This is a genomic window from Acinetobacter sp. CWB-G5 (genome assembly GCF_019209785.1).
Lineage (GTDB): Bacteria > Pseudomonadota > Gammaproteobacteria > Pseudomonadales > Moraxellaceae > Acinetobacter > Acinetobacter johnsonii.
In genome coordinates, this window is sequence record NZ_JAHUTF010000011.1 from 1 (window position 1) to 57,671 (window position 57,671).

Consider the following 57,671-nt stretch of genomic DNA (forward strand, 5'->3'; position numbering starts at 1 on the left):
AACGCCATTTGCAACATTACTCGATGGAAAACGTATTTGGGCTGAAAAGAATTTAGCTCAAATTTAACCTGACAGTCTTAAGCAAATATCGGTAACTGTCAGATTAGGTTTGAACTAGTACAACTTACAATCAAAAAACGCGACGATCTGTCGCGTTTTTATCATCTGCTTTAATATTCAACTTTCTACAAAATACACATTTAAGCTTTTAAAACGATAAACCTAAGAATTCACTCAGCACAGTAAGCCCATCATCTATTATAAAAATTTAAGTTATCTTCGTTCTTAAGTCGACTCACTCGCCACTAGTGAATTCAAAGAATTAATGTAAACATCCTAGACCTTACAATTGAGTGAAAACATTCTAAACAGTAACGGAAAAAAATTTTTATGAATAAATAGAATTAAGCTATTTAGTGCAAAAACACCCAAAAGAAACGGATCAATTGCCCACGATCATAAGGAAAATTTGAAAGGTACTCATATCCAACTTTATTTCTTTTATTAACTTTAATTTCGATACCATACCCAAAAGAAACACCAAGCATATCCAAGTCAGAACCGTGAAACTCCCCTGTCCCCAATTTATGACTCAAACTATCCGAATTGTAAGCCGTGTAGTTAAATACGCGAATATACTCATTCTCATAAAAATCATTATTGATCAATGTATAATCGTTTTCCTCTTCATCATGTTGTGCAGCTAACTGCTGATAATGGTGGAAGATATCATCACTCAAAGACTCTGCCAAATAGACATCTTCATTTTCAGCATAAGCGCTATTCATCGCCAATCCGAATAAGAATAAGCAGCGGAAAAATAATAAATGAATCGGCTTCAACATCTGCAATACTATGTCTTCAAAAGAATTATTTTAATTATGAATATAGCATAGTCCTCTATAGAAACATTGCTCACTAAATATTTATCGATACTCAGATTGGTAGGTACATAGCAAATCTTGCTCTAATTTCACCATTTTATCTTTTGTTCAGTATGGCTTTTTCAATGCGGCAGAATATAATTTTCAACAGGGATTAAGTTACTTTAAACCCTCATATTATTTTTTGTCTTAGAGCAAACTAAAATACTCCCCACAAAAAAGCCGCATGTGCAATTAACACCTACGGCTTTTTCCTTTAAAATATAAAAAGCTTAAACTAAACCATTATCCTTTAAAAGTTGGAACATCGTTGAACCGAGTTCTGCTGGGCTACGTGTATACGCCATCCCCGCCTTTTCAAATGCTGCAAACTTTTCTTCAGCAGTACCTTTACCACCAGAAATAATTGCTCCCGCATGTCCCATACGCTTGCCTTTCGGTGCTGTTACACCTGCAATATAACCCACCACAGGTTTAGTCACATGCGATTGAATATATTCAGCTGCTTCTTCTTCAGCCGTACCACCAATCTCACCAATCATGATTATCGCTTCAGTTTGCGGATCTTCTTGGAACAGTTTCAAACAATCAATTTGGTTCATGCCCGGAATTGGATCACCACCAATACCAATACAGGTTGATTGTCCTAAGCCCAGTTTCGTCGTTTGAGCAACCGCCTCATAAGTCAACGTACCTGAACGCGAGATAATACCAATTTTACCCGGTTGGTGAATATGACCCGGCATAATCCCAATCTTACATTCACCCGGAGTAATAATACCCGGACAGTTTGGACCAATCAGACGCGTACCATTACCATTGGTTTCAAGATAACGCTTAGCTTTGAGCATGTCTAAAGTTGGCACGCCTTCTGTGATGACCACAATCAGTCCAACACCTGAATCCACTGCCTCAATAATTGAATCTAATACAAACGGTGCTGGCACATAAATCACAGTCGCATCTGCGCCTGTGCCTGCAACTGCATCTTTCATGGTGTTAAATACAGGTAAATCTAAATGGGTTGTGCCACCTTTACCAGGAGTTACCCCGCCAACGACTTTAGTTCCATAATCTAGTGCTTGTGCTGAGTGAAATGTACCGTTTTTACCTGTAAAACCTTGTACCAATACTTTGGTGTCTTTATTAATTAATACGCTCATATTGATACTCCTTACGCTTTTACTGCAGCAACAATTTTTTCTGCGGCATCCGACAAGCCATTTGCAGAAATAAGTTTTAAACCCGATTCATCAAGTAATTTGGCACCCAATTCAGCATTGTTCCCTTCTAAACGAACAACTACAGGTACGGTCACATTTACTTCTTGAACCGCTGCAATAATTGCTTCAGCAATCATGTCACAACGTACAATTCCACCGAAGATATTAATCAATACCCCTTGTACAGAGGTATCTGCCAGAATAATTTTAAACGCTTCAATCACACGGTCTTTAGTTGCACCACCACCGACATCAAGGAAGTTCGCAGGTTGGCCGCCATAAAGTTTAATAATATCCATGGTTGCCATCGCAAGGCCTGCACCATTAACCATACAGCCAATGTTGCCTTCAAGCGCGACGTAGTTAAGGTCAAATTCAGACGCTTTTAACTCACGTTCATTTTCCTGTGACTTATCGCGCAGCGCAGCAATTTCTGGTAAACGGTACAGCGCGTTTGAGTCAATCCCCACTTTGGCATCGACACATAGGATGTCACCATTTTCACGTACAGATAGCGGGTTAATCTCAAATAAAGCAAAGTCATTCTCGATGAATGCTTGATACGCAGCAGACATCACTTTCACAAATTGATTCACTTGACCATCTTTAAGGTTCAACTTAAATGCAACTTCGCGTGCTTGAAATGGCAATAAGCCAACCAAAGGATCGACTTCAACTTTGATAATTTTTTCTGGGGTTTCTTCAGCAACCTTTTCAATTTCAACGCCACCTTCGGTTGAAGCCATAAAGGTCACACGACGACTTGAGCGGTCAACCACTGCACCTAAATACAGTTCACGCTCTACAGGATAAACATCTTCCGCGACAAGTACGCTATTTACAGGTTGGCCATGGCTATCGGTTTGATAGGTAACAAGGTTGGTCCCGATGATGCTTTTTGCATATTCAGCAGCTTCCGTTGCTGACTTTACAACTTTTACGCCACCCGCCTTACCACGACCACCCGCATGCACTTGGGCTTTCATGACAGCAAATTTTCCGCCTATTTGATGAAAGGCTTTTACTGCTTCGTCTGGAGTGGTGGCAAGTACGCCCTCTTGGACAGGCATACCATATTTTTTTAATAGCGCTTTAGCTTGATATTCATGTAAATTCATCGACTAACCTTTTTATTACTGCTTATTTACTTTTTGTTGCACCGAAACTGGTTACTATCACAGTAACCATTTTGGATTTTTAAAACTTCTTGTCTTTATTTTTAGATGATTCTTCATGAGAAGACAACACCTGAAACAAAAAAGAGCGACCGTAGTCGCTCTTTTCGTTGTCTTATTTGCGTTTACGCTGAATTGCGTGAATCGCTCGACCATCCACTGCAAGTGCAGCTTCATGCACAACTTCAGAGAAAGTTGGATGACCAAATGTCATCAATTGAAGATCTTCAACACTTGATACAAATTCAAGTGCAATCATACCTTGATGAACGATATCAGACGCTGCTGGTCCAATCACGTGCATACCCAGTAAACGATCTGTTTTTGCATCTGCAACGAACTTCACGAAACCTGCATTTTCACCAGCAGCCATTGCACGACCATTTGCAGCGAAACCGAATTGACCCGTTTTTACTTCATGGCCTTTTTCTTTCGCTTGCTCTTCTGTTAAACCTACCCACGCCGCTTCTGGGTGTGTATAGATTACAGAAATGATTGTGTCATAGTTGACTTGTGCAGCATGACCGTGAATACGTTCAACAGCCATTACTCCTTCTTCCATTGCTTTATGCGCAAGCATTGGACCACGTACCAAGTCACCAATTGCATATACACCTTCAACAGAAGTTCCACACCAATCGTTCACTTCAACTAAACCACGTTCAGTGAGTTTAATACCTGAATCATCAGCCAATAAACCTTCTGCATAAGCACGACGACCAACACAAACAATTAATTTATCGAAAGTTTGAGTTTTTTCTTCGCCACCTTGCGTGTACTTAACGGTTACTTCACGACCGTTAACTTCAGTACCTGCAACTTTAGCGCCAACGCGAATGTCTAAACCTTGTTTAGTCAATAATTTTTGGTAATCTTTAGCCAATGCTTTATCAGCCATTGGTAAGAATGCATCCATTGCTTCAAATACAACAACTTCAGCACCTAAACGACGCCATACTGAACCAAGTTCTAAACCAATTACGCCAGCACCAATAACACCTAAACGCTTAGGAACTTCTTGGAATTCTAAAGCACCAGTTGAATCAACAATAATGTCTTGATCAACAGGAGCTACAGGAATATTTACAGGCACAGAACCAGATGCAAGAATCACATATTTTGGCTCTAAAATTTGAGTTTCACCTTCATGAGAAACAAACTCAACTTTTTTACCAGCAAGTAATTTACCAGTACCTTTTAACCATTCGATACCATTCCCTTTAAGAAGGCCGTCGATACCCATAGTTAATTGGTTTACGATTTTATCTTTACGATCAAGAAGTTTAGCCAAGTCAAACTTCACTTCACCTGTTGTAATACCGTGATCATCTAAATGATGAACTGTATCTTCGTAGCGGTGAGAAGAATCAAGTAAAGCTTTAGAAGGAATACAACCCACATTTAAGCAAGTACCACCTAAAGATGGTTTGCCTTTGTGAATACGTTTTTCGATACAAGCAACTTTAAAACCTAATTGCGCTGCACGAATCGCTGCTTCATAGCCACCTGGGCCACCGCCAATTACAACAAGATCAAATTGTTGAGACATTTTTATCTCCAAAAATGGGCTTAGAGGATCGCTCTAAGCCCATGTTTTATTCTTTAGAATTAAAGGTCAAGGATCAATTTAGCTGGTTCTTCTAACAATTCTTTGATTGTTACAAGGAAACCAACTGCTTCTTTACCATCGATTAGACGGTGGTCATAAGAAAGCGCTAAATACATCATCGGTAAGATTTCTACTTGACCGTTTACAGCCATTGGACGCTCTTGGATTTTATGCATACCCAAAATCGCAGTTTGCGGTGTATTCAAGATCGGAGTCGACAACAATGAACCGAAAGTACCACCGTTGGTGATTGTGAACGTACCGCCAGTCATGTCTTCGATGCCCAATTTGCCATCACGTGCTTTATAAGCAAAGTCACGGATACCATTTTCAACTTCAGCATAGTTCATGCGATCAGTATCACGAAGTACAGGTACAACTAGACCACGCTCAGAAGATACTGCTACACCGATGTCATAGTAACCGTGGTAAACAATGTCATCACCGTCAATTGAAGCGTTAACTGCTGGGTAGCGTTTAAGCGCTTCAGTTGCAGCTTTAACAAAGAAAGACATAAAGCCAAGACGCGCACCGTGACGCTTCTCAAATGCGTCTTTGTATTGTGCACGCATTTCCATGATTGGCTTCATGTTCACTTCGTTAAACGTCGTCAACATTGCAGTTTCTTGAGTTGCAGCAAGCAGACGCTCAGCAACACGCTTACGAAGACGTGTCATTGGAACACGTTTCTCAACACGCTCACCCACAGCAACACTTAATGGTGCTGCAGCTGGAGCTGCTGGCTTAGTTTGGTGATTTGCTACATCTTCTTTCGTGATACGACCACCACGACCTGTACCCGCAACATCAGCAGCTGGAATACCAGACTCAGTCAATGCCTTACGCACAGCAGGCGCTTGATCAGCAACTTGAGCACGTTCAACGACTGGTGCAGCACCCGCTTCAGTTTGAGTAACTGCTTGTTCTACTTTCGCTTCAGACTGAACTGCTTCAGTTTGCGCAGCGCCAGATACAGCACCTTCTTCAAACTGTGCAATCACTTCATTTGAAAGAACAGTGTCACCTTCACCTTTAATGATCGATGCAATTGTACCGTCAGCAGGAGCAACAACTTCTAAAACAACTTTATCTGTTTCAATATCACAGATCACTTCATCACGTGATACTGCTTCACCTGGTTGTTTGTGCCAAGTTGCGATTGTTCCGTCCGCAACTGACTCAGGGAATACCGGTGCTTTAATTTCGGTTGCCATTACTAAGAATCTCCTGTTATTCAGCTACGATCGCTAAAGCGTCATTTACGAGCTGAGCTTGTTGTTTTGCATGCAAATATGGTGAACCACAAGCCGGTGCAGCAGAAGCTTCACGACCTGCATAACTGATACGTACTGGTTTAGCCGACTTCATTACATCATCATATAGACGAGGAGCAATAAATAACCAAGCGCCTTGGTTCTTCGGCTCTTCTTGCGTCCAAACGATGTCTTTCACATTTGGATATTGAGCAAGAACTTCAGCAATACGTTGTTCAGGGTATGGATACAATTGTTCAATACGAACGATTGCAGTGTTATTCAACTCTTGCTCACGACGTTTCTCAAGCAAGTCATAGTAAACCTTACCACCACAAAGCACTAAACGTGTTACGTCTGCTTTGTTGATGTTGTCGATTTCATCAATCACAGTTTGGAATGTACCATTTGCAAGTTCACTTAAAGTAGACGTTGCAAGCTTGTGACGAAGTAAAGACTTCGGTGACATGATGATCATTGGCTTACGAATTGGGCGAATCGCTTGACGACGTAAAGCATGGAAAATCTGTGCAGGCGTAGTCGGTGTCATCACTTGCATGTTGTCTTCAGCACATAGCTGTAAGAAACGCTCTAAACGTGCAGATGAGTGCTCTGGACCTTGACCTTCAAAACCGTGAGGAAGAAGTAAGGTTAAACCACACACACGCTCCCACTTGGTTTCACCTGATGCGATGAACTGATCGATTACCACCTGTGCACAGTTTGCGAAGTCACCAAATTGTGCTTCCCAAATGATCAAACTCTTAGGCAGAGTCGTGGCATAACCATACTCAAAACCTAACACCGCCATTTCAGACAATAATGAGTCATAAATAGCAGTACGTGGTTGATTTTCTTTGATATGGCAAAGTGGAATGTACGTTGAACCATCCACTTGGTTATGCAGTTTTGCATGACGGTGTGAGAAGGTACCACGACCTACATCTTCACCTGTCAAACGAACCAAATAGCCATCATCTAAAATAGATGCATAAGCCAAAGTTTCTGCAGCACCCCAGTTCAATGGCATTTCGCCAGTTTGCATTTTTAAGCGATCATCAATCACTTTTGCAACTTGACGCTGCATCACGAAGCCTTCAGGAAGCTCGCGCATTTTGCGACCAAGCTCTTTTAAGCGATCTTCAGAACATGTGGTATCCCATACGTCTGTATAGTCATGTCCTAAGTACGGTGCCCAATCTACAAACATTTTTGTATTTGGTTCAAGTACCAATGCATTTGCAACGTGCTTACCAGCTTCTAAATCAGCACGGTAATCTTCAACCATTTGATCCGCTTTAGCACGGTCTAATACGCTTTCTTGAACCAATTGGTCTGCATACAGCGCACGCGTTGTCGTTTTCTTGTTGATGACTTGATACATCATTGGCTGAGTTGCAGCTGGCTCGTCCGCTTCGTTGTGACCACGGCGGCGGTAACAGAACATGTCAATGACAACGTCTTTACGGAAAGTATGACGGAAGTCATGTGCCAATTGCGCAACAAACAATACTGATTCAGGATCATCACCGTTCACATGGAAAATCGGTGCTTGGATCATTTTCGCGATGTCGGTACAGTATTCTGTAGAACGCGCATCACGTGGATCAGATGTTGTGAAACCAACTTGGTTATTCACCACAATGTGAACCGTGCCACCCACTGTATAGCCACGTGTTTGTGACATTTGGAAGGTTTCTTGGTTAACACCTTGACCTGCAAATGCAGCATCACCGTGAACAATTACTGGCAATACGTCATCGCCACCAATATCTTTACGACGTACTTGACGTGCACGTACTGAACCTTCAACCACAGGGCCAACGATTTCTAAGTGTGATGGGTTAAACGCCAATGCCAAGTGAACTTCGCCACCTTGAGTCATTACGTTTGAAGAGAAACCTTGGTGGTATTTAACGTCACCAGAACCTTTTTTATGTAAGCTCTTACCTTCGAACTCACCAAATAGGTCTGCTGGGTTTTTACCCATGATGTTTACAAGAAGGTTCAAACGACCACGGTGTGGCATACCAATGACCACTTCTTTACAACCTACAGAACCTGCACGCTGAATTAAAGCATCAACCATTGGAATGAAAGATTCACCACCTTCCACGCCGAAACGTTTTGCGCCAACGTATTTATTACCTAGGAATTTTTCTAGGCCTTCAGCCGCAGTTAAACGCTCTAATACGTGTTTTTTCTGTTCTGCAGTGAAGTTAAATTGACCACGTGCACCTTCAAGGCGTTGTTGAATCCAACGTTTTTCTTTGGTATCAACAATGTGCATGTATTCTGCACCAATTGAAGCACAGTACGTTGCTTCCATGGCTTGAACCATTTCACCTAGAGTTGCTTCGTCTTTACCAATCAAAAGATTACCTGTATTGAATACAGTGTCGAAATCAGATTGGGTTAAGCCATGTGCAGCAAGGTCAAGATCTGGCACGATTTCACGTTTTGCCAAACCTAAAGGATCAAGCTTCGCTTTTTGGTGACCGCGGTTACGGTACGCTGCAATCAGTTGTAGTACGCCAATTTGACGACGTTCATGTTCTGTACTAACAGAACTTTGTACCACTGCTTGAACACGACTTGAATTACGACCTAGTAATAAGAATTGCTCACGTACATTGCTGTGTGGTTGATCACCTTTCGGGTATTTATCGAAGTATGCACGCCAGTCAGCTTCTACTGAGTCTGGTGCAGCCAAGTACTGCTCATAAAGTTCTTCAATATACGCTGCACTATCAGCGGAAAGTTCAGTGTCAAGACGCAATGCGTCAGCAACTTCTTGCATTTGTGGACCCATTTCCTATTGCAAAAACATTTCAGGATGCTTTTTAAGCGAACCCATGATTAGTAATGTCAAATTGGTAACATGACATTAGTCCCCATAAGGCGGATGCCATGAGGCGTTATCACTACATTAGAATTACCCAATGTGACAATGAATCATAACGCCCTCAGCGGCATCATCACTCATTCATACCCGGCCAAAACCGAGCAATTTTTTGCAAATCGACTTAGAAAAAATAAGGCGTTGCATTATTTTTTCTAAAGCGACTAACTCTTCATTTATACTCGCTCTAATGCGGCTTAAATGTTGAATTAATGTACATATTTAACGCACACTTTTTAAATATAAACGTGCAAAAATTTTAACATACTCCCCATATTTCAATTGATTTTTTTGACACATACCTTTCATAAATTGGCGAAATACACATATCAAAATTTCATCTAATATATGGTGCTTTAAATAAAACTGAGTTTCAACGTAGACCAAAGTCTACTCCAAAAAACACATACGAAAAGAGAGCATCATCTTTCAATATGCCCTCCCCATCAACAACATCCATATTAACATCTTCATAACTTTTTTTGCAGACTCATACTTGCACTTATTTATGACATTTGTTTTAAATCGCCGCGCTTTTCACCAATCTGGTGCAATTTCCACAAAAGCCACCTATCACAAACAAAAATAGTGCCAACCTCACACTTTCACTCAACTTTATTTTTAATTGCAAAAATATAGCTATACAAATAAAAAAGCACACCCTGAAGGTGTGCTTTTTTTAACTGATAAATCAGCCTACAGATTAACCCGCTACATCTAAAAGCATGTTACGGATGTGACCGATTGCTTTAGTTGGGTTCAAACCTTTAGGACAGACTGATACACAGTTCATGATGCCTTTACAACGGAATAGCGAGAATGGGTCGTCTAGACGAGCCAAACGCTCTTGAGTTGCTGTATCACGAGAGTCGATGATAAAACGGTATGCATTCAACAATGCTGAAGGCCCCAAGAACTTGTCTGGGTTCCACCAGAATGATGGGCATGAAGTTGAACAACATGCACAAAGAATACATTCGTATAAACCATCTAAGTGTTCACGCTCTTCAGGAGACTGTAAACGCTCTTTTGGCGGCGCAGGTTGGTTGTTGATCAAGAATGGGTGAATTTTGTTGTACTGATCGTAGAACTGATTCATATCCACAACTAAATCTTTAACCACCGGCAAACCAGGTAAAGGACGAACTGTGATCACTTCTGGTAAGTCGTTTAGGTTCCAAAGACACGCTAAACCATTTTTACCATTGATGTTTACACCATCCGAACCACAAATACCTTCACGGCATGAACGGCGGAATGTTAATGATTCATCCTGTACTTTCAATGCAAGAAGCGCATCAAGCAACATACGGTGCTTATCAGTCAATTCTAACTTGAAAGTTTGCATGTACGGCGCTGCATCCTTATCAGGATCGTAGCGGTAGATATTAAATGTACGAGTACCTCTACTCATCTTACTTCTCCCAATTAGAATGTACGTGGTTTAGGTGGAATTGCAGCAACTGACAATGGCTTATAACGTACTGGCTTGTACTCAAGACGGTTATCGCTAGAGAACCATAATGTGTGCTTCATCCACTCATCATCACGACGACCATATGGGTAAGCTGGATGATCTGGCGACTCTTCAAAGTCTACAACCGTATGCGCACCACGGCACTCTTTACGAGCTGCTGCTGAGATCAATGTTGCTTTAGCCACTTCATACAAGTTTTCAACTTCTAAAGCCTCTACACGCGCAGTGTTAAATACTTTAGATTTGTCTTTCAAGTGAATATTGCGTACACGCGGTTCAATCGCAAGAATCTGCTTCACACCTTCTTCAAGAAGTGCAGTTGTACGGAATACACCAGCATGATCTTGAACGATGTCACGAATTGCATCTGCAACTTCTTGGGCATTTTCACCAGTTGTTGAATCATCCAATTTACGGATACGTGCAACAGTTTGCTCAAGTACAGTCGTAGGAAGCGGTTGGTATTCATCACCGTGATGTTTAGTCACGTAGTCAATGATGTGCTCACCCGCAGCTTTACCAAATACAACCAAGTCTAGTAGCGAGTTCGTACCTAAACGGTTTGCACCATGTACAGACACGCAAGAACATTCACCAATTGCATAGAAGCCTTTAACAGGTTTCGTAAAGTTACGATCGCCCGCATTAGTCGAATAGATATCGCTATCTTTGTCATAATGTGCTGCAAATGCTTCAGTTTCAGAACCTTCAGGCACAACCACTTGACCGTGGATATTCGTTGGAATACCACCCATTTGGTAGTGAATTGTTGGTACAACTGGAATTGGCTCTTTGGTGATGTCAACGTTCGCGAATTTCTTACCAATCTCAAATACAGATGGAAGACGTTTCATGATCGTTTCCGCACCCAAGTGTGTCATATCAAGCAAGATGTAATCTTTCTTAGGACCACAACCACGACCTTCTTTAATTTCTTGGTCCATAGAACGTGATACGAAGTCACGTGGTGCCAAGTCTTTTAAAGTTGGTGCATAGCGTTCCATGAATGGCTCACCAGCATCGTTACGAAGGATTGCACCTTCACCACGACAGCCTTCTGTCAACAATACGCCTGCGCCCGCAACACCTGTCGGGTGGAATTGCCAGAATTCCATATCTTGTAATGGAATACCTGCACGAGCCGCCATACCAAGACCGTCACCAGTGTTGATATATGCGTTAGTTGATGCACGGTAAACACGACCCGCCCCACCTGTAGCAAATAATGTCGCTTTTGCTTGGAATACTGCAATTTTACCCGTTTCTTGGTCGTATGCAGTTACACCCAGTACATCACCCGCTTCGTTACGGATTAAGTCAAGTGCAATCCATTCAACGAAGAATTGAGTACCCATCTTCACGTTGCTTTGATAAAGCGTGTGAAGAAGTGCGTGACCTGTACGGTCGGCAGCAGCACAAGCACGTGGAACCGCTTTTTCACCGTAGTTTGCAGAGTGACCACCGAATGGACGCTGGTAAATCGTACCGTCTGCGTTACGGTCAAATGGCATACCCAAGTGTTCTAGTTCATAAACCACTTGTGGTGCTTCACGCGTCATGAATTCAATCGCGTCTTGGTCACCTAACCAGTCAGAACCTTTAACAGTATCGTAGAAGTGGTAATGCCAGTTATCTTCTTGCATGTTACCAAGAGATGCACCAATACCGCCCTGCGCTGCAACTGTATGAGAACGTGTTGGGAATACTTTAGTCAGAACCGCAACTTTTAAACCAGCTTGAGCAAGTTGGTAAGACGCGCGCATACCTGAACCACCACCACCAACGATGACAGCATCGAAAGTTTCGTGTGGAATATTTGTGTAATCTTCTTTAGGGGTTATAGCGCCCATGATCTATTCCTATCAATTCGCCCAAAAAATCTGGATTGCCCAGATCGCATATGCAAATACAGCAATAATTACTGCTGAAGTCAGTACAAGGCGTAAACCTGAAGCTGAAGGACCCATTTGACGAGTAGTCACATAGTCTGTGAATACTTGCCACATACCAATCCATGCATGTGCAACAAGAGATAAGACGGCTAATAAAGATAAGATCTTCATTGGAGCTGTCATCATAAAGCCGTACCACTGTTCGTAGCTAAAACCGCCATTGCATAGGATCCAACCTAAAACAACAACCGTATAAACTGCTAATACGACAGCACTTACGCGTTGGATAAACCAATCACGAGAACCTGAACCCGTTAAACCAGTAGCACTTTTCATTAGATAACAATCCATACAAATGCCGCAATGATACCGATTGCAGACAAGATCAATGAAATAGTAGCTGCGACACGACCACTTTGCAGTTCTTCAGCAACGCCAAGATCCGCAAGTAAATGCTTAACACCCGCAATAAAGTGGAAAATTAAGCCGGCTACAAATACCCATACGACAAAACGCACGATGAAACTATTGAAAATAGCTTGCACTTGCGCAAAACCTTCTGGAGAAGACAATGACTTGTCTAAAATCCATAAAAGTACCGGTACGAGTAAAAATACGATGACACCAGATAGACGGTGTAAAATTGATGCAATAGCCACAGGGGATTTTAAGTTTACTTCTAAAACTTGACCCATGGACAAATTGACAGGTCTGTTGCTTTTCACAGCGGGCATCCTGTAAGTAAAAACTCCATCCGGAGTTTGTTGGAATTAATTCGAAGGAAAGCTGGCATTGTTCAGCAGCTACTTTAAAACTCTAAATTAAATAGCGTTTGAACTTAAAACGACACTGAATTATAAGACGTGAACTATCAAAATACAAACAATGCCCTTGGCCTTTTTGCATAAAAATTCTTTAAATAAGAATCATTAACACATAGATAAATACCTTGCGCTACAATACTTTAGCTTCAAATCTCAGCTATATGGTTGGTTTTTATAAAATAAACACCAAATTCAAGCGCTAAAATTTATACAAAAACGGTAAAATTCGACTTTAGACTAAAGATGCACAAAAAAGTCTTGTTTTTAAAACTGGCTAATTTCACTGCTTTATTTTAATCATTTTTTATTTATATATAAAATGTTCATTATTTTATTTTAATATAGTGGCATAAATATGCATGATGTTGGTGCAGGAGATTAATCCCCTACAAGATTGAAATATCTCGTAATAAATTTTAATTAAAACAATTTTTTCACATCCGTATAAATAAAAAAAGTGACTTATATATCGTTTTCGAAATACCAAATAAGCTATTTTTTATACAATTAAATCATTTTTTTTGAGTCACTTATTGTTTTTAACAATGACTACGAAAGCAGCATTTTCTTTTTAAAATGATGCGTAAGTTACGAGAATCATAATAAATGTAAATATATGACGACTTGAATTCTGTTTCTTTTCAAGCGCTTTCTTCAATATAAAACTGCTTACAATTGCGCCAGCAACATTTTTTATTTATGCACTTGCTCCTTGAATTAACTTATTATAGTGTGTCGGTGCTGTGATTTTATGCAAATTTTAATGGATTAAATCTTAACTATAACTTCGGAAGTCATCATTTTATCCATAAGTATAATTGACAAAATTTCAGCACTCTCTACTCTTAGAGCAAATTTTTAATCCGTCTGATTCGTGCATTAAAAGATGAGTATTTCGAGTCAGATAAATCATTCACCAGGACAGGAGATCTATTGAATGTCTGAAGCAACTGGCAAAAAAGCCGTTTTACAGCTTGATGGCAAAGAAATTGAATTACCAATTTACAGCGGCACATTGGGCCCAGATGTAATCGACGTTAAGGATGTATTGGCCGCAGGTCACTTCACTTTTGATCCTGGTTTTATGGCTACTGCTGCATGCGAGTCTAAAATCACTTTCATCGACGGTAACAAAGGTGTGCTTTTACACCGTGGCTACCCAATCGACCAGTTAGCAACTAAAGCTGACTACTTAGAAACTTGCTACTTACTTCTCAATGGCGAGCTTCCAACAGCTGAACAAAAAGAAGTATTTGATGCTAAAGTTCGTAACCACACTATGGTTCACGATCAAGTTAGCCGCTTCTTCAATGGTTTCCGTCGCGATGCTCACCCTATGGCGATCATGGTTGGTGTAGTTGGTGCGCTTTCTGCGTTCTATCACAACAACTTAGACATCGAAAATGTTGATCACCGTGAAATTACAGCGATCCGCCTAATTGCTAAAGTACCTACTTTGGCTGCGTGGAGCTACAAGTACACTGTTGGTCAACCATTCGTTTACCCACGTAATGACTTAAGCTACGCTGAAAACTTCTTATACATGATGTTTGCTACTCCAGCAGACCGTGATTACAAAGTAGATCCTATCCTTGCTAAAGCAATGGACCGTATCTTCACGCTTCACGCTGACCACGAACAAAATGCTTCTACGTCTACAGTACGTTTAGCTGGTTCTACTGGTGCGAACCCATATGCATGTATCGCTGCAGGTATCTCTGCACTTTGGGGCCCTGCTCACGGCGGCGCGAACGAAGCTGTTCTTAAGATGCTTGATGAAATCGGCACTGTAGAGAACGTTGCTGACTTCATGGAAAAAGTGAAAACTAAAGAAGTTAAACTCATGGGCTTCGGTCACCGTGTGTACAAAAACTTCGATCCACGTGCGAAAGTAATGAAAGAAACTTGCGACGAAGTTCTTGGTGCGCTTGGCATCAACGATCCACAGCTTGCTCTTGCTATGGAACTTGAACGTATCGCGCTTTCTGATGAATACTTCATCAAACGTAACTTATACCCGAACGTAGACTTCTACTCAGGTATCATCCTTAAAGCGATTGGTATCCCGACAGAAATGTTTACAGTGATCTTCGCGCTTGCACGTACTGTTGGTTGGATCAGCCACTGGTTAGAAATGCACAGCGGTCCGTATAAGATCGGTCGTCCTCGTCAGCTTTACACTGGCGAAGTTCAACGCGACATCAACCGTTAATTCGGTCTGCGTTGATAGACAAAAACCACCCGCATGGGTGGTTTTTTTATATATTGAATTCTAAATCAACAATTCACAAGTGACACAGTTTAAGTATTAAAAGGCTTGGGTTAACTCAGGCTTTTTTATTATTAATGAAGCTACTTTAGGCCTCAACAACATCGTAGTGTTTTAGCTCAAGCGCAGATAAACGTTGCTTTAACTCGGCCAAGGACCACGGCCAAGCCGCGAAGTTACGCCCATTTTGATCCAAATAATAGCTTGAGCAGCCGCCTCGGTTAAATACTGTGGTTTTCAAATGAGTTTGTACTTTCGCATTGTGATAACGCAGAACATCTCGCTTGACCATCATACGTTTAAAGCCTTGCAGCTTCATTTTTAGTAGACCATCTACAATATACTGAATCTGTGCTTCAGCAATCCCAATAAAAGAGTCATAAACCAAGATATTTGGCCCCAATACCAAAAAAGCATTCGGTACATTTTCCAAACTTGTACCCAAGTACGCTTCTGGAGAACTATCCTTCCAAAGGTCGGCCAATCGCTCACCTTGGGCATTCCATACACGTTGGCCAATTGGAGGATGTGCCACTTCAAAACCAGTTCCCCAGATAATGACATCAACCTCAAATCGTTCCCCATTTGCCGCAATGACACTCTGCCCATCAATCTCGACCAAACCTTGTGGCAACAACGTGACATTGTCTTGCTGCAGTGCTGGATAATAATTATTGGCAAATAAAAGTCGCTTACAGCCGATCGAAAAGTTAGGCGTTACGGCTTTACGTAAGGCGTCATCCTGTATTTGCAATTTTAATAATTGACGGCTTAAAAAATTAACTGGCTCAAGCAATGACGGATGACGAAGCCCAAAGTTGATCCCATTTAAAATACTGGAAACACTATTCCGCCAGCCTTGCTGAATCATCGGAAATTTGGCCACCAGCGACTTCACGCTAGCATTGAGCTGCATATCCGCTTTGGGCAAAACCCACGGCGCAGTCCGCTGAAATACGATCAACTCTTTCGCCAATGGCTGAATTTGTGGAATAAACTGAATGGCAGATGCACCTGTTCCAATCACTGCAACCCGCTTTCCCGTTAAGTCATAATCATGTTTCCAACGGGCTGAATGGAACATCTCTCCTTTAAATCCTTCTATCCCTTTAATGTTAGGTAAGGATGGTTCTGTAATCGGCCCTGTGCTAAAGATCACGGTTCGTGCTTGATATGCCCCTTGAGAGGTTTCGAGTTGCCAAATATTCATCTCATCATTCCACTTGGCACTGTGCAACTCATGCTGAAAACGAATTTTATCTTGCAGCTCAAACTGCTCAACCACCTGTTCCAAGTAACTTAAAATTTCAGGTTGTTTCGCAAATAAATGACTCCATTGATGACTAGGCGCAAAGGAAAATGAATACAATGCCGAAGGTACATCACAGCCACAGCCGGGGTAATTATTATCACGCCACGTACCACCAACTCTCTCTGCCTTTTCTAAAACCAGATAGTCCTGATAGCCGACTTGTTTCATTTTATAAGCCGCAGCAATGCCCGAAATCCCAGCACCTACAACAATGGTATCGTAAGTATGTGCGGCTTTAGGACGAAGCACAGCCTTTTTACGGGTTTGCTTAGGTTGAGCTTCCGTACTTTTTGGCGTCGTAGTTTGATCTCGCATTTGATCAGACGGTGCTTGCACATCTGCTTGCTCTATCTCTAATTGCGTTTCCATATTCATTTTTCTCTGTTCTTATTTTGTGATTTGATTAAACAGTGGATAACCCAGACCTAAAAGCTTGACGTATAAGCTTGGCGCTGCGCGCTTCATCCACCAAAACAATTTGGCATCGGGTTGTGGAATGGTATAAAGCTTACCTGCATCTAAGCGATTTAATGTTTTTTTGACTACAGCATCACTGGTGGTAAACGCATGGTTCATCAGCAGTTTGTCAGCCAGTCCAGAATAGCGACTTGGCAAACGCCCATTCTTCATAATATTAGTGGGCACCAAGGTCGGACACAGCACATTGACTGTAATGTTATAAGCATGAAGCTCTGAAGCTAGTGTTTCTGATAGTGCCAAAACACTAGACTTGGTCACATTGTACGCTGTCATCTCAGGGGCTGCAGTATAGCTCGCAGCTGATGCCACATTGATGATGGCACCAAAACCTTGCTGTTTAAATTTGGGGACAAAATAGTGGCAACCATGAATTACCCCCCACAGGTTGACATGCATACACCACTGCCAATCCTCCAGCGACACCTCATCAAACTTACCACCTAGCCCAACTCCGGCATTATTGATGAGCAAGGTGACAGGATGCCCCAAAAGCTGTTCCGCTTGCTCCGCCAAAGTGTGTACAGATTCTTTTAATCCAACATCACAATGCACCGCATAGGCTGACGAAGATGTCATCGACTGAATCAAATCTACAGTCTCCTGTGCTGAGCTTAAATCAATATCTGCACAGATGACATCACCACCACGCTTTGCCAGTTCCAGTGCAAAGCTACGACCAATTCCACTGCCTGCACCCGTTACAACTGCGTAAGCCTTTTCACTTGGTTTATTTTTTTTACTCAACAGTCCCATGTCATAACCTCCTTTTTATAATTTAAGTACTGGAGTAAATTCTTTAGTGAAATAGGGGGTTAATACTCCTGTTTCAGGGTGTAGTAAACGCTCTTTGTAATAATCTAAAAATGCAGAAGTGTCATAGTCATTCGGGTGAAAGCTCGGACGTAAATAGTCAAAAATATGCATCCAACTACTGCCATAAACACCTCGTTTCAGCCCAAACAAGAGGCTGAAACTGCGCGGCACATCCTTCCAATAACTGAGACTCACCAAATTAGACGGTTTGCGATAAAACGGGACAAAAACTGACGCCATGGAAATCAGCAGCAAAATGGTGATAAGGGCTGGAAAAAAGCCTACAATACGCAAAGCATAGTTATTAGAAAGTGATTGAAACACATCATATGCAATGTCTTTGTGCTCAGATTCCTCTAACATGTGCCACATCCAAATCGCCCGTTGCTTTTCATCTTGAGAATCGAAGAAAATCTCTTCATGGTTCATCATGTATTCAGACAACACCGCGGTAAAATGTTCAATACCTGCCATCAAAGACAATTTCATCGGTTGTGGTAAACGGTTAAAACCGTAATCAAAAACGATTTCGGCTAAATAACGAAAAATGCCAACCGGCAAATCAACCTGTTTAAAAGTATCGTTCAATTCTTCATGTAGCTTTGAATGCAATGCCTCCTGCCCAATCAAAGACGTCACACGTTGTTTTAATACAGGGTCTGTGAGGAAATCGCGGTGATAACGGGCGGTATCAATCACCAAGTCTTCACCATAGGTCAGAAAGATCGAGAGTGATGCAAAGTAAGCACTGGCTAACTCCGCATTTAAGTAAAATTTGGGATCAATTTTCTCCGCTTCAAAGTCAAATTTCATATGCCGAATCGGAATAATCGCAGACTGTTTTTCAGCATCGAATACGGGTCCTGCAAAAATTTGGCTGGCTTTGCCTTTCAATGGAAGAGCGATACGCATAGGACATTCCTTCTTATTTTTAGCTCATTTTTCAGGCTCAATCTCACGATTTTTACCTGTGCTTTGCATTCAAAATAAGAGTCCGCTTCCCCTATGCCACTGGCATTTTTCTTCAAATGATTTGCAATTTATGACTTTAAAATCTGTTGTCTAACAATCACTCTACAGATTTATCTATCGGGGTCAGAACAAGGCTTTGTGTGCCACAAAGGGAATACACTGCTCATAGGCTGAGCACTCTTCGCCATAGTGTTTTTTGAGAAAGTAGTCTTGCACCATTTGCGCCTGTTGTTCGATGCCATAGCTTAAAAACTGCTTGCCTTGTTTTAATGCATAGCGGTATTGACGGTTAAAAAGTGCCTTACGGACTACAGCGAGTCCCTGCTGAATTTGCCAAACATGTGTTAGCTCATGAATCAACCAAGCTTGTTGATGAATGGATTGATCGGCAAAATTTTCGCACCAGTCTTTGATATTAAAATAGACATGTCCATTGGGGCTAATCGCATAATGAGGCAGCACTGCCCGATGCGCGATAATTCGAACCGAATCCGTGTTCAGACTGTTCCCAAAAATGCTGCTGGCGAGCTTTTTCTCCGCTTCAGTCAAGGGCCGATTTTTAAGTTCAAACTTTTGCTGTATTTTTTGTAAAAGCGGTTGAAACCACACAATCACACTCCATAAAGACATTAGAATAATTTGTTCTTTTTAAGGACATTTACGGATTTTTTTTAGAATATCCCTTAAAAAAAATCGCATTTCGTATATAGTATTCGCACTTATTATTGATTAATACTTCTATTTGTTTATCGTCACTTACACCACGTAGAACTTATAGCTATAACAAACTCAATCGTCGTGTATATCCCTATAGGTATAGGATTTAGTTGGAAATGAAAAGTTTTAAAATTGCACTTGCACAGTTCTCTCCGCACATTGGCAACCTTGAAGCAAATGCCCAAAAAATGTTGGAGCAGGCCAATGAAGCAAAAAAACAAAATGCTGATTTAATTATTTTTCCAGAACTTTCGAGCATTGGTTACCCAGCAGAAGATTTACTTCTACGTCCTAGCCTAACCAAACGCACGCAACAAGTTTTTGAACAACTTAAAACAGTAAAAGATATTGTGATGGTCTTTGGTTTTGTCAACCAAACCGAAGATGGTCAACGCTACAACGCCGCTGCGGTCATGAAAGATGGACAAGTTTTGGGTGTGTATAACAAACAAAACTTACCAAACTATAGCGTATTTGATGAAAAGCGTTACTTCACCGAAGGGCATCAACACCTTGTTTTTGAATATTTGGGTCATAAGTTTGGTGTGTTGATTTGTGAAGATGTTTGGTCACTTTCAACGGTACAACAACTAGCACAGCTCAATGTAGAAACGGCTTTAGTCTTAAATGCTTCACCATATGAAGTCGGTAAGCCACAGCACCGCGTTGAAACCATGTCTGCACTAGCGAAACAAATGAACCTCAACTTGGTTTATGCCAACCAAGTCGGCGGTCAAGACGACCTGATCTTTGATGGTACAAGCTTCGTGATTGCCAAAAACGGCTCGGTTGTACTTCAAGCAGAAAGCTTTAAAGAGTCTCTGTATTTCGCTGAATACGAAGCAGAACAACAAGCCTTTAAGGCCAATGCGCTGCCGCCTGCTTTAGACACAATGGCAGAGATTTATCAAAGCTTAGTAATGGCGACCCGTGACTATGTACAGCGCTCAGGTTTCCCTGGGGTGATTTTGGGTTTATCAGGCGGGATCGACTCAGCTCTAACTCTTACAATTGCAGCTGATGCGATTGGCGCCGACAAAGTCCAAGCCGTAATGATGCCATATACCTATACCGCTCAAATCAGTGTAGAAGATGCTGCTGAACAAGCGAAGAGTATGGGGGTGACTTTTGGGATTGCTGAAATCAACCCTATTGTAAACAGCTTTATGCAAACGCTTTATCCGTTCTTTGGCAACAGCCCTGCGGATGCAACTGAAGAAAACTTACAAGCGCGTACCCGCGGTACACTGCTAATGGGTTTATCCAACAAATTTGGTAATTTAGTCCTATCTACAGGCAATAAATCAGAATTGGCGGTGGGCTACTGCACGCTCTATGGTGACATGGTGGGTGGTTTTGCGGTACTGAAAGATGTGTATAAAACCATTGTGTTTGAACTTGCGAAATACCGTAACAGCATTTCAGACAAGCCCGTGATTCCTGAGCGTGTGATTACTCGCCCACCTTCAGCAGAGCTACGTCCAGATCAAAAAGACCAAGACTCTTTACCGCCATATGATGTACTGGATGCCATATTGTATGCCTATATCGAAGAAGATATGAGCCAAGATGATATCATTGCCAAAGGCTTTGATGCTGAAGTGGTTGCAAAAGTGATTCGTTTGGTCGATTTCAATGAATACAAACGTCGCCAAGGTGCAATTGGTCCGCGTATCAGCTCACGTGCATTTAGCCGTGAACGTCGCTACCCAATCATGAATGGCTGGAAAGCTGGCGTATAAGCACTTTCTCCAATAAAAAAGCCCAAACATGTGTTTGGGCTTTTTATATCGACATATTCAAATCTATTTTTTACGCACAAAAAAAGAGACCAAGCTGAGAGCTTGGTCTTTTAAAATGGTGGCTATGACGAGACTTGAACTTGTGACCCCCGCATTATGAGTGCGGTGCTCTAACCAACTGAGCTACATAGCCGTAAACTGTGCGCGCATTATGCAAAGTTCAAAGGCAAGCGTCAACCCTTTTTACACACAAATGGTTATTCAATATACAAAAACACTTTAAACTATCAATTTTTCAGCAAACCACTCTTTTTAAACTTATTTTTATACTGCAAGCTATATTTAAGTTAGGCATATTTACGAGAAAGATAATGAAAAAGAGAGTCTGTTTTTTCTTTATCCTAAGTACTACAGCATTGAGCAGTTGTCAGCTGATTTCCCCCATGATCACCGACTATAACGGTGTACGGCGTGATGTAGCGACCTATATCAACTCCAACCTATTATTTAGCCTAAAAGATCGAGAAATATTGGTCAACTACGCCAAAGGACAACAAAAGATCCTGACTGCAGATCGCTTAAGCCCAACTGCACAGCAAAACTTGGCTTTAGAAAGAGCCGAAGGACGCTACTGTGCAAGTCAGCACATCTCTTTAAAAAAACTCAATTTAGTCGATCATCAAATTTTTGCATTGCCCGAACATCAAGCCAATTGGCAACACATTCAAAAATTACAGATGCAGATCAATTTAACGCCTGAAAACATTAACTGCGAGGGGAAATTTTAAAAGATAAAATATGTCCGCAGTCACAGCTTTGGTTTAAATATCGAAAAAACGGTGCCGAACCACAAGGCCATTTCAGAAATGGCAAGTAAATAAAGACAGTTTCACAGCCTTTCTTTCCCACAAAAAAAAAGATCATGCTGAGAGCATGATCTATAAAAATGGTGGCTATGACGAGACTTGAACTTGTGACCCCCGCATTATGAGTGCGGTGCTCTAACCAACTGAGCTACATAGCCGTAAACTGTGCGCGCATTATGTGGTTTTCTCACTAGTACGTCAAGTACCTTGCGCGCTTAATTGATCAAAATTTGTTGAAGTGAGCCGATAAGCCGGGTTCTGTCGAGAACGATCATTCCTCTAGGCGTACAATCACTCATACGCTCAAGCGACCTACCCGGATCCAGCATGGGCCATGCCTAAAGGATCCCTATTTGGTCTTGCTTCCGGTGGGGTTTACCATGCCATGAACTGTTACCAGCCATGCGGTGCGCTCTTACCGCACCCTTTCACCCTTACCTCCGATTTCGATTGCTCGAAACCATAATGAAGGCGGTCTACTCTCTGCTGCACTTTCCGTCGGCTCACGCCGCCCAGGCGTTACCTGGCACCTTGCCCTATGAAGCCCGGACTTTCCTCCCCTGCTTCAATCACGGAGATCTCCACAGCAGCGATCGTCTGGCTCACTTCGAGGCGCATAGTATCAAATCTTAGACTTAATTGCTTGCGCTTTTTTGAGCAATTAGTTTTTTATATTTATCCATGAGCTCATCCTCAGTTTCCGCATGATTAGGATCCAACGGAATACAATCCACTGGACAGAACAATTGACACTGGGGTTTATCATAATGTCCGATACACTCTGTGCATAAGTCTGGATTGATTTCATAAATCAATTCCCCCATGAAAATGGCTTCATTGGGACACACAGGTTCACAAACATCACAATTGATGCATTCATCGGTTATATATAAAGACACGCTACCAACCTTGTTGATGTTTACGTTCAAAAGCAGCGACTACAGCTTGCGGTACAAACTTGGTCACATCACCTTTTAAACGTGCTATTTCACGAATCAACGTCGATGAAATAAATGAATACTGTTCTGACGGCGTTAAAAATACCGCCTCAAAGTGTGAATCAAGTTGACGGTTCATGTTGGCTAACTGGAACTCGTATTCAAAGTCAGACACTGCACGCAATCCTCGCAGTACAGCCGTTGCCTTCTGTTCACGGAAGAAATTTACCAACAAACCATCAAAACCTACAAACTCAACATTATCAAGATGGCTTAATGATGCTTTGGCCAAGCTCACACGCTCTTCTAAACTAAAGAGAGGGTTTTTATGATGACCAATGGCAATGGCTACCACCACTTCATCAAACATACGTGATGCACGTGTAACCAAATCAATATGACCATTGGTAATTGGATCAAAAGTCCCCGGGTAAATGACGCGAGTTTTAGACATCCATTTTTACTCTGTTGATTTTGTAGAGCCATATTTTAGCAAAAACTTGTTTTATAGGTGAAGAAACTCCATAAATTTGAAAAAACTTCACCTTAACCCTGCTTTAAGGCACAATAGGTACATTGTTGGAAGTAATTGATTATGGCGAAAGCAACTGTAGTTAAAAAAAATACCAGCGGGACGATTGCACAGAATAAACGTGCACGTCACGACTATTTTATTGAAGAAAAATTTGAAGCTGGCCTGTCACTGCAAGGCTGGGAAGTGAAATCATTACGTGCAGGTCGTATGACGCTGTCTGAGAGTTATATCACCTTTAAAAATGGTGAAGCTTTCCTGTTCGGTGCTCAAATTCAGCCTTTACTCAGTGCATCTACGCACATTGTTCCTGAAGCGACCCGTACCCGTAAGTTACTGTTGAACCGTCGTGAACTGGATAAGTTACTCGGCGCAGTGAATCAAAAAGGTTATTCGTGTGTTCCGCTTGTTGCTTATTGGAAAGGACCACGTGCGAAATTAGAAATCGCTTTAGTGAAAGGCAAACAGCTACATGACAAACGTGCCACGGAAAAAGACCGTGACTGGCAACGTGATAAAGCCCGTATTATGCATAAATAATAAAAAACCTCCTATGTGGAGGTTTTTTATTATTAGAACTGTTAATAGTCAGCTTTTAGCTCAACCAAATATTTTCCAAACTTTCGAGCAGTTTCCAAGTCACCTTCGGGTGGGGTTATTTCAATACTGGCGTTGTCTGACTGAGTCATCAAACCTAAAAAGCTCGACATCCGATTAATATCGTGTTGGCTACGTCCCGTCGGCATAAACGGTAAACCAGCCCACAACATACCATGCTGCATAGCAAATAAATTAATCTGCTGTAATACCGCCAGTTTATCGCCACTTAAGCCACCACCATTGGTAAAGCCTGCAGCCAGTTTTCCTTGCCAAGCCCGTGCTAACCAACGCTTAGAGGAATCTTCCATAAACTGCTTAAGCGCTGCTGTAAGACTGCCCATATACGTTGGGCAACCCATCACAATAATATCGGCCTGATCTAACAACTCCCACTGTACTGCAGCAACAGAAATTAAATGCACATCAGCACCCGCCTGCTCTGCACCTTGTGCAATATACTGAGCGACTTTCGCCGTATGACCATAGGCGCTATGATAAACCACACACACATGAACAGGTGCAGCAGAAACAAGATCAGGTACAGACATGAAAACTTTTAAGACCAAAGAATTGAGTTAAGTTTAACACTTCCACTCGCTGAGGGGGAGTAAGTGTAAGGATTAAAACAGCCAAGCACTTGATCAGAAACCCAAACTATTGCATAAACACAAAGGTCGCCATACGCCCAGTTTTGGCATGACGTCGATAAGAAAAGTACTCATTCGACTGGCTAAAGGAACACTGATCACCGCCAGAGACCACTTCAACCCCGTGCTGTTTTAGAATGAATTTTGCGATTGCATATAAGTCAGCATAATACTTTCCAGCTTGCTCACCTGTTTGAAATGCAGACTCAAGCTCAGCATACTTTGAACAAAAGGCTTCTTTTACTTCCGCCCCAATTTCAAAACAAGGTTGGCTAATAGCCGCACCCAACCAAGCCCATGTCGGCTGAGTGTTCATACTGGCAATGGTATTTTCAATAATGCCATGCGCCAACCCACGCCAACCTGCATGCAAATTGGCCACTTCAGTTCCATCTGCATTGCCTAAAACCACTGGCAAACAATCGGCTGTCATCATCATCAGGGCATGGTTTGTACGCTGCGTCACCAAACCATCCCCTTCTTGAGCATCAAAGTCAATTTGCTCATTCACTACACGGCAAATGGTGCTGTGAGTTTGCGTCATCCATGTGATTTTATCGACCCCATAGCCCGCAAACTCTTCGAGCAAGATCATGCGATGCTGTTGCACACGTGCGGCATCATCCTGTACATGCAAAGCCAAATTAAAGCCTTGTAATTCAGTTTGAGTGGTCTCTAAAGCACGATCATGATGTACACGGGTTTGCCCCACAAAAACACCTGCCGGAAGTCCTTGAACAAATTGCATATACTGTCCTTATGATGATTCATCTATAACTTAATAGGCTTTGTTTTCCGTACGAAGTACATCAACCAAGGTCGCCAAGTCTGCTGGCCACGGCGCTTTAAACAACATTTCTTCACCTGTACGAGGGTGTTTCAGACCTAGCTCTGCTGCATGCAAAGCTTGGCGTCTGAAACCACGTAAAGTCTCATCTAAAAGTTCTGTTGCGCCTGCGGGCACGCGTACACGTGGCATATACACAGGATCGCCAACTAAACCAAAACCAATATAACTAAAATGCACACGAATCTGATGCGTACGTCCAGTTTCAAGACGAGCTTGAATACGGGTGAAATGTTGGAAGCGTTCTTTCACGTTGTAGTGTGTTACAGCGTCTTTACCACCTGGTAATACCGCCATTTTGACACGATCTACAGGGTGACGTTTAATCGGTTCATCCACCGTGCCACCAGCAATCACATTGCCATACACAATCAGGTCATAAACACGGTAAACCGTTTTTTTCGCCAATTGCTTGCTCAGTGAAAATTGTGCTTCTAAATTTTTCGCAACGACCAACAAACCAGAAGTATCTTTATCAATACGATGCACCAAACCCGCACGAGTCAGTTCTGCCGATTTTGGATAGTGATGCAATAATGCATTCACTAAAGTACCTGATGAGTTGCCCGCACCTGGGTGAACCACCATACCAACAGGTTTATTAACGACAATAATGTCATCATCTTCATAGACGATATCCAGCGGAATATCTTCAGGCAGACTACGAGTTTGGGCTTCTAACTCAACTTCAAGGGTTAACAGTTCAAATCCTTCACATTTATATTTCGGTTTGACACTGTTACCATTTACCAACAAATGGCCTTCTTTTAGCCACTGTTTGAGTTTTTCACGCGAAAAGTCGCTCCAAATCGTTGCTGCAACTTGGTCTATACGCTGTCCCAGATAAGTTTCATCCAATTGAAATTGCAACGATAAACGTGTTGCAGTAGAGCTTGAAGTATGGTTATCTGCATCCTCAGAATCTTCAAGTAAATTGAAATCGGTTTCAGGGAAATTTGGATCGGAAGATTGTGCTTGAGCCATTTGATCATTCAAATAAAAGTGATTTAATAGCGCAATTGTAGCTCATTGCCCGTATTAACAGAGGAATTTTTATGTCGCTACCACATTATAAAATGACAATGCTTGCTCTAACGATTGGCATTGCATCTGCAATGGTAGGCTGTAGCAGCAATCCCAAGAAAGAAGTGGTAGATACCGGTCCACAATCGAGTGAACAGGTTTATATTCAAAAAGCAGAAAAAGCACTGCAAAGTGGTCAATATACCGACGCTGCAAAACACTTAGAAGCATTAGATACCTATTACCCTACAGGTGAATATGCGCAACAAGCTCAACTAGAGCTGCTCTATGTGAAGTTTCAGCAGAAAGATTATGAAGGTGCGATTGCACTGGCTGATCGTTTCATTCGTTTGAACCCTCAGCATCCAAACGTGGACTATGCCTACTATGTCCGTGGCGTAGCCAATATGGAACAAAACTATGATGGTTTGATTCGCTATACTTCGTTAAAGCAAGCACATCGCGATGTGAGCTATCTTAAAGTGGCGTATCAAAACTTCGTAGACTTTATTCGTCGTTACCCTTCGAGCACTTATGCTGTAGATGCCGCACAACGTATGAAGTTTATCAGCAATGAGTTGGCTGAAAGCGAAATGAATGCCGCACGTTTTAATATCAAACGTAAAGCATGGGTCGCAGCACTAGAGCGTGCTCAATGGGTGATTGAACATTATCCGCAAAGCCCTCAAGTGCCTGAAGCTTTAGCAACTGTTGCTTATTCGTATGACCAATTGGGTGATAAGCAAACTGCACAACAATATACCGATGTCTTGAAACTAAATTATCCAAATTTAGTGAAATCGAATGGTGAAGTAAACTTACGCGCTGCACGTAAAGAAGCAAGTTGGGTCAACCGTGCGACTTTAGGTGTATTTGGTCGCGAAGAACAAAACAGTTCTGAAGAAAAAATCGAACAGCCGAAACAAACAACAGAGCGCAGCTTTACCAACCGTATCAGTTTCGGTTTACTGGATCGTCCTGAAACACAGCAAAACATCACTACTGAAACCGAATAATTCTTCTGAAATATTCGCTATTTTAGAAAGGGCAAGTTATCATACTTGCCCTTTTGTTTTGTGCGATTTCCGCTTGATCAAAACGCCTAAAAGGTATACAAAACAATCTAGATTCGATGGTTTTTTGCATTTTAAAACCTCCATCTCTGCTTCTTTTCACGGTTCAAAACATCAGCGACTGACGATTCGACATGGCTATTCCTCAACACACCATTGACCAAATTTTAGATCGGACCGACATTGTCGACCTGATTGGTCAACGTGTGAAACTTAAAAAGTCAGGTCGTACCTATTCAGGCTGTTGTCCGTTCCATCAAGAAAAATCACCATCTTTTCACGTGTATCGTGACAAACAGTATTTCCACTGTTTTGGTTGTCAGGCCAATGGTAATGCCATTCGTTTTTTAATGGACATCGACAGTCGTAGCTTTATTGATGTGATGAAGGATTTGTCGAGTCAAACAGGCATCGAACTTCCAAAAGACAACCGTGACTCAAAAAAACTGGTGTATAAGCGCGAAGCTAAACCTGTCCAAAAACCACAAGTCGATGTCGCAGAAGCCAAGAAAGCTGAACCAGCTCCAGCACAACCTGAGTTTCAGATTGAGCATGATCCTTTTGCTGAATTTCAGTCCATGGACTACCAAGAGGGTTATGCTGATTTTGATACTTTCGAGGGCTTCAACACTGCCCCCGTTCAAGAAGGTAACTTATACGACCTGTTAGAAAATATCGCACAATACTATGAGCAACAACTACCGCATAGTCGTGCTGCTCAGCAGTACTTTAAACAACGTGGTCTCAGCCGAGATACCATTGCATATTGGCGTTTAGGCTATGCACCTGAGGACTGGCAACACTTAGAGAAAGCCTTCCCACAAGATATCGAAGGCTTAAAGCTACTCGGATTGATTCGCACCAGCGACAACGGTCGTGACTTTGACTTGTTGCGGGATCGTGTCATATTTCCGATTCGCGATGCCAAAGGTCGCGTAGTGGGCTTCGGTGGTCGTGCTCTAAATGACGAAATTAAACCGAAATACATCAACTCCCCAGACTCTGAGGTATTTCATAAAAACCAATTACTTTATGGTTTATATGAAGGCCGCAAACAAAAAGCCCAAGACTGGCTAATGGTCGAAGGCTATATGGATGTGATTGCGCTACAGCAGTATGGCATTGCAGGTGCCGTGGCGACCTTAGGGACTGCCAGTAATACCGAACATTTAAGTATTCTGTTTAAGCAAAACAACCGGATTACCATTGCCTTTGATGGTGACGTGGCCGGACAAAAAGCGGCACGTCGTACTTTAGAGATTGCGTTACCTTTGCTCAATGATGGTCGTGAGCTGAAGTTTTTTGTTTTACCGAATGATCATGATCCCGACTCACTGATTCGTCGCGAAGGTATTGAAAACTTTAATAAACTACTCCAACAGGCCCCACTACTGTCAGACTTTGTTTTTGCACATCTGACGCAGAACCATGACATTAGTAGCCCTGAAGGTAAAAGTCAGGTCATGAGTGAGTTGCGCCAACTGACGGACTTATTGCCGAAAACGGGCTCTTTCCGTTATTTGCTAAATCAATCCTTCAAAGAAAAACTTGGTTTTGGTCGTCGCTGGACACCTCAAGTCAGCAACGATGCCTCGTTGTCTTTTAATATTCGCACCAAAGATGAAGACTTCGCCCTCGCCGTTCTGATCCATCATCCGTTTTTGTATATTCACTTTGAAACTCTACGCGCCTATTTACCTGAAGATGAACTTTTAGCGCATGTGCTACAAGTCTTAGATGGCATCTTTGATGATTTGCCCGACGACCAAGAACTGGCGACCTATTATGTGCTGGGTGCGTGTAGCCGTTATGCCAACGCAATTGCCGATATTATGCAGCGCACCAATATTGAAGTTCTGACCAAAACACCTGAAATGGCCGACAAACTGGCCAGTGAATATGCTCTCTCGCTTGAAGAAAAATATTTGCGCCAAAAACTAAAAGCGCCTTTAAGCCTGCTTGAATCGCGTAATCTACGTCAAAAACTGAATGAATTGACCAAAAAAATAGGCTTAAGACTGATTACTTAAACCTATTACATTTTTTGGATTTGGATTTACTTTTTAGTTTTACGACGTTTAGCAAAAGTCTCATTTAAACACGTTTGCATTTGTTCAAAATGACTCGGATCTTCAGATTTGGCTGCTTCACGCAGCATAATCGAGGTTGGATGCAGCAACTTCTGCGTCAAACGATGTGCAAACTCTTGCATTACCTGTTCCGCTTTTTCCCCTTTCGCAATTCGTGCCAGCGCTAGATCTAATTCTTCTTGTCTTAGCTGTTCACCTTGCTGACGGTAAGCATGGATGGTTTCACCTGCGAGATTAACCTTCTGCTGGGTCACCAACTCGGTTGCTAGTTGGTTGACCATCACCTCAGCTTCAACCGCCGCCTGACGACGCTGAGCAAGGTTTTCATCAATCACCGACTGCAAGTCATCCACGCCATATAAATAGACGCCATCCAAACTTTCCACTTTCGGGTCTATATCACGCGGAACAGCCAAATCCACCATCAACATTTGTTGATAACGACGCTTTTTTAAAGCAGCTTTGACATCTGGATAATGAATCACCTGATGTAAACTTCCCGTACAACTGGAAATGACATCTGCACGCGCTAAGTTATTGGCCAACTGATCAAATTCAATGATTTCAACATCTACACGATGGGCTATTTCTTGAGCCAAAGTTTCAGCCCGTTCACGGGTACGGTTACAAATGAGGATTTTTGCGACTCCCATTTCAGCCAAATGCTTCGCCACTAAGCTATTCATTTCGCCCGCAGCGACCACCATGACCGTCAACTTTTCAGGCTTACTAAACACTTGTAATGCCAACTGAGCCACCGCGTAGCCCATCGATACGGCATGACTACCTACAGCCGTTTCAGAGCGGACGCGTTTCGCCGCATAGAAGGCATATTCAAAAATTCGGTTTAAATGAGGAGAAACAGTATGAGCAGTCTTCGCTAGAGATAGTGCAGATTTAACCTGCCCCAAAATTTGCGGTTCACCAAGCATGAGTGAATCTAAACCGCTTGCAACACGCATCAAGTGAGTGACAGCCTGCGCATTTTCATAACGGTATACATGATTCAACAATTGTTTAACATCTATGCCATTTGCTTGGGCGAGCCAGTTCAATACCATATCTGAGTTTTCAGACATGGCATACACTTCTGTTCTGTTACACGTAGACACCACTACCATTTCATTTAAGTCTTGGTTTTGGCCTTGTTGCTCAAGCAGTTGCGTTAACTTTTCAGGGTTAAATGCAATTTGCTCACGCAATTCTACGGAGGCGGTTTGATGGTTGACACCCAATGCAAAGAAAGACATATCAGATCATCATTTCGCTAAATTTATGCTATTGTGCAATAACGGTGTCATAAAAAGCATTACTTGGATCAAGAAAAATTGCGTCAAACACATTGCCGACTGAGCGGCGCGAGAATTAAGCAATATTCTACCACATTCTTACTCGTCGGTAGCATGGCATCTAGTGCTCATCTTAGAGCAGCTGGAGATTTTTCGCTATCTAATTATGATGCAATTCAACAAAGTATGATTGCCGAATTTGCACTGGCTTACCAAGACAGTGCGACTGCCTTGCACAACTATACTGTGCTGGCGATTAAAAGTAATTCCACCACCATTAAACAACGCGCTTTAAATATTGCCCTTGAGCAAAATGATTTGCATGCCGCACTCGACATTGCAACGCATTGGGTGGTGCAAGAGCCCACCGATGTTCCAGCCTTATTTTATTTGTCGCACATTGCACTCAAAGCACATGAATATGAGCTTGCGGCTGAAACACTCGATAAAATTCTCAATATTGATGCCAATGCCGATTTAGAGCAAATCCTTGCGGGGATTGCCCCTGATGAACCTGAAGATCAAGAAATTCTCATTCAAGCGCTACGTTCGAGTAAGGAGCGGAACAACCCCTCTATTTTGGCGTTGATTGCAGGTTTAGAGGCGCAAAATGGACAGCTTGAGCAAGCCCTAACCACCATCAATAAAGCCCTAAAAAAGCGCGGAAAAGTCACAGGCTACATTCTGATGAAGGCCAACTTACTCAGCGCACTCGGCCAAGAGGAAGAAACCCGTAATTGGTATGCAAAATCAAGTCGTAAACACCGAGACAATGTCGATGTCCGTTTAGCCGAAGCCAAATATCTGATTAAAATTAATGCGTCAAATGAAGCCTTAACCAAGCTTGAGAGCCTGATAAAAAAATGGCCTAAACAAGAAGAAGCCTTGTTTATTGCGGGATTAACCAGTATTGACTTAAAGAAGTACGAAAAAGCGGAAAAATATTTGGTTGAACTACGTAATTCGGCCGAATATCAAAATGAAGCCTATTACTATCTTGCGGTGAATGCTGAACGAAAACAGCATTTTGAAACAGCCAAGGCCTACTATCGTCTAGTCGATGGTAGTCTGTATACCGTATCGCGTCGTAGCCTCATCAGTATCTATACCCTGCAAAACAAACCCAATGATGCTTTACGCTTCCTAACCCAAGAACGCGTGAACTACCCACAACATGCAAGCTTTTTGTATCAGGCACAAGCCGATATTTTAAAGCGCATGAATAACAAAGCCGCAGCTATGCGACTGTTAGATGAGGCGATTAAAAACTTACCGGATGATCCTGAACTGATCTATTCTGAAGTGCTAATGTTGGATCCACATACGGATAAAGACAAACTTGAAAAGTTGCTCAATCAACTGTTAAGTATTGAGCCCAATAGCCCAACCTATCTCAATGCTTATGCATACACTTTAGCCTTGCAAAACAGACGCTTAGATGATGCACGTAGATTTGTTGAACATGCTTTAGAATATGCCCCTGAACAAGCCTCCATCTTAGACACCTTGGGCTTTATTTGTTACTTACAAAATGACTTTAGCACCTCAGCCAAAGTCTTAGAAAAAGCCTATCTCATCAGTGGTAGTGTCAATATTGGGGTACGTTATGCGCGTTCAGTCTATATGCTCGGTGATCTGCAAAAATTCTCCACTGTGTTACAACAACTCAAACAAAAACACCCAAATGATCCTCAATTGGATCAACTCAATACTTTATTGTTACCCCAACAACTGAAAAAGAGCTCATAGTTTTTATGCGTATTTTCTCAAATCTGAGCTTAAGCTTACTTGCTGCAAGTAGCTTGGCACTAACAGGCTGTCAACAATTTACCAAACCACAGCTTGATCCAAACACCATACAAACCGAATCTGATCAACACTTTAGCTTACAGGGTAAAATTGGGGTGCGTACGCCTGAACAGACAGGCAGTGCTTTTTTCACATGGGTACAACAGCAACAAGAGTTTGATATCGAGCTCAGTGGAATTTTAGGCGTTGGTAAAACGCAAATTACTGGTCGTCCAGGTGAAGTGAGCCTGAATAGTGCTAAAACTGGCCTCATCCAAGCTGAAACCCCTGAAGAACTTTTAAAAACAGCAACAGGCTGGCAGGCACCCATTACCCATTTAGTCAATTGGGTTCAGGCTAAACCCGCAACAGTTCAAGCACAAATCCAACGTGACAGTGCCAAACGAGCAGTACAGATCATTGAAGATGGTTGGAGTGTTGAGCTGAGCTATAACGAACAAGCCCATATGCCAAATCGGTTGATTTTAAAACAAGCACTTGAAAATGGTGCAGAAAACCGTATTACAATGGTCATTCAAAACCGCTAGTTTGTCTCTTTATGATCCGTGTCCCTGCCCCATCAAAACTGAATTTGTTTTTACACATTACGGGTCGTCGTGAAAACGGCTACCATGAACTGCAAAGTATTTTCCAGTTGATCGATCTATGTGATTGGTTGGAATTTGAGCCTCGTACGGATCAAGAGATTCATATTGAAGGCTTAAATAGTGTCGATTTGAGTCAAAATTTGATTTATAGAGCAACGCAGATACTTAAGCCGTATGCACAAACAGCTACCGGTTTATCCATTCGTCTTGAAAAAAATATTCCGATGGGTGCAGGCTTAGGTGGTGGCTCATCGGATGCTGCAACGACATTAATCGTAGTCAATCAACTGTGGCAGTGCGGGCTAAATACTGAGCAATTAGCAGACTTGGGTGTTCAGTTAGGCGCAGACGTTCCCATCTTTGTCCATGGTCGCAATGCATGGGCTGAAGGCATAGGTGAGCACTTAACATTCATAAACTTAGATCAAAAACAATACATTGTGTTAAAACCTGATTGTTTTATCAGCACTCAATTGCTTTTTTCACAAAAAACATTGACAAGAAACACGAAGAGCTCTAAATTTTGCGCCTATCAGTTAAAGCCATCTGATTTTGGAAATAATTTTGAGCCTTTGGCAAGAAGTTTATATCCAGAAGTAGATGAAGCAATGCAATATCTCGACCAGTTCGGTATTGCAAAACTTACAGGTACAGGTGCTTGTGTTTTTACTGAAGTAACGAGTGATATGAACATTGATGATGTTCTTGCAAATGCACCATGTAAAGCTTACTTGGTCAACAGCTTGAATGAATCACCAATAAGACATTTCTACGTTACCTGATAGGGGTATCGCCAAGTGGTAAGGCACCGGTTTTTGATATCGGCATCCGTTGGTTCGAATCCAGCTACCCCTGCCATTTTATTTCACCTGTAGATGACTGTACTAGGGGTATCGCCAAGTGGTAAGGCACCGGTTTTTGATATCGGCATCCGTTGGTTCGAATCCAGCTACCCCTGCCATTTTACAGTAATCAAATTTAGGGGTATCGCCAAGTGGTAAGGCACCGGTTTTTGATATCGGCATCCGTTGGTTCGAATCCAGCTACCCCTGCCATTTTCCAAAAAAGACAGAGCAACACTTTGCTGTTCTACTGTTAATTTACCTTGACAGAATGACGCAAAAATATTAAAGTTCTGCCGCATTAGGGGTATCGCCAAGTGGTAAGGCACCGGTTTTTGATATCGGCATCCGTTGGTTCGAATCCAGCTACCCCTGCCATCTAATTCCTAAATTGCCAACCGCCAAGGGTGCTTCATGCCCAATCTTGTCGTTTTTAGTGGATCTGCACATCCACAATTCGCCCAAAAAGTCGTAAGCCACTTGCACATCCCTTTAGGTGCTGCATCTATTGGTCAATTTTCTGACGGTGAAATTGCTGTCGAAATTACTGAAAATGTTCGTGGTAAAGACGTATTTATCGTACAACCTACTTGTGCCCCAACGAATGATAACCTAATGGAAATCCTCGTTATGGCTGACGCTTTGCGTCGTGCAAGTGCTGGTCGTATTACCGCAGTGATTCCTTATTTCGGTTATGCGCGTCAGGACCGTCGTCCTCGTTCATCACGTGTTCCAATTACTGCAAAAGTCGTCGCAGATATGCTGACAACTGTAGGAATTGACCGTGTGGTAATGATCGACCTTCACGCTGACCAAATCCAAGGTTTCTTCGATATCCCTGTAGACAACATCTACGGTACACCAGCGCTTTTAGCTGACCTTCGTCAACAATCACATGACAACCTCATGGTGGTTTCTCCTGACGTTGGCGGTGTCGTTCGTGCACGTGCTGTTGCTAAACAAATGGGCGATATTGACCTTGCTATCATCGACAAACGTCGTCAAAAGGCAAACGAATCACAAGTCATGCACTTGATTGGTGATGTTAAAGGCCGTGACTGCGTGATCGTAGATGACATGGTGGATACTGCAGGTACGTTATGTAAAGCTGCTGATGCATTGAAAACATTTGGTGCGCGCAAAGTGGTTGCTTATGCAACTCACCCTGTTTTATCAGGTAAAGCTATCGAAAACTTGAAAAACTCTGTGATTGATGAATTGGTTGTTACAGACACCATTCCTCTTTCTGAAGAAGCTCAAGCTCTTGGTAAGATTCGCCAAGTTTCAGTTGCGAGTATGGTTGCTGAAACAATTCGTCGTATTAACAACGAAGAATCTATTAGCGCAATGTTTGATTCTTATCTATAATATAGCGCTGAATTTTAAAAGCCCTGCCCAGTGCAGGGCTTTGTCTCACTAGGTCGGTCGCAGATCTAGTTTATTTAAAACTTAAATTAAGGATGTCTATCATGGCAAACTTCGTATTAAACGCTCAAGCGCGTGAAGCAGCTAACCAAGGGAAAGGTGCGAGCCGCCGCCTTCGTCACGCTGCTCAAGTTCCAGCTATCATCTACGGTGGTGCTGCTGAACCTGTAGCTGTTACTTTAGAACTTCGTGAGCTTGTTAAAGCTTTAGAAAACAACGCTTTCTTCGAAGAAGTTGTTGAAATCAAAGTTGGCGACAAAGTTGAAAGCGTTAAAATCAAAGCGTTACAACGTCACCCAGCTAAAAACACGCCTATGCACGCTGACTTCGTTCGCGCATAAGTGTTATTGGTATAATTAGTGTCAAATATTTCACTGATTGTTGGTTTGGGCAACCCAGGTTCTGAGTATGCCCAAACCCGCCATAATGCAGGCTTTTGGTTTGTTGAACGCCTTGCAGAACAATATGGCATTACGCTTAAAAAAGACCCAAAATTCAATGGAATGAGTGGGCGTGGTAATATCGAAGGTCAAGACGTCCGTCTGCTATTACCCACAACCTTTATGAACCTTGTTGGTAAAAGTGTTGTTCCCTTCGCTAAATTCTACAATATTGCTCCAGAAGCAATACTGATTGCTCACGATGAACTGGATATGAACCCTGGTGTCATTCGCCTAAAAACAGGTGGTGGTCATGGTGGTCATAATGGTTTACGTGACATAGTCCCTCATATCGGTCCAAACTTCCATCGCTTACGCATTGGTATTGGTCACCCCGGTTCAAAAGAACGTGTTTCAGGACATGTCTTAAGCAAAGCACCAAGCAATGAACAAAATTTAATGGATGACGCAATCCATCACGCATTAGCTCGCACTAAAATGCTGGTAAATGGTGAGATTCAGCCTGCCATGAATCAAATCAATGCTTACAAACCAAACTGATAAGTCAAAAAAATGTTGAACCATGCTGCTTGCCATACTGTCATTTTAAAGGCAAAATGCGCTTGCCTGATTGCTTATCCAGCAAGTTCAGATTGATTCAACCATAAGATAACGATCTTAGGTCCACTCAGGAGACGCTAGCCATGCTATCTCGTTTATTAAAAGCAAAAATCCACCGTTGTGTTGTTACTCAAGCTGAACTCCATTATGAAGGTTCATGTGCAATCGATGGTCTTTTATTGGATTTAGCCGGTATCCGCGAATATGAAGAAATTCACATGTGGAACGTGACTAATGGTAAGCGTTTCAGTACCTATGCAATTCGTGGTGAAGAAGGTTCTGGCATCATTTCAGTCAATGGTGGTGCAGCACATCAGGCCGATGTAGGCGATTTAATGATTATTGCTACCTTTGGTGATTTTACAGAAGCTGAAGCAAATGCACATAAACCACGTTTAGTTTATGCAAATCCAGACAATACTGTAAGTCACATGGCAAACTGTATTCCAGTACAAGTGGCTTAAGCCCAATAGATTAAAAAAATCCGCTGCGTGCGGATTTTTTTTATGAGCAGAATAATGCAATTGTATCAATTCTGAGCAGTACGAAACCCGCTCAACCAATCTCGTTTGCTCTCACAGCCTAAATCTTGTAGCTGATCACCTTTCAATTCAGTGAGTATCGCATTGCCTTGCTCATCGACTTTAAACTCAGCATATTCTGCCTGCTGATAACAATCCGCCAAACCTTCTGCAAATAAAAAACTTCTCGACGCAGGATAAAGCCCGCTATAGCGATTATTCGGGTTTTGTAAAATCAGTCGAGCTGTACGAACATTTTTCGGCAACTCAAAATAGCTATGGATCACGCGCCTCTGTGAATCGAGTTCAACATAAGTGAGCACCGAAGATTTGTTCTTAATCACTTCATCAAAATAATGACCTGAAAAAATCTGATCTTCTTGATTGCTGTTGGCTTGGCTGGTACTTTCTGGACTCAAATGCTGAGGCGCAAAATAAAGTTGATAATTCAGCGCCATATAATCCCCCTGAATAATCGAACGCGGGTCTACAGGTTGCAAACGCACATACATAGTTTGACTATTGTTTAAGTGCCATTCATTTTTAAAAATTAAGCCTAAAAATACCGCGATGCTGAGTAATGCCAAAGCAAGAGGAATCATTTTCTTCATATGCCGAACTCCTCTTTTTGCTTAAATAGCATCAAGCTCAATGTCAGCAAGAGCAACATCAGACCTGACAAGAACATGCTTAAACTTTTAATTAGAAAGGTCACGTCAAGTGAATAATATAAAAAACCTAAAATTAAAGCGAAAGTTGCCAGCGCAAATCCATAGATCACTTTATCTTGTGTTTTTAATGCCCATGAAATGACGGCCAAACAAATAAAAATATCGAAATAACCGTAAAAAATCAGCCCTACTGCAAAAGTAGTCAAAATAAAATGTGCAAATAAATGAAACTGCTTTTGAGTATGTAAAAAGACAAAAAGCACAAACCATAAAATCGGTAAGCCAAAAGCCAATATAGGAATGTGCTCAATTTTCGCTAATTCGTATTTCCCAAATAAAGTATAAAAGCCCATGGAAAATAGAATAATCCCAAGTGCCGCAAGCAATACACTGCGTTGATATTCAGTTGGCTTTATGAATTTTATAGCCAGAATTCCCAAATAAAAAACATAATTCCAAAGTGCTAAATAGACAAAATTCTCAACAATATTACGCCAACTGAGATGTGCATTAATATCCCAAATGCACGCCACACCTGCTGCATATAAACCGAAAATTTGAACAAAGACAAAGAACCAATGTGTTCGCATAAAATAAGCGAGTACTAGCATCGCCAATTGTAACAATAGAATAGGAAGAATTTGATTGATTAAATCAACGGTGTGAAAGATCACCGCAATTTGTCCTGCAACCCAGAGACAATAAGCAAATTGTCTTAAAAACAAACTTTGTTTAGCTTTCAATAAGTAAGCCGCCAAAGCCACAAAGACAACGCCCATAAGCAAAGAGAAATTTCCCCAAAAGGTCAGCATCAACGTAGCAAAGACGATGCCCGCAATCCAAGCTCCCACAGCAAGGGGAATAGCATTGAACCGACTATGTGGAATAAATTTAATCAACATGTAAGTGATGAAAGCAAACCACGCAAAAATAATCAGTGCGATAAAAAATAATTCAACAATTTCATTCTGACCAAACCACTCCGTCACCGCCTTCACAATGATCAAGGTAAAGCTAATGCCCAAGCCAACGGCTGAAAGTGCACTACACAACTGATCTTTATTTTGATAATAGTAAGCCAGTGAAATACCCAACAAGAGAAAAGACACGATGAAATAAAGAATGCTTTTATCCGCATAGAGATACATCGCCATATGCCAAATCGAGAGAATGGCAAACCATAGTAAGAATAAATAACGAAGTTTCGAATAATATTTATTGCAGAAATAGAATTGAATCAGTGCAAATACATGAATACTGATTAAAAAGAGATCTGGATATTGATCCCCCCAAAAGGTTTGTATAAAAAACAGAAACAGCGCCAATTGGCTGATAATACATAAAAGGAAAAATACACCGATATTCGGACGATATAACCACGGTAAAAGCAGCACAGACCAAAGTAGAAATAATAAATAGCTGTCAGCACCCGTTTGATAAATTTGACCAATCACAGCCAGACTTAAACCAATCATCAAACCACAGATACTATGTAAACACTGCACTAGAAAATCATGTTTTGTCAGCCACAAACTGCAAACCGCACTGAGGAATAATAACAACTGGGGAATAGCCAGCTGAATATTGTGTGGCAACATAAACCAATTGGCGGCAACCAAATACAACATACTGACCGCAATGAGTGTAAAACCAAAAACTTGCAGATGCTTTATGAAGGATTCAGCATTCCAAGAATATTCAGACTCACGAATTTTAATCACTCTGCCCCCTCTCTTATTTTTATCTTGATCATTTCAAACCATTCAACCTATAGAAAAAACTTCTTATTCATGTTTTATGGTTCTTCTAAAGTATTCATTTTTGAACATTAAACTCATACTAAATGAAATCATGCGCAGAGAGTGTTGGTCTTTAGCAAAGCTATAGCAAAAATTGTTCTATGTATAAAACTGATCATTCTAAAACTCCCCCTGTTTTTCTAAATGTTTAGCACTATAATGGAGTTACATCGCTTCAGGGCGGGGTGTAATTCCCCACCGGTGGTAAGTTCAGTTGAATGACTTAGACTGAATCAGCCCACGAGCCAGCCAAGTAGAAATCATCTATTTGGCTCGCAGATTTGGTTCAATTCCAAAGCCGACGGTATAGTCCGGATGAAAGAAGACGACGTGACCAATAGAATCTCAGGTACAAGCCTGTGAGGATTTATTGCTACGCCAATTTTTCAAAGTCCTGAAATGTTCAACCGTACTTCAATTTTACGCGAGCGTTTCAATGTCTAGTTTGATTCAACCCGAAATTTTCTTTTCAGCCCTTTCTCCAGCTGAACAACGTATCCAACAAGCTTTAGAAGATATCCGCCAAGGCAAACCTGTTTTGGTGATGGATGACTTTGACCGTGAAAACGAAGCCGACCTCATTGTGGCTGCCGAAACTCTCACCGTCGAAACGATGGCACGAATGATTCGTGATGGTTCTGGCATTGTCTGTTTATGTCTGACCGATGAATTGGCCGATCACTTAGACCTTGTGCCTATGGTGTCAGATAACTCAAGTCAGTTTAAAACAGCATTCACTGTGACCATTGAAGCTGCAACTGGCGTGACCACAGGTGTGTCTGCGCAAGATCGCACCACCACAGTCAAAGCAGCAATTAAAGATGGGGCTGTTGCCAGCGACTTAAACCGCCCTGGTCATGTATTCCCGCTTCGTGCACGCCAAGGCGGTGTGCTCACCCGTCGCGGTCATACCGAAGGGACGATTGATTTAGCACGTTTAGCAGGCTTAAAACCAGCAGGTGTCTTGTGTGAACTGACCAATGCCGATGGAACTATGGCCTCTGGCATTCAAGTGTTGGCATATGCACAAACGCATCAGTTAACTGTGATCACCATTGAAGAATTGCTGCAATATCGCATTAAACACGGAGTCTAATTTTTAGGCTCCCGATCAAAAAGCCTCCAACATGGAGGCTTTTTGATGCAGCACCATCAGCATCAAGCAAAGACAGTATAAATACCATAGAGCGCAATACTGACCAATATCGCACCACAAACGCCTAACAACTTATTGTACAAAGCGGACTGCGATAATTTATTAAAACCCAAATAAACCAAAGACAATGTGCTGAAGTCTAGAATAATCCAGAGAATGGTCAACAGTACAAGGCTGATATCGACATCACTGGTGACCCCAATGAACTGTGGGAAAAATGAGGCAAAGAAAATAATATCCTTCGGATTTGAAATCCCCACCAAGAAACCTTGCTTAAAGCCCCCCTGCACCGCCTTTAGTTGCACAGGTGATGTTTCTGTTTCTTGTGCAATGGCTTCTTTTAAAATTTGAAAACCGAGATAGGCAATATATACGCAGCCTAAAATTTTAATCGCATTTAGCCAATGCTCTGCAATGTTTAAAAAGCCTTTTAAGATGAGCACAGATAGTACAATGAGAACCAAAGAAGCTAAATTCGTCCCAAAAATGGTTTTTAAGGCTTGTTTATATCCACCTTTTAGACCTGCACTGGCAACCAACAACATCACTGGCCCAGGTGTTGCGATCATGACCACTACAGCCGTACAGTACAACACCAGCTCAAATACATTCACCATCGAAAAAACCCTTTTCCCCAGTCACTCTCGCAAATAGCTTAGGTATGCGGAGTATTCTTTTTCTATATCAAACCAAGAGGACTTATTCGTCCTCTTCCATATGGATGAGATGTTGCCGAATTGCGTCAGCACGCAAAAAAGCCAAATCATAACTGGCTGTAGCAAGTGCAAGAACACGGCGCTCAAACTCTTGCCAAATCGATTTCACTTGCTGCGCTTGAATGCCTAAACCACTTTCTTCGGTAAAGTTCTTATTTTTTTCACATACTTTTAACGCATGATAAAGCTTCCGCCCTTTTGATGCATCGGGACGCAAACGAACGCGTTTAGATAAAACAAAAGCTTCGACCTGCTGCACATCAGCAAAAGGCAACATTGGCACTAAAATTTGATCTAGTTGTGCATCTAAGCGTTGCCAAACTGAACGATGCTGCTCCGAAGTGTAGGTATTCCACTGAATCACTTCATGATTAAAACGACGACAACCACGACACACAGAATCACCAAATACCGTTGAACAACGCCCTGCACATGGGGTCAAAGAGGCAATTCGACGATCTGTACTCAAAACATACTCCTGTTAATAAACGCACCAAAACAAAACGGATTTTGTCTTTGGCAACTGAATATACACGCTCCCCTACCACTTGAGAAGCCATTTAAAATGTTTACTTATCTCGCATCTTGATTCAATTCCATGTAAAATGTGCGCCTTAAAATTATCTATCAAAATACATTGGAGTACTCCATGAACGCTACTGTAGAACAGCTTGCACCTGTAGAACAGCAAGCGACGACTGGTTGGGTTGTTGCCGCACTTTATCAATTCAAAGAAGTTCAAGATCCTGCTGATCTGCAACAACGTCTTTTAGACTTGGTAAAAACCATCAACCTATGTGGTACTCTGATTGTAGCGGGCGAAGGCATTAATGGTACGGTTGCAGGCGACCGTGCCGCGATCGATATGATTCATCAATTCCTTCTGAATGAAGGTTTTAACGAAATGGAATACAAAGAGTCTGACAGTGCAGACAAACCATTTCGTAAAATGAAGATCAAACTTAAAAAAGAGATCGTGACTTTAGGCGTTGAAGTAAAGCCACGTGATTTAGTCGGTCACTATCTTGACCCGAAAGAATGGAATGACCTGATTGCTCGTGATGACGTCATTTTGATTGATACACGTAATGACTATGAATACAAAGCCGGAACATTTAAGGGTGCTATTGACCCGAAAACAGAAAGCTTCCGCGAATTTCCAGAATACGTTAAACAAAACCTTGAACAGCACAAAGATAAAAAAATTGCGATGTTCTGTACAGGTGGTATCCGCTGTGAAAAATCGACCTCCCTTCTTCTTCAAGAAGGTTTCAACGAGGTTTATCACTTAAAAGGCGGCATCTTAAAATACTTAGAAGAAACTCCTGCTGAACAAAGCATGTGGGAAGGCGAATGTTTCGTTTTTGATGGCCGTACTGCCGTCACTCATGGTGTTGAAGAAGGCCTTAACATTAAGTGTCATGCTTGTGGTTGGCCACTTCTTCCTGCTGAAGCAGAAGAACCTAGCTATGAACATGGTGTGTCATGCAAATACTGTATCGACAAAACCACAGAAAAACAAAAAGAAGGCTTCCGTATGCGCCAGTCGCAGATTGCTGCGGCTAAACGTAAACGCCTTTAAAATCATTCAGATGATTTAAGTCAAGAATAAGCCCTCATTTGAGGGCTTATTCTTTTATCCAATTCGCGTTTTTTAAAAATATTTAACAATTTTGTCACAATATTTAACTCAATCCGAGTCATACTGTATAAATAATAAGCTAAAGTGGTGCCCTGAAGGTCTCCACATAACAATAAAAATGACATGCCTAAACGACGAAAATAGGATGATTGCCATGCATAAAATAATCATGCCACGCCATCGCACACTGATTCGCAATGCCGCAGCAAGCCGTATCGAGCAATATCAGAATACCAGCTTCAACCAAATCAAAGCCAAGCTTGAACAACGCACGCATTTATTTATCGTGGTTTTGGGCATGTTGATTGGTTCAAGTATTGCCCTTGGCATTGGTTACCATTTAAGTTCAAATCTCTTAAATTATACGTTGCTTAGTTTAATCCCGATTGCGTTGGCCTATAGCTTACGTAAAGTCTATATTCACACCTTAACCCACACCCGTTTCGATGAATAGAAAACAATACATTTCAATTCTTTACCCACATGCGATAAGTCCTTAAGATAACTTATCGCATTTATTTTTATGGTCTATATGAATCTCACTGCATGGATCATCTCTGTCATGGAACAACTGGGTTATTGGGGAATAGCCTTACTCATGTTTCTTGATAATGTTTTTCCGCCTATTCCTTCTGAAATTATCATGCCTTCTGCAGGTTATGCCGCCTCACAAGGCGAGTTGGTTTTAGTTGGGGTCATTATTGCAGGATGTATTGGTTCACTCTTTGCCGCAGCAGTGCTCTATTGGATCGGTTATCAATTTAAACAAGAGTACATTTTCAGATGGGTCGACAGCTATGGTAAATATCTGTTTATCAAATCTGCCGATGTGAAAAAATCCTTAGATTGGTTTGAGCAGTATGGTCACCGTATTGTATTTTTTGGTCGCATGATTCCTGCGGTGCGTTCACTGATTAGCATCCCTGCGGGGATGAGCCGTATGCCCTTTTGGAAGTTCATGTTTTATAGTGGACTCGGCACAATTATTTGGACAACATTTTTAGCAACAGTCGGTTATTACTTTGGTGAAAACCAAGCACTGATGCATCAAATTTTTAGCAAAGTCGGTTATGTCATTATTGCCATTGTCGCTGTGATTATCCTTTGGTTTTTATATCGCAGGCATTTGCGTAAAACACGCAGCTAATTTATTTATTTTGGGGAAATACATGAAACACTATTTACTGCATTTTGCGGCGGTATATAGCATTGCTTTGGTGCTGTTAATCACTGTACTGGTCTTTGGTCTAAACCTTGGAGGTTTAACCTTAATTCCGACCTTAGTGGCTTGTGCACTGATTAGTGTCGGACACTTTGTGAAAAAAGAACACCGTGTTCCAAACAATCATGAAAAAATTCAACTGGTTTGGGGCTCAAGTGCTGTCGCAATTATCATTGGTAGTTTCTTTGTACTATTTTTAGTGCTAATGAACCCCAATGCTGAAGCGATTATGAAATCAGTCGATAATGCTGGTATTGGACTCACCGCTGTCGTTATGCTGTGTATGGTCGCGATTCATGGCGCTATTTTTCATATTGCCTATGGTTGGTACGCAGACTATTGTTTTAAAAAGTTACCATAAAAAAGCACCTCATTTGAGGTGCTTTTTTATACTTATAAAGATAGTAATCAAATGCTGCACGTGATTAGTACTTTTGAGTGGAAAGAGCCAATAACTTTGTTTGGCTGGCTCTCATTTCTTCAATCAACCAATCCTTAAAAATGACTTTATTTGGATCATCCTCAAAAGGAGATGCCGAAAGTAAATAATAAGCGGAGCCATCTTGCACAATCGGGCTAAGCATATCTAACATTTGAAAATCGAGCTCTTTTTCAACCATATAAGCTGAAGCCACTGTTGCCCCCAACCCTGCTAAAGAGGCCTCTATACACAAATAGAAATGTTCCAATGCTACTTTTTGAAAATGCGTAAACTGCGCTTTATATGCATCCTTAAATTGTGTCCAAATTTTAGGTCGCGAACTGGAAATAAACAGCTGTGACATCGGGGCTAAATGCTTGTGACGCGATACACAAACCATATACTCATCCGCCATTTTTTCACTATAAATGGCCTTGCTCCACTCAAAATCATTACGCCTTAAGGCTAAGTCAATGTTTTGCGCTTTAAAATCCGCTTCTCCACCACCTGTTAACAAACTGATATCAATCTCAGGATAACGTAGCTTAAATTGAACCAAGCGCGGAATCAGCCATTTCATGGCGATAGTCGGTTCACAGGATAAGATTAAGGTCTTCTTCTCATTCTTCTTTTTTCTTGTCATCTGAACGAGGCACTGGTCAATCTGAGGAAAGACCTGCTCACAACAATCAAACAGTGTTAGACCATATCCCGTCAGCTGTAACTTTTTGCCGTCACGAATAAATAAACGACACCCCAGTGCCTCTTCCAAGTTTTTTAACTGCTTACTGACCGCACCTTGAGTCACAAAAAGTTTTTCAGCAGCGATGGTGACACTGTCATAGCGGGCGACATAATAAAAAAACTTAAGAGAATTCAGTGACACGCGCTCAATCATTCCAAAAACTCATCGATAAGTAATAATTAAAATCGATTTTCACTATAGCAAATATATGAAAAATATATAAATCCTTTTAATTTAACCTGAACAAGGATCAATGAGTGAATGAAATTATAGCGATTGCAATCATCACCCTACTTGCAGTCATCAGTCCTGGTGCTGACTTCGCTTTGGTCAGCCGAAATAGTTATCTGTATGGGCGTAAACAAGGGATCTATACCGCATATGGTATTGCTTGTGCTGTATGGGTACACATTTGCTATAGCGTACTGGGGCTCAGCTTCTTAAAGCACTACATTCCAAACCTATTGCATATCATTCAATATATTGGCGCGCTGTACCTGATGTATATCGGGTACAAAACATTTAGCCAACAGCAAATTAGTGACCATGTCACCCATGCTTTACTGCATCCACGGCAAGCATTTATACAAGGTTTTCTTGGCAACAGCTTAAATCCCAAAACTACGCTATTTGTGATGAGCATCTTTGCACAGTTACTGCGAGGCAATCATGGTCTAACACATTTAATCGGTTATGGCATGTTTATCTCGGTCAGTCATCTACTGTGGTTCTTGCTCATTTCACTATTCTGCTCTACCCCAGTGATCCGAAATAAAATTTTACGCAAACAAGTGAGTATTAACCGTGTCATCGGTACCGTACTCGCAACTTTAGGACTTTGCTTATTTCTCACAAATTAAGCATGAGTGGTACCTGCGTTTAAACACTAAAATTTGGGCATAAAAAAACGTCCTCTAGGGACGTTTTTTTATTTGCTTGCTAATGCCTGCATCGCTGATGTTACGACGCAAGAACAATTATGCTGGCGTATGATACATGAGATAAAGTTCGTTTAAGTTCTCTGGAATTTCTTCTGCAAGCTCATCCATTAACTGACCGTTACGACGGAAAGTTTCCATTTGCGGATCTTCTTCATCAATCCCACTAAATACCATAATTGGTAAAGTAAGATCGACCAGTTGCTCTTCAAACTCAGGCGTGAACCATGCATCTTCATTGAGGAACATTGCATCGACAAAACCAACGCTCCAATCCCCTAGACTTGACTCAACATCGGCCTCTTCAATTTCAAAAGGAAATTCAATCCCTTCTTCATTGGCAAGGTTTTGACGAATAGACTCAAGCCAAGCTTTCACTTGCACGATGATCTCGGCAGGTACTTTCTTTTGATTATTATCAAAAAGTTCATCCAACCATTTTGCAAAAGTAGGACCAACTGCAATTGCACACAAAAAACCATGAGTCGCTGCAAAATCTAGACCATACTCATTTTGGTCACCATCTAGATATTCACTCAATAAGTCTAAATCTAAAGCACTCATTTCAAATCCAAATTCAGAAACTGATTAGGGCATTAGCATAGCATTTTCAGACACGATGCTACATCTGATTTTAGTCTTCTTCGTCGTCAAAATCGTCGTCATCGTCGATGTCGTAATCAAAATCTTTAAGCTCACGTTCCAAACGGCGCTGTGCAAGAAGGTCATCAATCAGGCGACGTTTTTCTAATGATTCTTTCGCACTAATTTTACTTGATGACTCATCAAAATTAACATCATCATCAGCGTAGTTATCATCTAGTTCAAAATCTGTAGAAGACACTAAAACTACCTCATAGTGAAAAAATGTGAAGGGTCTTAGCCGCTATTTATATGGGTTCCAGAACCTTGTCAAGTTTTATTTGCATTTAGAGCAATTAATTTGATTTTTAGTCTTTATTTCTAACCAATTTTTATGGCATGATATAATCCACCCTGCGTCTTTATAGTTTACGACTTTAAATGGTCACATAAAATCCAAATCTTTCAGATTTCAAATTTGGGTTTTGAACTTGAGCACGCTAGGGATGAACTTGAAAACAACAAATTCACCCCCATCTAAATCACTGAATTTATATTTTTAATATTTTATCAGGCAGCTTTTGGCTGACTATCCCTGATGGAATACGCAGTTATTTACAAATAAGTTTATGAAGCGAATTGTGCCCAGATGCACAGTTTTCCACTGCCACAGATTCAACGAAGAGTAAGCAAAGATGAGCGATATGACTTCCCCTACTTCACAAGTAGCGGCTCTGATTAGCCGAGGCAAAGAGCAAGGTTACCTAACTTACGCTGAGGTTAACGATCATCTCCCAGACTCGATCACTGAAAGCGAACAGATTGAAGACATTATTCAAATGCTTCAAGACGTTGGCATTCCTGTGCACGAACGTGCGCCTGAATCTGATGATGCAATGTTTGAAGGTGGTAATGAAGCTGCCGATGAAGTTGCTGAAGAAGAAGCCGCTGCTGTTCTTGCCTCTGTAGAAAATGAGCCTGGTCGTACCACTGACCCTGTCCGCATGTATATGCGTGAAATGGGTACTGTTGAACTGTTGACGCGCGAAGGCGAAATCAGTATTGCAAAACGTATTGAAGAAGGGATTCGTGACGTTCTTCACTCGATTGCTTACTGGCCAAATGCGGTTGAAGTGGTATTACAAGAATACAAAGATTATGAAGCGGGCGAACGTCGTCTTGCAGACATCCTTTCAGGTTATTTAGACCCTGAAACTGATGAAGCGATTCCAGAAGTTCTTGAAGAAGAGTCTGAAATTGATGAAGAAGATGATTCTTCAACCAAGTCTACCAAAGATGTGAAATTGGATGACGACGAGGAAGAAGAAGAGTCTGAAAGTGATGATGATTCTGAAGGTGAATCTGGCCCAGATCCTGAAATTGCCAAAGCGCGCTTTGACGAACTGAGTGCTGCTTGGAAAAACACCCGAACCATCATCGAAAAACATGGTCGTTCAAGCAAAGAAGCAGAAGACGCTTTAGAGTCACTTGCAACTGTGTTTATGATGTTCAAATTTACACCACGTTTATTTGACATCATTTCGGAAATGATCCGCGGTACTCATGAACAAATCCGTACCTCTGAACGTGAAGTAATGCGCTATGCAGTACGTCGTGGTCGTATGGATCGTACTCAATTCCGTACTTCGTTCCCTGGTCAAGAATCAAACTTTGCTTGGTTAGATGAACAAATTGCGAAAGCTTCGCCAGACCAAAAAGGTTATCTTGAAAAAGTACGCCCTGACGTTTTAGCGTTCCAACAAAAAATTGCAGACATTGAAAAAGATTTAGGCCTTGATGTTAAAGGCATCAAAGACATTTCAAAACGTATGGCTGTAGGCGAAGCGAAAGCACGCCGCGCGAAAAAAGAAATGGTTGAAGCAAACTTACGTTTGGTCATTTCGATTGCGAAAAAATACACCAACCGTGGCTTACAATTCTTGGACTTGATCCAAGAAGGTAACATTGGTTTGATGAAAGCCGTAGACAAGTTTGAATACCGTCGTGGTTATAAGTTCTCGACTTATGCAACATGGTGGATTCGTCAGGCCATTACTCGTTCGATTGCCGACCAAGCGCGTACCATTCGTATCCCAGTACACATGATCGAAACCATTAACAAGATCAACCGTGTATCACGCCAACTTCTGCAAGAAATGGGCCGTGAACCAACACCTGAAGAACTCGGTGAACGTTTGGAAATGGACGAAGTTAAAGTGCGTAAAGTGCTGAAAATCGCCAAAGAACCAATTTCGATGGAAACACCGATTGGTGATGATGAAGATTCGCATTTGGGTGACTTCATTGAAGACAGCAACATCACTTCTCCTGTCGATGCTGCAACGTCTGAAGGCTTAAAAGAAGCAACGCGTGAAGTGCTTGAAAACTTGACTGAACGTGAAGCGAAAGTTTTGAAAATGCGTTTTGGTATCGATATGCCAACGGACCATACTTTGGAAGAAGTGGGTAAACAGTTTGACGTGACACGTGAACGTATTCGTCAGATTGAAGCGAAAGCACTGCGTAAATTACGTCACCCTTCTCGTTCTGAACACTTACGTTCATTCCTAGAAAACGACTAATTGATACCTATACACTGGTGACTTGAAATTTAATCGCGAGTCTCCATTAAGTATTTAAGAGCAACACCTAACGCCTGCAGTTTCGCAGGCGTTTGAAATAAGGGGGACTGACGCTCATGACTATGTTAGACCGTACACCATCACGTGAATTACAAGAACATCTTTGGGTATTCCCTATGGACTACCCAATCAAACTCATTGGCTTTGCCAGCACTGAGTTACATGTTGCAGTGGTTGAAATTTTAGTCAAACATTTCCCTGAGTTTGATGGTGAATCGATTCAAGTCCAACCATCACGCACAGGTAAATATCATTCTTTAACTGCCCAATTGCGTTTTGAAGAATTAGAACAAGTTCATCAACTGTATGCAGACCTTGCGGCTTGTCCGTTAATTAAAACGGCGCTGTAATTCAAATGATGTATCAATGAGACACGCTTACGAGCGTGTTTTTTTGTGCCTAAATTTTTGATCTACTGAATTCAGCTTATTCACTGAAGAAATCCCCCTACGCTCTAGATCTTTTCTTTATAATTTCAGACATACTTTTTGTTTTATAAGGACGCAAGTGCCGTGTCAGATGCCGTTCTCAAACCACAACTCATTATTCGCCAGTTTGATAGCCTAACTTCATATGCTGACCGCTTTGTAGAAATGAAAGCACTGACTGAACAACGAGATTCAGACACACCAGATGAACTTTGGATTTTGCAACATCATGACGTGCTCACCCAAGGTCAAGCTGGAAAACCTGAACACATCCTCATGAGCAGCAACATTCCTGTGGTACAAACGGATCGCGGGGGGCAAGTCACTTGGCATGGTCCCGGTCAGTTGGTTGCCTATTTTATGTTTGACCTCAACCGACTTGGCTGGAACGTCCGCACCTTGGTGTCTTATGCTGAAAATCTGATGATTGAGTTACTCAAAAAATATGAGATTGAAGCCTATGCCAAACCTGATGCACCCGGCGTATATGTCGATGGACGCAAGATTGGCTCATTGGGTTTTAAAATTCGTAAAGGCCGCAGTTATCATGGTTTATCCTTAAATATTGACTGTGACTTATTTGGGTTTCAGACCATTAACCCATGTGGCTATGCGGGCTTAGAAATGGTGCGTATCTCAGACCTCAAATCAGACTATCCGCGCTTTGAAAACTTATGTGCCGACATTATTGAAACTTTGCAGCACAGCGGTTACTTTAAAGAAGTTCAAGTACAGCATATATAAAGGCTTTGCTTTTCATGGAAAAATAAATTAGAGTATTTACTCTAAACTAATAATTATTTTTAGAAAGGACAACAGCGAGTGATTAACGTAAATTCAGTGAAACCCGCTCTGCAATTGACCTATGTCAAACTTATGATGGATGTGATTGGCCGAGGATTGGTCATGGCCAGCCAAGTCGATAGTGAAATTCAACAAGAAGTTGCCAAATTTCCAGCCAATTTCACCTTATCGATGAATGTCTTTCCAAACGGCCCGGCTTTTTTAGCCAAAGTGACCGAAAACCATCAACTCGAATTACTTACTCCGGGAAGTTTAAAGGCAGATTTAACCATCACTTTTAAACATTTAAGCCATGCCTTTTTGGTGTTTTCATTTCAAGAAAGTACAGCACAAGCTTTTGCACACGACCGTATGATTGCAGATGGCGATATTTCTTATGCGATTCGCCTCGTTCGCTGTCTGAATAAAATGGAATCGTTGATTTTACCGAAAATGGTCGCTGAACTTGCCGTCAAAGAATACCCAACTGAATTGGGCTTAAAAGAAAAACTCACTGGTGCTGCAAATATTTATCTCAAAGTAGCCCAATCATATTTAAAACGGAGTGCATAACATGGCGAAGCCTTATTACGAATTTTTCTGTCCTGTAAAAGTGATCGCTGGTCATGCTGCTTTAGAACACATTCCGTTTGAACTGGCAACATTAGGGGCAACCCGACCTTTAATCATTACCGACAAAGGTGTACGTGCCAATAATTTACTGGCACCCATTGAAGCAGCATTTGAGTCTACCGATGCGGTGATTGGTGCAATTTTTGATGATGTTCCACCCGATTCAAGCTTAGAGACGGTGCGTAAAGCCGCCAATTTATATCGTGAACACCAGTGCGATGCGATTATTGCTGTCGGTGGCGGATCGGTGATTGATACCTCGAAAGCCACCAATATTTTGGTATCTGAAGGTGGTGATGACTTACTCAAATACTCTGGGGCACACAACCTACCGAAACCACTCAAACCCTTTTTTGTGATTCCAACCACATCAGGTACAGGGTCTGAAGTTACCATGGTTGCAGTGGTATCTGATCCAGAGAAAAATGTCAAACTGCCATTCGCATCGTACTATTTAATGCCGCATGCTGCGATTCTCGATCCACGCATGACCCAAACCCTGCCACCGCACTTAACCGCGATGACCGCAATGGATGCCATGACTCATGCCGTCGAAGCCTATACATGCATGGCACACAATCCGATTTCAGATGCCTATGCTACGGCTGCAATTAAAAAAGTCAGCAATCACTTGTTTAATGTGCTGGATAATCCAAGCGATGCCAACGGCCGCTTAGAATTGGCTCAAGCTTCGACCATGGCTGGCATTGCATTTTCAAACTCGATGGTAGGCCTTGTTCACTCACTTGGACATGCCTTAGGTGCAGTTGCACACTTGCCGCATGGACTATGCATGAACCTATTCCTCCCTTATGTGCTTGAATTTAACAAGGAAGTGAATGGTGACAAGATTGCAGAGCTCCTGTTACCGCTTGCAGGGCCAGACATTTATGCGCAGACTCCTGCCCACTTACGTGCAGACAAAGCCATCAGCACATTACTCACCATGCGTGATCGCTTATTCACATTAACCAAGTTACCCCGTACCTTGAGTGAAACAGGAAAAGTGACCTTAGAACAACTCGATGAGGTGGCAGAAAAGGCCCTCAACGATGGTTCAATCATTTACAACCCGAAAGAAGCCAGCTTAAAAGATTTAAAAGCAATTTTAGAAAAAGCTTGGTAATTCATAAAAAATCAGCCAATATAGCGACAATCTTAGCCTGATGCTTTTTTAAACATCGGGCTTTTATTTGCCATAAGGAATAATGCTTTCCTTATACCTATTGGCATAAAAACTGCTAAAAAATCTGAAAAAGTTACTGACAAAAGCGGCCAAATTAATGTAGATTGGCGCACTTTTGAAATTAAACACAGGGGGGATCGTTCGTCTCAAACGATCCTTATTAAACATGACTGATCCTTGATCAACGATTAAGAGGATAACGCCGTTGACTAATATTTCTGGGACTCAATCGGCAGCTAAACTGCAAAAAACGCTAGGTCTCTGGCACATCATTATTATTGGTTTAGCTTATATTCAACCAATGACATTATTTGATACTTTCGGTTTAGTATCAGAAGAAAGTCATTATCATGTGCCAACGTCATATATCATTGCTTTAATTGCAATTTTATTCACGTCGATCAGTTATGGTCACATGATTCGTCGCTACCCTTCCTCGGGTTCAGCCTATACCTATGCACAAAAATCCATCCATCCGAATGTCGGATTTATGGTCGGTTGGTCATCATGGTTAGACTATTTATTGTCTCCAATGGTCAACATCATTCTTGCCGTGATTTACCTTGAAGCCTTATTCCCTGATGTAAACCATTGGGTCTGGGTGGTAGGTTTAACTGCATTTATGACCGCGATCAACTTACGTGGTGCACGCTTCGTTGCAAACTTTAATGGTTTGATCGTTTTTGTACAGTTAGGTGTGATTGCTTACTTCACGTGGATGGTTTACAGCTTACTTGCTGGTGGCGTCAACGCAGATGGTACTTTGGTCAATGCGAAATATCAGTTATGGAGTTTAGAGCCATTCTGGAATGAGCTTACTTCACTGGGTGCCCTGATTACAGGTGCGACTTTGCTGTGCTTCTCATTCACAGGTTTTGACTCGCTCAGCTCGCTTGCAGAAGAAACAAAAGATACCGAGAAAACACTACCTAAAGCGATTTTCTTAACGGCACTTTTGGCCGGTGTGATCTTTATTATCAGCACCTACTTCATGCAGATTTACTTCCCGAACGATCCAAAGACTTACTTTGAAGATGTTGCTGCAACACAGCCTGACATTTTACAAGCCGTCGGTGGTGTTGCGTTTAAAACGGTGGTGCTGTACTTCGCAATTGTAACTGTTATGGCATCGGGTATTTCGGCACATGCAGGCGTTTCACGCTTAATGTATGTAATGGGCCGCGATGGCGTGATTAACAAGAAGATTTTTGGTCATATTAGTCCGAAAAGCTTTACACCGTCTTATAACATCCTAATTGTAGGTGCTGTAGCATTAACAGCTGGCTTCATGGACTTAGACATCGTCATTTCGATGATCAGCTTCGGTGCGTTAACTGCATTTACCTTTGTAAACTTATCGGTGATTTCAAGATATGCACTGCGTGATGGCCGCACAAAGAATATTAAAGATATCTTGAACTTTGTGATAATTCCAATGTGTGGATTCCTCAGTATCTTTGCCATGTGGCTAGAGATTGAAGAAACCGCGTTGAAATTCGGTTTATGGTGGGCAATGTTTGGTATTTTATACTTAGGTTATAAAACCAAAGGCTTTAAGCAACCTGCACCACAACATAATGAATTTGACGATCCGCTCTAATCTTTCATTCAAAAGAAAAAGACGCCAAGTGCGTCTTTTTCTTTTCTAAACTAGAGCTAAAAAACTAGCCCTTAAATTGTTTAGTTATTTTAGCAATACGTTGTGCATAGAATTTTGTGGTTTCGAGATCCCCGGTTGGGATTTCATCCGTACTCGCATCCGATGGTGATTGCACCAACAAGCCTACAGAACCACCCAAATTATTTACATCTTGACGGGTTGCCGCTTTACTATTGGCAGGCAATAAGCCCAAGCTTACCCAAATACCGCCATGCTGCGATGCAAGTGTTTGTAGTTGAATTAAGGTCAGTTGCTTATCACCATTTAAGCTTGCACTATTGGTAAAGCCACCGAAAATTTTATCTTGCCATGCACGAGTGAACCATTTTTTTGAAGATGCATCGGCAAACTTTTTAAATTGCCACGGTGCAGTACCCATATAAGTTGGTGCACCAAATACAATTGCATCAGATTGATCCAGTGTCTGCCAATCTTGCTCTGAAATGTCGCCATTTGGGTCAATCTCCACCAAATTTGCACCAATTTCTTGCGCAAAAGTTTGTGCAATCACTTTGGTATGTCCATAGCCTGAATAAAAAACCACTGAAATATTCGACATTTTAGTTTCCTCTTTTGAATCACTTGATTGGCATTGCTGCGTCAAGCATGACGCTGCGTAAACCATTAAAAATAAATAGTATGAAATATCTTAAATACTGGCCTGATCGGGCTTGAGCTTCACATAACTTGCAACTTCATCGCTTAGGCCCTGCTTCAACTGCTGGGTCTTTTCACCGATCAAAACTTCATAAGCATTTTGCTCGATGCCTTGAAAGATTTCTTGAGCTACTGTTTCTGGCGCAATCTTCGGAATGGGTAATGAACGAGTCAGATCGGTGTCAATAAAACCCACATGCACCCCCATGACCTGAATATTAAACTGAGACAACCACTGACGACTTGAGTTGGTATAGGACCATGCTGCCGCTTTAGAAATGGCATAGCTGGTCAAAACAGTGCTTGGCTCCCAAGATACATCCGAGAGAATGTTGACCACATAAGCCTGTTGGCTCTTTTGCAAAATCGGAGCAAAAATTTGCGTCACTCGCATCAAGCCCAACAAATTGGTTTCCAAAATCTTTTGCGTAGTCGTGATAATACTGGCTTCGACAGGATGTTCATTCAAAAGTGCAATGCCCGCATTATTCACAAGAATCGTGGTATCTGCGCATTGTTCTGCTGCCTGCTGAATAGATGCTTCGTCATTTACATCCAGTTGAATCGGGGTAAGCCCTTCTTCCTGAAAGCTCCCAATCTGGCGCATACCCACATAGATCTTTTTAGCGCCCTGACGACGTGCCTCCCGAGCGATGGCAAGTCCTAAGCCACGATTCCCACCCGTAATAAAAACAACAGCCTCTGAAACTTTCATCATGTGATCCATCCAATTGCCAGTATCTTGCGAAAGCGTAGTCTGATGACAGCGCTGCATTAAGTCTGTATTCATGATACACTTATGAAACCTAGTATCAATTAGTTACCACTTGGTAACTGGTCTGATTGATTGTTTCAAATGAAGATAGAACGTAAAAGGAGCATGGTTAGAAATGAATAAACCAATGAAATTTAATATTTTTCATCCAGATTGTCCTGCTCGTCTTTTTTTTGAAAAATTTGCAGACAAGTGGATTTTATTGATTGTGTATACACTGGATCAGGAGTCACAGCACTTTAATGAGCTCAAGAAAAATGTTTTAGGTATTTCACCTAAAGTACTGTCACAAAAATTAAAGATCTTAGAACGCGATGGTTTTTTGACGCGAACCATTCATGAAGATAACGTGATTCGAGTGGAATACGCGTTAACTGAGATTGGCAAAGACTTTGCTCAAAATGCCTATCAAATGAAAGATTGGGTCGAAGCCAATATGCTTAAAGTTTTAAAATCCAGAGCTGGATTCGATCAAAAGCTAGAAAAAACAGAGCCCGCTTAAGCGGGCTCTGTTACAGCAATTTGATTAGGCTAAAGGCTTAAAACCCTGCTGACGCCATGCTTCATACACAATCACGGCGGTCGCATTGGATAAATTCAAACTGCGCGAGTTTTCAGCCATAGGTAGACGAATCCAATGCTCTTTTGGAAACAACATACGCACCTGTTCAGGCAGACCACGCGTCTCAGGTCCCATGAGTAAAGCCACAGGGCGATTCAAATCCGAAGTATGCGGGGTTTCCTTTCCTTTGGTGGTTAGAGGATAAATCGCATTTAGATCAACCCCTTTTTCAGCTAAATCCGCTAAACACTCATCGAATGTTTCCCAAATTTGCATGCGCGCCCACTCATGGTAGTCCAAACCTGCGCGTTTGAGTTTTTTATCATCCAGCTCAAAGCCGAGCGGCTTAACCAAATGCAGCTGTGCTCCAGTATTGGCACATAAACGAATGATATTGCCTGTGTTTGCAGGAATTTCGGGCTCGTATAAAACAACATGGATCACAGCTTTTCTCTACTCTTTCAATCTGGCAAAAGTTAATCTTGCCACTGTAATTGTTCACGCAAACTTACTACATCACCAATGATGGTCAATGTAGGCGCTTGAATATGATTTTCTTCAACTTTTGATGCGATATCCGCTAAGGTTCCGACCACCACTTTTTGTTCTGGCGTGGTACCTTTCGAGATCAAAGCAACAGGCATGTCTGGGCGCTGGCCATGCTCAATTAACTTTTCACAAATTTTCTCTAAACCAACCAAGCCCATGTACAGCACAAGCGTTTGATTCTGATAGACCAACTCATCCCAAGGTAACTCAGGCGAACCTTCTTTTAAATGGCCCGTAAGGAAACGCACACTTTGCGCATAATCGCGATGT

57 protein-coding genes, 6 tRNA genes, 1 other RNA gene and 1 riboswitch (1 of these 65 running past the window's edge) are annotated in these 57,671 nt (G+C 41.7%); of the genes, 30 read left to right on the plus strand and 34 right to left on the minus strand.

What is annotated here, in order from left to right:
- Positions 1-413 precede the first annotated feature (413 nt).
- The 10 genes from KVY11_RS14085 to sdhC form a co-directional block, all read right to left on the minus strand.
- Positions 414-845 (minus strand): hypothetical protein, encoded by a 432-nt coding sequence (locus KVY11_RS14085; protein ID WP_159152587.1) that lies wholly within the window; start codon positions 843-845, stop codon positions 414-416.
- Positions 846-1,156: 311 nt separating this feature from the next.
- Positions 1,157-2,047, minus strand: coding sequence for a succinate--CoA ligase subunit alpha (gene sucD / locus KVY11_RS14090; protein WP_159152588.1), 891 nt, complete (start codon positions 2,045-2,047; stop codon positions 1,157-1,159).
- Between the two features lie 11 nt (positions 2,048-2,058).
- Positions 2,059-3,225: an ADP-forming succinate--CoA ligase subunit beta gene (gene sucC / locus KVY11_RS14095; protein ID WP_218289303.1), complete on the minus strand. Its 1,167-nt coding sequence runs from the start codon at positions 3,223-3,225 to the stop codon at positions 2,059-2,061.
- Between the two features lie 172 nt (positions 3,226-3,397).
- Entirely contained in the window at positions 3,398-4,831 is a 1,434-nt protein-coding gene (gene lpdA, locus KVY11_RS14100; RefSeq protein WP_218289304.1) for a dihydrolipoyl dehydrogenase, read from the minus strand.
- A 59-nt stretch (positions 4,832-4,890) separates the two neighbouring features.
- Positions 4,891-6,105 (minus strand): 2-oxoglutarate dehydrogenase complex dihydrolipoyllysine-residue succinyltransferase, encoded by a 1,215-nt coding sequence (gene odhB / locus KVY11_RS14105; RefSeq protein WP_062033969.1) that lies wholly within the window; start codon positions 6,103-6,105, stop codon positions 4,891-4,893.
- Positions 6,106-6,121: 16 nt separating this feature from the next.
- Positions 6,122-8,944: a 2-oxoglutarate dehydrogenase E1 component gene (locus tag KVY11_RS14110; RefSeq protein WP_218289337.1), complete on the minus strand. Its 2,823-nt coding sequence runs from the start codon at positions 8,942-8,944 to the stop codon at positions 6,122-6,124.
- An 805-nt stretch (positions 8,945-9,749) separates the two neighbouring features.
- Positions 9,750-10,460, minus strand: coding sequence for a succinate dehydrogenase iron-sulfur subunit (locus tag KVY11_RS14115; protein ID WP_005400410.1), 711 nt, complete (start codon positions 10,458-10,460; stop codon positions 9,750-9,752).
- 14 nt (positions 10,461-10,474) lie between these two features.
- Positions 10,475-12,373: an FAD-binding protein gene (locus KVY11_RS14120; RefSeq protein WP_125273218.1), complete on the minus strand. Its 1,899-nt coding sequence runs from the start codon at positions 12,371-12,373 to the stop codon at positions 10,475-10,477.
- 12 nt (positions 12,374-12,385) lie between these two features.
- Positions 12,386-12,751, minus strand: a complete 366-nt coding sequence (gene sdhD, locus KVY11_RS14125) for a succinate dehydrogenase, hydrophobic membrane anchor protein (RefSeq protein ID WP_004695554.1) — start codon at positions 12,749-12,751, stop codon at positions 12,386-12,388.
- A complete protein-coding gene (sdhC, locus tag KVY11_RS14130; protein ID WP_142769276.1) occupies positions 12,751-13,149 on the minus strand; it encodes a succinate dehydrogenase, cytochrome b556 subunit in 399 nt (132 codons plus the stop codon). The genes sdhD and sdhC overlap by 1 nt, the downstream gene beginning before the upstream one ends.
- A gap of 1,027 nt (positions 13,150-14,176) precedes the next feature.
- Between sdhC and gltA the strand changes: the two genes are divergently transcribed.
- The gene (gene gltA, locus KVY11_RS14135; protein WP_004695551.1) at positions 14,177-15,451 is read left to right on the plus strand and encodes a citrate synthase; all 1,275 of its coding nucleotides are present in this window, start codon (positions 14,177-14,179) and stop codon (positions 15,449-15,451) included.
- A gap of 145 nt (positions 15,452-15,596) precedes the next feature.
- On the opposite strand, the gene KVY11_RS14140 is transcribed toward gltA, so the two are convergent.
- The 4 genes from KVY11_RS14140 to KVY11_RS14155 form a co-directional block, all read right to left on the minus strand.
- On the minus strand, positions 15,597-17,189 hold the full coding sequence (locus KVY11_RS14140) for an NAD(P)/FAD-dependent oxidoreductase (RefSeq protein WP_218289305.1): 1,593 nt from the start codon (positions 17,187-17,189) through the stop codon (positions 15,597-15,599).
- A gap of 18 nt (positions 17,190-17,207) precedes the next feature.
- Complete coding sequence (locus KVY11_RS14145) at positions 17,208-18,053, minus strand: SDR family oxidoreductase (protein ID WP_218289306.1); 846 nt, start codon at positions 18,051-18,053, stop codon at positions 17,208-17,210.
- Between the two features lie 15 nt (positions 18,054-18,068).
- Positions 18,069-19,025 (minus strand): metal-dependent hydrolase, encoded by a 957-nt coding sequence (locus tag KVY11_RS14150; protein ID WP_218289307.1) that lies wholly within the window; start codon positions 19,023-19,025, stop codon positions 18,069-18,071.
- A 183-nt stretch (positions 19,026-19,208) separates the two neighbouring features.
- Positions 19,209-19,715: a type IV secretion protein Rhs gene (locus KVY11_RS14155; RefSeq protein ID WP_218289308.1), complete on the minus strand. Its 507-nt coding sequence runs from the start codon at positions 19,713-19,715 to the stop codon at positions 19,209-19,211.
- Positions 19,716-19,918: 203 nt separating this feature from the next.
- Between KVY11_RS14155 and KVY11_RS14160 the strand changes: the two genes are divergently transcribed.
- Positions 19,919-21,544: an NAD+ synthase gene (locus KVY11_RS14160; RefSeq protein ID WP_218289309.1), complete on the plus strand. Its 1,626-nt coding sequence runs from the start codon at positions 19,919-19,921 to the stop codon at positions 21,542-21,544.
- A gap of 116 nt (positions 21,545-21,660) precedes the next feature.
- On the opposite strand, the gene KVY11_RS14165 is transcribed toward KVY11_RS14160, so the two are convergent.
- Positions 21,661-21,737, minus strand: a tRNA-Met gene (locus KVY11_RS14165).
- A 178-nt stretch (positions 21,738-21,915) separates the two neighbouring features.
- Between KVY11_RS14165 and KVY11_RS14170 the strand changes: the two genes are divergently transcribed.
- Complete coding sequence (locus KVY11_RS14170; RefSeq protein ID WP_218289310.1) at positions 21,916-22,332, plus strand: hypothetical protein; 417 nt, start codon at positions 21,916-21,918, stop codon at positions 22,330-22,332.
- 159 nt (positions 22,333-22,491) lie between these two features.
- On the opposite strand, the gene KVY11_RS14175 is transcribed toward KVY11_RS14170, so the two are convergent.
- The 4 genes from KVY11_RS14175 to coaD all read right to left on the minus strand — a co-directional run bounded on the left by KVY11_RS14175 (position 22,492) and on the right by coaD (position 23,802).
- Positions 22,492-22,568 (minus strand) — tRNA-Met (locus KVY11_RS14175).
- Between the two features lie 73 nt (positions 22,569-22,641).
- An RNA gene (gene rnpB / locus KVY11_RS14180) (RNase P RNA component class A) lies at positions 22,642-23,019 on the minus strand.
- 26 nt (positions 23,020-23,045) lie between these two features.
- Complete coding sequence (locus KVY11_RS14185) at positions 23,046-23,309, minus strand: YfhL family 4Fe-4S dicluster ferredoxin (protein WP_004695536.1); 264 nt, start codon at positions 23,307-23,309, stop codon at positions 23,046-23,048.
- A gap of 1 nt (position 23,310) precedes the next feature.
- Positions 23,311-23,802 (minus strand): pantetheine-phosphate adenylyltransferase, encoded by a 492-nt coding sequence (gene coaD, locus KVY11_RS14190; RefSeq protein ID WP_004695534.1) that lies wholly within the window; start codon positions 23,800-23,802, stop codon positions 23,311-23,313.
- A gap of 141 nt (positions 23,803-23,943) precedes the next feature.
- Between coaD and smpB the strand changes: the two genes are divergently transcribed.
- Positions 23,944-24,420, plus strand: a complete 477-nt coding sequence (gene smpB / locus KVY11_RS14195; RefSeq protein ID WP_004695532.1) for an SsrA-binding protein SmpB — start codon at positions 23,944-23,946, stop codon at positions 24,418-24,420.
- Between the two features lie 41 nt (positions 24,421-24,461).
- Here smpB and KVY11_RS14200 read toward each other — a convergent pair whose 3' ends face one another.
- The 3 genes from KVY11_RS14200 to rluD all read right to left on the minus strand — a co-directional run bounded on the left by KVY11_RS14200 (position 24,462) and on the right by rluD (position 26,958).
- A complete protein-coding gene (locus tag KVY11_RS14200) occupies positions 24,462-25,028 on the minus strand; it encodes a flavodoxin family protein (RefSeq protein WP_183174783.1) in 567 nt (188 codons plus the stop codon).
- A 106-nt stretch (positions 25,029-25,134) separates the two neighbouring features.
- Positions 25,135-25,875, minus strand: coding sequence for a peptidoglycan editing factor PgeF (gene pgeF, locus KVY11_RS14205; protein ID WP_218289311.1), 741 nt, complete (start codon positions 25,873-25,875; stop codon positions 25,135-25,137).
- Positions 25,876-25,905: 30 nt separating this feature from the next.
- Positions 25,906-26,958 (minus strand): 23S rRNA pseudouridine(1911/1915/1917) synthase RluD, encoded by a 1,053-nt coding sequence (gene rluD, locus KVY11_RS14210; protein WP_078425306.1) that lies wholly within the window; start codon positions 26,956-26,958, stop codon positions 25,906-25,908.
- A gap of 71 nt (positions 26,959-27,029) precedes the next feature.
- Between rluD and KVY11_RS14215 the strand changes: the two genes are divergently transcribed.
- Together KVY11_RS14215 and KVY11_RS14220 are read left to right on the plus strand one after the other, a co-directional pair.
- Positions 27,030-28,013, plus strand: a complete 984-nt coding sequence (locus tag KVY11_RS14215; protein ID WP_218289312.1) for an outer membrane protein assembly factor BamD — start codon at positions 27,030-27,032, stop codon at positions 28,011-28,013.
- A 191-nt stretch (positions 28,014-28,204) separates the two neighbouring features.
- Complete coding sequence (locus tag KVY11_RS14220) at positions 28,205-30,100, plus strand: DNA primase (RefSeq protein WP_218289313.1); 1,896 nt, start codon at positions 28,205-28,207, stop codon at positions 30,098-30,100.
- 26 nt (positions 30,101-30,126) lie between these two features.
- Here the strand turns inward: KVY11_RS14220 and hemA are convergent, their stop codons facing one another.
- Positions 30,127-31,410 (minus strand): glutamyl-tRNA reductase, encoded by a 1,284-nt coding sequence (gene hemA, locus KVY11_RS14225; RefSeq protein WP_168158169.1) that lies wholly within the window; start codon positions 31,408-31,410, stop codon positions 30,127-30,129.
- Between the two features lie 78 nt (positions 31,411-31,488).
- On the opposite strand from hemA, the gene KVY11_RS14230 reads away from it, so the two are divergent.
- From KVY11_RS14230 to panD, 11 genes are all read left to right on the plus strand, one after another.
- Positions 31,489-33,198, plus strand: a complete 1,710-nt coding sequence (locus tag KVY11_RS14230; protein WP_218289314.1) for a hypothetical protein — start codon at positions 31,489-31,491, stop codon at positions 33,196-33,198.
- A 5-nt stretch (positions 33,199-33,203) separates the two neighbouring features.
- Positions 33,204-33,785 (plus strand): lipoprotein insertase outer membrane protein LolB, encoded by a 582-nt coding sequence (gene lolB, locus KVY11_RS14235; RefSeq protein ID WP_004695517.1) that lies wholly within the window; start codon positions 33,204-33,206, stop codon positions 33,783-33,785.
- A gap of 11 nt (positions 33,786-33,796) precedes the next feature.
- Positions 33,797-34,627 carry a 4-(cytidine 5'-diphospho)-2-C-methyl-D-erythritol kinase gene (ispE, locus tag KVY11_RS14240; RefSeq protein WP_218289315.1) on the plus strand — a complete coding sequence of 277 codons (831 nt, stop codon included), beginning with the start codon at positions 33,797-33,799 and terminating at the stop codon, positions 34,625-34,627.
- Between the two features lies 1 nt (position 34,628).
- Positions 34,629-34,703, plus strand: a tRNA-Gln gene (locus KVY11_RS14245).
- A gap of 28 nt (positions 34,704-34,731) precedes the next feature.
- A tRNA-Gln gene (locus KVY11_RS14250) sits at positions 34,732-34,806 on the plus strand.
- A gap of 19 nt (positions 34,807-34,825) precedes the next feature.
- Positions 34,826-34,900 (plus strand) — tRNA-Gln (locus KVY11_RS14255).
- Positions 34,901-34,990: 90 nt separating this feature from the next.
- Positions 34,991-35,065 (plus strand) — tRNA-Gln (locus tag KVY11_RS14260).
- A 36-nt stretch (positions 35,066-35,101) separates the two neighbouring features.
- On the plus strand, positions 35,102-36,055 hold the full coding sequence (locus KVY11_RS14265) for a ribose-phosphate pyrophosphokinase (RefSeq protein WP_004695513.1): 954 nt from the start codon (positions 35,102-35,104) through the stop codon (positions 36,053-36,055).
- A 101-nt stretch (positions 36,056-36,156) separates the two neighbouring features.
- Positions 36,157-36,453, plus strand: a complete 297-nt coding sequence (gene rplY / locus KVY11_RS14270; protein ID WP_004695511.1) for a 50S ribosomal protein L25 — start codon at positions 36,157-36,159, stop codon at positions 36,451-36,453.
- Between the two features lie 18 nt (positions 36,454-36,471).
- On the plus strand, positions 36,472-37,053 hold the full coding sequence (gene pth, locus KVY11_RS14275; RefSeq protein WP_004695508.1) for an aminoacyl-tRNA hydrolase: 582 nt from the start codon (positions 36,472-36,474) through the stop codon (positions 37,051-37,053).
- 143 nt (positions 37,054-37,196) lie between these two features.
- Positions 37,197-37,577, plus strand: a complete 381-nt coding sequence (gene panD, locus KVY11_RS14280; RefSeq protein ID WP_004695506.1) for an aspartate 1-decarboxylase — start codon at positions 37,197-37,199, stop codon at positions 37,575-37,577.
- A 65-nt stretch (positions 37,578-37,642) separates the two neighbouring features.
- Here the strand turns inward: panD and KVY11_RS14285 are convergent, their stop codons facing one another.
- Both KVY11_RS14285 and KVY11_RS14290 read right to left on the minus strand, forming a co-directional pair.
- The gene (locus KVY11_RS14285) at positions 37,643-38,245 is read right to left on the minus strand and encodes a GDYXXLXY domain-containing protein (protein WP_218289316.1); all 603 of its coding nucleotides are present in this window, start codon (positions 38,243-38,245) and stop codon (positions 37,643-37,645) included.
- The gene (locus KVY11_RS14290; protein ID WP_218289317.1) at positions 38,242-40,026 is read right to left on the minus strand and encodes a DUF2157 domain-containing protein; all 1,785 of its coding nucleotides are present in this window, start codon (positions 40,024-40,026) and stop codon (positions 38,242-38,244) included. Before KVY11_RS14290 ends, KVY11_RS14285 begins: the two co-directional genes overlap by 4 nt.
- Positions 40,027-40,272: 246 nt before the next feature.
- A riboswitch (FMN riboswitch) is annotated at positions 40,273-40,435 on the plus strand.
- Positions 40,436-40,540: 105 nt separating this feature from the next.
- Between KVY11_RS14290 and ribB the strand changes: the two genes are divergently transcribed.
- On the plus strand, positions 40,541-41,200 hold the full coding sequence (gene ribB, locus KVY11_RS14295) for a 3,4-dihydroxy-2-butanone-4-phosphate synthase (RefSeq protein ID WP_218289318.1): 660 nt from the start codon (positions 40,541-40,543) through the stop codon (positions 41,198-41,200).
- A 62-nt stretch (positions 41,201-41,262) separates the two neighbouring features.
- Here ribB and KVY11_RS14300 read toward each other — a convergent pair whose 3' ends face one another.
- Positions 41,263-41,877 (minus strand): LysE family translocator, encoded by a 615-nt coding sequence (locus tag KVY11_RS14300; protein ID WP_256350791.1) that lies wholly within the window; start codon positions 41,875-41,877, stop codon positions 41,263-41,265.
- Between the two features lie 82 nt (positions 41,878-41,959).
- A complete protein-coding gene (locus tag KVY11_RS14305; RefSeq protein WP_005400387.1) occupies positions 41,960-42,445 on the minus strand; it encodes a DUF1289 domain-containing protein in 486 nt (161 codons plus the stop codon).
- Positions 42,446-42,625: 180 nt separating this feature from the next.
- Between KVY11_RS14305 and KVY11_RS14310 the strand changes: the two genes are divergently transcribed.
- The 4 genes from KVY11_RS14310 to KVY11_RS14325 all read left to right on the plus strand — a co-directional run bounded on the left by KVY11_RS14310 (position 42,626) and on the right by KVY11_RS14325 (position 45,201).
- Positions 42,626-43,558, plus strand: coding sequence for a rhodanese-related sulfurtransferase (locus KVY11_RS14310; RefSeq protein WP_078425297.1), 933 nt, complete (start codon positions 42,626-42,628; stop codon positions 43,556-43,558).
- Positions 43,559-43,772: 214 nt separating this feature from the next.
- Complete coding sequence (locus KVY11_RS14315; protein ID WP_183174773.1) at positions 43,773-44,072, plus strand: hypothetical protein; 300 nt, start codon at positions 43,773-43,775, stop codon at positions 44,070-44,072.
- Positions 44,073-44,150: 78 nt separating this feature from the next.
- Positions 44,151-44,765 (plus strand): DedA family protein, encoded by a 615-nt coding sequence (locus KVY11_RS14320; RefSeq protein ID WP_218289319.1) that lies wholly within the window; start codon positions 44,151-44,153, stop codon positions 44,763-44,765.
- 22 nt (positions 44,766-44,787) lie between these two features.
- A complete protein-coding gene (locus KVY11_RS14325; RefSeq protein WP_004695488.1) occupies positions 44,788-45,201 on the plus strand; it encodes an ABZJ_00895 family protein in 414 nt (137 codons plus the stop codon).
- A 64-nt stretch (positions 45,202-45,265) separates the two neighbouring features.
- Here the strand turns inward: KVY11_RS14325 and KVY11_RS14330 are convergent, their stop codons facing one another.
- Positions 45,266-46,159, minus strand: a complete 894-nt coding sequence (locus KVY11_RS14330) for a LysR family transcriptional regulator (protein WP_218289320.1) — start codon at positions 46,157-46,159, stop codon at positions 45,266-45,268.
- 104 nt (positions 46,160-46,263) lie between these two features.
- Here KVY11_RS14330 and KVY11_RS14335 point away from each other — a divergent pair, with 104 nt between their 5' ends.
- Complete coding sequence (locus KVY11_RS14335) at positions 46,264-46,866, plus strand: LysE family transporter (RefSeq protein ID WP_218289321.1); 603 nt, start codon at positions 46,264-46,266, stop codon at positions 46,864-46,866.
- A 117-nt stretch (positions 46,867-46,983) separates the two neighbouring features.
- Here KVY11_RS14335 and KVY11_RS14340 read toward each other — a convergent pair whose 3' ends face one another.
- A complete protein-coding gene (locus KVY11_RS14340) occupies positions 46,984-47,508 on the minus strand; it encodes a YecA family protein (protein ID WP_087526358.1) in 525 nt (174 codons plus the stop codon).
- Positions 47,509-47,578: 70 nt separating this feature from the next.
- Positions 47,579-47,788 (minus strand): PA3496 family putative envelope integrity protein, encoded by a 210-nt coding sequence (locus tag KVY11_RS14345; protein WP_004982817.1) that lies wholly within the window; start codon positions 47,786-47,788, stop codon positions 47,579-47,581.
- 433 nt (positions 47,789-48,221) lie between these two features.
- Here KVY11_RS14345 and rpoD point away from each other — a divergent pair, with 433 nt between their 5' ends.
- The 6 genes from rpoD (at position 48,222) to KVY11_RS14375 (ending at position 54,798) form a co-directional block, all read left to right on the plus strand.
- Positions 48,222-50,108 carry an RNA polymerase sigma factor RpoD gene (rpoD, locus tag KVY11_RS14350; RefSeq protein WP_168158181.1) on the plus strand — a complete coding sequence of 629 codons (1,887 nt, stop codon included), beginning with the start codon at positions 48,222-48,224 and terminating at the stop codon, positions 50,106-50,108.
- A gap of 122 nt (positions 50,109-50,230) precedes the next feature.
- A complete protein-coding gene (locus tag KVY11_RS14355; RefSeq protein ID WP_010327321.1) occupies positions 50,231-50,518 on the plus strand; it encodes a YbeD family protein in 288 nt (95 codons plus the stop codon).
- Between the two features lie 162 nt (positions 50,519-50,680).
- Positions 50,681-51,340, plus strand: coding sequence for a lipoyl(octanoyl) transferase LipB (lipB, locus tag KVY11_RS14360; protein ID WP_218289322.1), 660 nt, complete (start codon positions 50,681-50,683; stop codon positions 51,338-51,340).
- Between the two features lie 132 nt (positions 51,341-51,472).
- A complete protein-coding gene (locus KVY11_RS14365) occupies positions 51,473-51,952 on the plus strand; it encodes a hypothetical protein (RefSeq protein ID WP_216076700.1) in 480 nt (159 codons plus the stop codon).
- Position 51,953: 1 nt separating this feature from the next.
- The gene (locus KVY11_RS14370) at positions 51,954-53,138 is read left to right on the plus strand and encodes an iron-containing alcohol dehydrogenase (RefSeq protein ID WP_004982825.1); all 1,185 of its coding nucleotides are present in this window, start codon (positions 51,954-51,956) and stop codon (positions 53,136-53,138) included.
- Between the two features lie 265 nt (positions 53,139-53,403).
- On the plus strand, positions 53,404-54,798 hold the full coding sequence (locus KVY11_RS14375; RefSeq protein WP_218289323.1) for an APC family permease: 1,395 nt from the start codon (positions 53,404-53,406) through the stop codon (positions 54,796-54,798).
- Positions 54,799-54,862: 64 nt separating this feature from the next.
- On the opposite strand, the gene KVY11_RS14380 is transcribed toward KVY11_RS14375, so the two are convergent.
- Positions 54,863-55,417 carry a flavodoxin family protein gene (locus KVY11_RS14380; RefSeq protein WP_218289324.1) on the minus strand — a complete coding sequence of 185 codons (555 nt, stop codon included), beginning with the start codon at positions 55,415-55,417 and terminating at the stop codon, positions 54,863-54,865.
- A gap of 90 nt (positions 55,418-55,507) precedes the next feature.
- The gene (locus tag KVY11_RS14385) at positions 55,508-56,290 is read right to left on the minus strand and encodes an SDR family NAD(P)-dependent oxidoreductase (protein WP_168158304.1); all 783 of its coding nucleotides are present in this window, start codon (positions 56,288-56,290) and stop codon (positions 55,508-55,510) included.
- A 115-nt stretch (positions 56,291-56,405) separates the two neighbouring features.
- Here KVY11_RS14385 and KVY11_RS14390 point away from each other — a divergent pair, with 115 nt between their 5' ends.
- Complete coding sequence (locus KVY11_RS14390; RefSeq protein WP_004695464.1) at positions 56,406-56,792, plus strand: helix-turn-helix domain-containing protein; 387 nt, start codon at positions 56,406-56,408, stop codon at positions 56,790-56,792.
- 24 nt (positions 56,793-56,816) lie between these two features.
- Here the strand turns inward: KVY11_RS14390 and KVY11_RS14395 are convergent, their stop codons facing one another.
- Both KVY11_RS14395 and cysG read right to left on the minus strand, forming a co-directional pair.
- Positions 56,817-57,296: a tRNA (cytidine(34)-2'-O)-methyltransferase gene (locus KVY11_RS14395; protein WP_168158184.1), complete on the minus strand. Its 480-nt coding sequence runs from the start codon at positions 57,294-57,296 to the stop codon at positions 56,817-56,819.
- Between the two features lie 32 nt (positions 57,297-57,328).
- On the minus strand, positions 57,329-57,671 hold the 3' end of the coding sequence (gene cysG / locus KVY11_RS14400; protein WP_218289325.1) for a siroheme synthase CysG. Its footprint extends 1,034 nt past the window's final position; 343 of the gene's 1,377 nt are visible here — the last part of the coding sequence; its start codon lies off the right edge, out of view — the gene reads right to left on this strand; the stop codon is at positions 57,329-57,331.

Bases quoted from the DNA above. Each gene is read 5' to 3' on its own strand.
- KVY11_RS14085 (WP_159152587.1), bottom strand. From the start codon at position 845: ATGTTGAAGCCGATTCATTTATTATTTTTCCGCTGCTTATTCTTATTC.
- sucD (WP_159152588.1), bottom strand. From the start codon at position 2,047: ATGAGCGTATTAATTAATAAAGACACCAAAGTATTGGTACAAGGTTTT.
- sucC (WP_218289303.1), bottom strand. From the start codon at position 3,225: ATGAATTTACATGAATATCAAGCTAAAGCGCTATTAAAAAAATATGGT.
- lpdA (WP_218289304.1), bottom strand. From the start codon at position 4,831: ATGTCTCAACAATTTGATCTTGTTGTAATTGGCGGTGGCCCAGGTGGC.
- odhB (WP_062033969.1), bottom strand. From the start codon at position 6,105: ATGGCAACCGAAATTAAAGCACCGGTATTCCCTGAGTCAGTTGCGGAC.
- KVY11_RS14110 (WP_218289337.1), bottom strand. From the start codon at position 8,944: ATGCAAGAAGTTGCTGACGCATTGCGTCTTGACACTGAACTTTCCGCT.
- KVY11_RS14115 (WP_005400410.1), bottom strand. From the start codon at position 10,460: ATGAGTAGAGGTACTCGTACATTTAATATCTACCGCTACGATCCTGAT.
- KVY11_RS14120 (WP_125273218.1), bottom strand. From the start codon at position 12,373: ATGGGCGCTATAACCCCTAAAGAAGATTACACAAATATTCCACACGAA.
- sdhD (WP_004695554.1), bottom strand. From the start codon at position 12,751: ATGAAAAGTGCTACTGGTTTAACGGGTTCAGGTTCTCGTGATTGGTTT.
- sdhC (WP_142769276.1), bottom strand. From the start codon at position 13,149: ATGCCCGCTGTGAAAAGCAACAGACCTGTCAATTTGTCCATGGGTCAA.
- gltA (WP_004695551.1), top strand. From the start codon at position 14,177: ATGTCTGAAGCAACTGGCAAAAAAGCCGTTTTACAGCTTGATGGCAAA.
- KVY11_RS14140 (WP_218289305.1), bottom strand. From the start codon at position 17,189: ATGGAAACGCAATTAGAGATAGAGCAAGCAGATGTGCAAGCACCGTCT.
- KVY11_RS14145 (WP_218289306.1), bottom strand. From the start codon at position 18,053: ATGGGACTGTTGAGTAAAAAAAATAAACCAAGTGAAAAGGCTTACGCA.
- KVY11_RS14150 (WP_218289307.1), bottom strand. From the start codon at position 19,025: ATGCGTATCGCTCTTCCATTGAAAGGCAAAGCCAGCCAAATTTTTGCA.
- KVY11_RS14155 (WP_218289308.1), bottom strand. From the start codon at position 19,715: ATGTCTTTATGGAGTGTGATTGTGTGGTTTCAACCGCTTTTACAAAAA.
- KVY11_RS14160 (WP_218289309.1), top strand. From the start codon at position 19,919: ATGAAAAGTTTTAAAATTGCACTTGCACAGTTCTCTCCGCACATTGGC.
- KVY11_RS14170 (WP_218289310.1), top strand. From the start codon at position 21,916: ATGAAAAAGAGAGTCTGTTTTTTCTTTATCCTAAGTACTACAGCATTG.
- coaD (WP_004695534.1), bottom strand. From the start codon at position 23,802: ATGTCTAAAACTCGCGTCATTTACCCGGGGACTTTTGATCCAATTACC.
- smpB (WP_004695532.1), top strand. From the start codon at position 23,944: ATGGCGAAAGCAACTGTAGTTAAAAAAAATACCAGCGGGACGATTGCA.
- KVY11_RS14200 (WP_183174783.1), bottom strand. From the start codon at position 25,028: ATGTCTGTACCTGATCTTGTTTCTGCTGCACCTGTTCATGTGTGTGTG.
- pgeF (WP_218289311.1), bottom strand. From the start codon at position 25,875: ATGCAATTTGTTCAAGGACTTCCGGCAGGTGTTTTTGTGGGGCAAACC.
- rluD (WP_078425306.1), bottom strand. From the start codon at position 26,958: ATGGCTCAAGCACAATCTTCCGATCCAAATTTCCCTGAAACCGATTTC.
- KVY11_RS14215 (WP_218289312.1), top strand. From the start codon at position 27,030: ATGTCGCTACCACATTATAAAATGACAATGCTTGCTCTAACGATTGGC.
- KVY11_RS14220 (WP_218289313.1), top strand. From the start codon at position 28,205: ATGGCTATTCCTCAACACACCATTGACCAAATTTTAGATCGGACCGAC.
- hemA (WP_168158169.1), bottom strand. From the start codon at position 31,410: ATGTCTTTCTTTGCATTGGGTGTCAACCATCAAACCGCCTCCGTAGAA.
- lolB (WP_004695517.1), top strand. From the start codon at position 33,204: ATGCGTATTTTCTCAAATCTGAGCTTAAGCTTACTTGCTGCAAGTAGC.
- ispE (WP_218289315.1), top strand. From the start codon at position 33,797: ATGATCCGTGTCCCTGCCCCATCAAAACTGAATTTGTTTTTACACATT.
- KVY11_RS14265 (WP_004695513.1), top strand. From the start codon at position 35,102: ATGCCCAATCTTGTCGTTTTTAGTGGATCTGCACATCCACAATTCGCC.
- rplY (WP_004695511.1), top strand. From the start codon at position 36,157: ATGGCAAACTTCGTATTAAACGCTCAAGCGCGTGAAGCAGCTAACCAA.
- panD (WP_004695506.1), top strand. From the start codon at position 37,197: ATGCTATCTCGTTTATTAAAAGCAAAAATCCACCGTTGTGTTGTTACT.
- KVY11_RS14285 (WP_218289316.1), bottom strand. From the start codon at position 38,245: ATGAAGAAAATGATTCCTCTTGCTTTGGCATTACTCAGCATCGCGGTA.
- ribB (WP_218289318.1), top strand. From the start codon at position 40,541: ATGTCTAGTTTGATTCAACCCGAAATTTTCTTTTCAGCCCTTTCTCCA.
- KVY11_RS14300 (WP_256350791.1), bottom strand. From the start codon at position 41,877: ATGGTGAATGTATTTGAGCTGGTGTTGTACTGTACGGCTGTAGTGGTC.
- KVY11_RS14310 (WP_078425297.1), top strand. From the start codon at position 42,626: ATGAACGCTACTGTAGAACAGCTTGCACCTGTAGAACAGCAAGCGACG.
- KVY11_RS14315 (WP_183174773.1), top strand. From the start codon at position 43,773: ATGCATAAAATAATCATGCCACGCCATCGCACACTGATTCGCAATGCC.
- KVY11_RS14320 (WP_218289319.1), top strand. From the start codon at position 44,151: ATGAATCTCACTGCATGGATCATCTCTGTCATGGAACAACTGGGTTAT.
- KVY11_RS14325 (WP_004695488.1), top strand. From the start codon at position 44,788: ATGAAACACTATTTACTGCATTTTGCGGCGGTATATAGCATTGCTTTG.
- KVY11_RS14330 (WP_218289320.1), bottom strand. From the start codon at position 46,159: ATGATTGAGCGCGTGTCACTGAATTCTCTTAAGTTTTTTTATTATGTC.
- KVY11_RS14340 (WP_087526358.1), bottom strand. From the start codon at position 47,508: ATGAGTGCTTTAGATTTAGACTTATTGAGTGAATATCTAGATGGTGAC.
- rpoD (WP_168158181.1), top strand. From the start codon at position 48,222: ATGAGCGATATGACTTCCCCTACTTCACAAGTAGCGGCTCTGATTAGC.
- KVY11_RS14355 (WP_010327321.1), top strand. From the start codon at position 50,231: ATGTTAGACCGTACACCATCACGTGAATTACAAGAACATCTTTGGGTA.
- KVY11_RS14365 (WP_216076700.1), top strand. From the start codon at position 51,473: ATGATGGATGTGATTGGCCGAGGATTGGTCATGGCCAGCCAAGTCGAT.
- KVY11_RS14370 (WP_004982825.1), top strand. From the start codon at position 51,954: ATGGCGAAGCCTTATTACGAATTTTTCTGTCCTGTAAAAGTGATCGCT.
- KVY11_RS14380 (WP_218289324.1), bottom strand. From the start codon at position 55,417: ATGTCGAATATTTCAGTGGTTTTTTATTCAGGCTATGGACATACCAAA.
- KVY11_RS14385 (WP_168158304.1), bottom strand. From the start codon at position 56,290: ATGCAGCGCTGTCATCAGACTACGCTTTCGCAAGATACTGGCAATTGG.
- KVY11_RS14390 (WP_004695464.1), top strand. From the start codon at position 56,406: ATGAATAAACCAATGAAATTTAATATTTTTCATCCAGATTGTCCTGCT.